The organism is Paenibacillus sp. BK033 (assembly GCF_004345425.1).
Lineage (GTDB): Bacteria > Bacillota > Bacilli > Paenibacillales > Paenibacillaceae > Pristimantibacillus.
The window spans coordinates 1,201,775-1,252,356 of the sequence record NZ_SLVP01000002.1; the positions used below are offsets into that span (position 1 = coordinate 1,201,775).

37 protein-coding genes and 1 rRNA gene (1 of these 38 cut by a window edge) are annotated in these 50,582 nt (G+C 48.0%); 6 read left to right on the plus strand and 32 right to left on the minus strand.

Annotated features, from left to right (window positions below; all coding sequences use genetic code 11):
- Positions 1-431: the beginning of an alpha/beta hydrolase gene (locus tag EV294_RS12130; RefSeq protein ID WP_132307078.1), read on the minus strand. Its footprint begins 640 nt before the window's first position; the window shows 431 of its 1,071 coding nt (coding positions 1-431); its start codon is at positions 429-431; its stop codon lies off the left edge, out of view.
- Positions 432-709: 278 nt separating this feature from the next.
- On the opposite strand from EV294_RS12130, the gene EV294_RS12135 reads away from it, so the two are divergent.
- Positions 710-1,471: an SDR family oxidoreductase gene (locus tag EV294_RS12135; RefSeq protein ID WP_132307080.1), complete on the plus strand. Its 762-nt coding sequence runs from the start codon at positions 710-712 to the stop codon at positions 1,469-1,471.
- A 79-nt stretch (positions 1,472-1,550) separates the two neighbouring features.
- On the opposite strand, the gene EV294_RS12140 is transcribed toward EV294_RS12135, so the two are convergent.
- The 5 genes from EV294_RS12140 to EV294_RS12160 form a co-directional block, all read right to left on the minus strand.
- Positions 1,551-1,862 carry a hypothetical protein gene (locus EV294_RS12140; RefSeq protein WP_132307082.1) on the minus strand — a complete coding sequence of 104 codons (312 nt, stop codon included), beginning with the start codon at positions 1,860-1,862 and terminating at the stop codon, positions 1,551-1,553.
- Positions 1,859-2,224 (minus strand): DUF6864 domain-containing function, encoded by a 366-nt coding sequence (locus EV294_RS12145; RefSeq protein ID WP_132307084.1) that lies wholly within the window; start codon positions 2,222-2,224, stop codon positions 1,859-1,861. Before EV294_RS12145 ends, EV294_RS12140 begins: the two co-directional genes overlap by 4 nt.
- A 215-nt stretch (positions 2,225-2,439) precedes the next feature.
- On the minus strand, positions 2,440-4,086 hold the full coding sequence (locus tag EV294_RS12150; RefSeq protein ID WP_132307086.1) for a GTP-binding protein: 1,647 nt from the start codon (positions 4,084-4,086) through the stop codon (positions 2,440-2,442).
- A gap of 1 nt (position 4,087) precedes the next feature.
- A complete protein-coding gene (gene cysD, locus EV294_RS12155) occupies positions 4,088-5,011 on the minus strand; it encodes a sulfate adenylyltransferase subunit CysD (protein WP_243711635.1) in 924 nt (307 codons plus the stop codon).
- A gap of 353 nt (positions 5,012-5,364) precedes the next feature.
- Positions 5,365-6,231 carry an alpha/beta fold hydrolase gene (locus EV294_RS12160; protein WP_165930657.1) on the minus strand — a complete coding sequence of 289 codons (867 nt, stop codon included), beginning with the start codon at positions 6,229-6,231 and terminating at the stop codon, positions 5,365-5,367.
- A gap of 272 nt (positions 6,232-6,503) precedes the next feature.
- Here EV294_RS12160 and EV294_RS12165 point away from each other — a divergent pair, with 272 nt between their 5' ends.
- Positions 6,504-7,082, plus strand: coding sequence for a TetR/AcrR family transcriptional regulator (locus EV294_RS12165; protein WP_132307090.1), 579 nt, complete (start codon positions 6,504-6,506; stop codon positions 7,080-7,082).
- A gap of 58 nt (positions 7,083-7,140) precedes the next feature.
- Here EV294_RS12165 and EV294_RS12170 read toward each other — a convergent pair whose 3' ends face one another.
- Positions 7,141-7,932 carry a GNAT family N-acetyltransferase gene (locus EV294_RS12170; protein ID WP_132307092.1) on the minus strand — a complete coding sequence of 264 codons (792 nt, stop codon included), beginning with the start codon at positions 7,930-7,932 and terminating at the stop codon, positions 7,141-7,143.
- Positions 7,933-8,207: 275 nt separating this feature from the next.
- Positions 8,208-9,665, minus strand: a complete 1,458-nt coding sequence (locus EV294_RS12175; protein WP_132307094.1) for an alpha-L-fucosidase — start codon at positions 9,663-9,665, stop codon at positions 8,208-8,210.
- Between the two features lie 123 nt (positions 9,666-9,788).
- Between EV294_RS12175 and EV294_RS12180 the strand changes: the two genes are divergently transcribed.
- Positions 9,789-10,727 carry a helix-turn-helix transcriptional regulator gene (locus tag EV294_RS12180; protein WP_132307096.1) on the plus strand — a complete coding sequence of 313 codons (939 nt, stop codon included), beginning with the start codon at positions 9,789-9,791 and terminating at the stop codon, positions 10,725-10,727.
- 73 nt (positions 10,728-10,800) lie between these two features.
- On the opposite strand, the gene EV294_RS12185 is transcribed toward EV294_RS12180, so the two are convergent.
- From EV294_RS12185 to EV294_RS12210, 6 genes are all read right to left on the minus strand, one after another.
- Positions 10,801-12,279 carry an Lsa family ABC-F type ribosomal protection protein gene (locus EV294_RS12185; protein ID WP_132307098.1) on the minus strand — a complete coding sequence of 493 codons (1,479 nt, stop codon included), beginning with the start codon at positions 12,277-12,279 and terminating at the stop codon, positions 10,801-10,803.
- A gap of 687 nt (positions 12,280-12,966) precedes the next feature.
- On the minus strand, positions 12,967-14,964 hold the full coding sequence (locus EV294_RS12190; protein ID WP_132307100.1) for a YjhG/YagF family D-xylonate dehydratase: 1,998 nt from the start codon (positions 14,962-14,964) through the stop codon (positions 12,967-12,969).
- A 23-nt stretch (positions 14,965-14,987) separates the two neighbouring features.
- Complete coding sequence (gucD, locus tag EV294_RS12195) at positions 14,988-16,448, minus strand: alpha-ketoglutaric semialdehyde dehydrogenase GucD (protein WP_132307102.1); 1,461 nt, start codon at positions 16,446-16,448, stop codon at positions 14,988-14,990.
- Between the two features lie 16 nt (positions 16,449-16,464).
- Positions 16,465-17,373, minus strand: a complete 909-nt coding sequence (locus EV294_RS12200) for a fumarylacetoacetate hydrolase family protein (protein WP_132307104.1) — start codon at positions 17,371-17,373, stop codon at positions 16,465-16,467.
- A gap of 98 nt (positions 17,374-17,471) precedes the next feature.
- Positions 17,472-18,227: an IclR family transcriptional regulator gene (locus EV294_RS12205; protein ID WP_132307106.1), complete on the minus strand. Its 756-nt coding sequence runs from the start codon at positions 18,225-18,227 to the stop codon at positions 17,472-17,474.
- A 370-nt stretch (positions 18,228-18,597) separates the two neighbouring features.
- Positions 18,598-19,422, minus strand: coding sequence for a sugar phosphate isomerase/epimerase family protein (locus tag EV294_RS12210; RefSeq protein ID WP_132307108.1), 825 nt, complete (start codon positions 19,420-19,422; stop codon positions 18,598-18,600).
- Between the two features lie 59 nt (positions 19,423-19,481).
- Here EV294_RS12210 and EV294_RS12215 point away from each other — a divergent pair, with 59 nt between their 5' ends.
- Positions 19,482-20,264: a helix-turn-helix transcriptional regulator gene (locus EV294_RS12215; protein WP_207918133.1), complete on the plus strand. Its 783-nt coding sequence runs from the start codon at positions 19,482-19,484 to the stop codon at positions 20,262-20,264.
- Positions 20,265-20,352: 88 nt separating this feature from the next.
- On the opposite strand, the gene EV294_RS12220 is transcribed toward EV294_RS12215, so the two are convergent.
- The 16 genes from EV294_RS12220 to sigK form a co-directional block, all read right to left on the minus strand.
- Positions 20,353-21,732 carry an ABC transporter substrate-binding protein gene (locus EV294_RS12220; RefSeq protein WP_132307110.1) on the minus strand — a complete coding sequence of 460 codons (1,380 nt, stop codon included), beginning with the start codon at positions 21,730-21,732 and terminating at the stop codon, positions 20,353-20,355.
- A 516-nt stretch (positions 21,733-22,248) separates the two neighbouring features.
- A complete protein-coding gene (locus EV294_RS12230) occupies positions 22,249-23,865 on the minus strand; it encodes an ABC transporter substrate-binding protein (protein ID WP_132307112.1) in 1,617 nt (538 codons plus the stop codon).
- A 65-nt stretch (positions 23,866-23,930) separates the two neighbouring features.
- Positions 23,931-24,812 carry a carbohydrate ABC transporter permease gene (locus EV294_RS12235; protein ID WP_132307114.1) on the minus strand — a complete coding sequence of 294 codons (882 nt, stop codon included), beginning with the start codon at positions 24,810-24,812 and terminating at the stop codon, positions 23,931-23,933.
- 20 nt (positions 24,813-24,832) lie between these two features.
- On the minus strand, positions 24,833-25,810 hold the full coding sequence (locus EV294_RS12240) for an ABC transporter permease (protein ID WP_132307116.1): 978 nt from the start codon (positions 25,808-25,810) through the stop codon (positions 24,833-24,835).
- A 213-nt stretch (positions 25,811-26,023) separates the two neighbouring features.
- A complete protein-coding gene (locus EV294_RS12245) occupies positions 26,024-28,336 on the minus strand; it encodes a helix-turn-helix domain-containing protein (protein ID WP_132307118.1) in 2,313 nt (770 codons plus the stop codon).
- Positions 28,337-28,502: 166 nt separating this feature from the next.
- Positions 28,503-31,913, minus strand: a complete 3,411-nt coding sequence (locus EV294_RS12250) for a hypothetical protein (RefSeq protein WP_132307120.1) — start codon at positions 31,911-31,913, stop codon at positions 28,503-28,505.
- Positions 31,910-34,435 carry a heparinase II/III domain-containing protein gene (locus EV294_RS12255; RefSeq protein ID WP_243711647.1) on the minus strand — a complete coding sequence of 842 codons (2,526 nt, stop codon included), beginning with the start codon at positions 34,433-34,435 and terminating at the stop codon, positions 31,910-31,912. The genes EV294_RS12250 and EV294_RS12255 overlap by 4 nt, the downstream gene beginning before the upstream one ends.
- Before the next feature lie 1,020 nt (positions 34,436-35,455).
- The gene (locus EV294_RS12260) at positions 35,456-37,060 is read right to left on the minus strand and encodes a glycoside hydrolase family 43 protein (protein WP_132307122.1); all 1,605 of its coding nucleotides are present in this window, start codon (positions 37,058-37,060) and stop codon (positions 35,456-35,458) included.
- An 84-nt stretch (positions 37,061-37,144) separates the two neighbouring features.
- Positions 37,145-38,299 (minus strand): glycoside hydrolase family 88 protein, encoded by a 1,155-nt coding sequence (locus EV294_RS12265; protein WP_132307123.1) that lies wholly within the window; start codon positions 38,297-38,299, stop codon positions 37,145-37,147.
- 18 nt (positions 38,300-38,317) lie between these two features.
- Complete coding sequence (locus EV294_RS12270) at positions 38,318-39,160, minus strand: carbohydrate ABC transporter permease (RefSeq protein WP_132307124.1); 843 nt, start codon at positions 39,158-39,160, stop codon at positions 38,318-38,320.
- Positions 39,161-40,066, minus strand: a complete 906-nt coding sequence (locus EV294_RS12275) for a carbohydrate ABC transporter permease (protein ID WP_132307125.1) — start codon at positions 40,064-40,066, stop codon at positions 39,161-39,163.
- Positions 40,067-40,147: 81 nt separating this feature from the next.
- A complete protein-coding gene (locus EV294_RS12280) occupies positions 40,148-41,497 on the minus strand; it encodes an ABC transporter substrate-binding protein (protein WP_132307126.1) in 1,350 nt (449 codons plus the stop codon).
- Between the two features lie 100 nt (positions 41,498-41,597).
- The gene (locus EV294_RS12285) at positions 41,598-43,328 is read right to left on the minus strand and encodes a cache domain-containing sensor histidine kinase (protein WP_132307127.1); all 1,731 of its coding nucleotides are present in this window, start codon (positions 43,326-43,328) and stop codon (positions 41,598-41,600) included.
- Between the two features lie 53 nt (positions 43,329-43,381).
- Positions 43,382-44,989, minus strand: coding sequence for a response regulator (locus tag EV294_RS12290; protein ID WP_165930658.1), 1,608 nt, complete (start codon positions 44,987-44,989; stop codon positions 43,382-43,384).
- 116 nt (positions 44,990-45,105) lie between these two features.
- Positions 45,106-46,461, minus strand: coding sequence for a glycoside hydrolase family 28 protein (locus EV294_RS12295; RefSeq protein ID WP_132307129.1), 1,356 nt, complete (start codon positions 46,459-46,461; stop codon positions 45,106-45,108).
- A gap of 213 nt (positions 46,462-46,674) precedes the next feature.
- Positions 46,675-47,373 (minus strand): RNA polymerase sporulation sigma factor SigK, encoded by a 699-nt coding sequence (sigK, locus tag EV294_RS12300; RefSeq protein ID WP_015845870.1) that lies wholly within the window; start codon positions 47,371-47,373, stop codon positions 46,675-46,677.
- A 212-nt stretch (positions 47,374-47,585) separates the two neighbouring features.
- On the opposite strand from sigK, the gene EV294_RS12305 reads away from it, so the two are divergent.
- Together EV294_RS12305 and EV294_RS12310 are read left to right on the plus strand one after the other, a co-directional pair.
- Positions 47,586-47,792 carry a hypothetical protein gene (locus tag EV294_RS12305; protein ID WP_132307130.1) on the plus strand — a complete coding sequence of 69 codons (207 nt, stop codon included), beginning with the start codon at positions 47,586-47,588 and terminating at the stop codon, positions 47,790-47,792.
- A 255-nt stretch (positions 47,793-48,047) separates the two neighbouring features.
- Complete coding sequence (locus tag EV294_RS12310) at positions 48,048-49,394, plus strand: Nramp family divalent metal transporter (protein WP_132307131.1); 1,347 nt, start codon at positions 48,048-48,050, stop codon at positions 49,392-49,394.
- Between the two features lie 45 nt (positions 49,395-49,439).
- Here EV294_RS12310 and EV294_RS12315 read toward each other — a convergent pair whose 3' ends face one another.
- Both EV294_RS12315 and EV294_RS12320 read right to left on the minus strand, forming a co-directional pair.
- A complete protein-coding gene (locus EV294_RS12315; RefSeq protein WP_132307132.1) occupies positions 49,440-50,078 on the minus strand; it encodes a cell wall hydrolase in 639 nt (212 codons plus the stop codon).
- Between the two features lie 409 nt (positions 50,079-50,487).
- Positions 50,488-50,582, minus strand: a 23S ribosomal RNA gene (locus EV294_RS12320); the annotation flags it as partial.

Consider the following 50,582-nt stretch of genomic DNA (forward strand, 5'->3'; position numbering starts at 1 on the left):
TCCGTCCAGTCATGCGCGCTTCTTCCGTTGGGGAACACGACGATCAGCGGTTCGATGTCCCCGTTTGCAATGAGATTGTCGAATAAATTGCAAATGATATATCGCTCGTCAACCTGACCGTTGCTGCTTAACCACTCGAATTGATTACCGCCGACGCCGTGAAGCAAATACAATACATTGTATTTGACGGTCGTGTCGTTTGGATCATAGCCCGCAGGCATGTATACATTGCATCTCTTCGATAGGGTATCGCCCTCAACGGTTTCTCTTCCCGCTTCGCTGATCCCGATGTTCCGATTGGTGACAAGCTGCCGCGACGAATGAATATAGTTGCTTACCTCATAGGAAACCTCTTGAATCGTACCTTGAAGCTCACCATTAACTGACCTAAGATATTCGGCAGGTACCGCTGTCACATTCCGATTGTTCATCGTTCATTATCGTCCCTTCGTCGCATGGTTATCATAGTTTAATATTATCATGACGATTTAGAGGGACGTAACCTTACAAACTATATATTTACTTACAATTATTTATCCGATGTACGCCGGAATCAGTTATCAGTTATCGGCAAAAAAAATTCTTTACTGATCGTTCCCAATAGGGTATGATGTGTTTAGGCCTATTTAGAATGATCATTCTCAAAAGATGTCGAATAGGGACAAAATCAATAGGATTCATCAAATAAAAGGAGAAGGAGCAATTCTACATGACTGCAAACCAAAGCAATCTCGAAGGGAAAGTCGCTTTCATTACTGGAGGAAACCGGGGCATCGGTCTGGAGACGGCACGCGGATTAGGCAAGCTCGGCGCTCATGTCGTCATCGGTTCACGCGATGCGGAGAAAGGAAAAGTCGCGGCAGCAGCGCTGCAGGCAGAGGGTATCCAAGCGGAGAGCATTAAATTCGATGTGCTTCTGGCTGAAGACCGTCAAGCCGCATATGCTTTCTTTGACCAAAAGTATGGGAAGCTCGATATCCTGATTAACAATGCCGGGGTGCAAAAGGAGGTCGAGCATCTTGTACCGATGAACGAAACCAGCAGCGTAACGCCGGATATTGTTCGTGATACGTTCGAAGCCAATTTCTTCACCTTGGTTGAACTGACGCAATTGCTTTTGCCATTGATTCGCAAATCGCCAGCTGGCAGAATCGTCAATTTGTCCAGCGTTCTAGGTTCCCTTACGCTGCATTCCAATCCGGAAGCGCCTATCTACGACATGAAGGTATTCGCGTACGACACGTCCAAAGCAGCGGTGAATATGTTTACGATTCATTTGGCGCACGAGCTCCGGGATACGCCGATTAAAGTCAACTCCGCGCATCCGGGCTGGGTGAAGACCGAAATCGGTGGGCAATACGCCGAATTGGACGCTGCGGAAGGCAGCAAGACAAGCGTGATGTTGGCTTCGCTCCCTGCTGACGGGCCGACCGGTCAGTTCTTCTTTATGCATAATCAGCTTCCTTGGTAAACCTTTAGTGAAATGAAAGCCGCGCGATGAAATCGCGCGGCTTTTCCTTTTATCCTTTTTCAATCTCAAGGCGCTGCGACTAAGCGTTTTCCTTCGACCTCGATCCGATCAGGTAACCGATAATCGTCGATTCAACGGGAAGCACCACGAGCGTCCATATTTCCTTTAAGCCGAAGTCAGGCGAACGGTATTGGTCGGGGATCAACGTATAGACCAGAGCAATGAGAAGAACGCTGAGGGCTATCGTACCGACGATATACAGACGCACGTTCTCGCCCGAACCGAAGAATTTGCCAAGGAAGCCAAGCTCCGCTTTGCGTTTGTCGTTCTCCGCGTTCACCGCTATGATCTTGCTGGCTACCCGCGGATCCTGAATTTCGATTTTGTTCATACCGTCCCGGCCTCCTCGCCCGCATAGAAAGTGAAGGCCAAGGCCCAAGACGACGCATCGTAATTAACAGTCACTTCGTAACGCAAAGATAGTTTGCGGTTGTTCAATACGCCGAGCTGGATCATGTCTTGATTGCCGATCGGCTTGCCTCGCGGAAAATTAACGCAGGCGATGCGGACTTCATTGTAACGGACCAGCCTAATATCCGTCATATAGTCGTCTCGCTCCGATTCGAATTCAATGCAAAACACGAATGTCAGCGGATCGTTCTCTTCCGACAACACGACTTGGATCGGATTCATTCCGTAGGCGAGAACGCGGCCGTAATACACGGCTTCGAATCCGCCGGACTTAATTTTCATCGTTATCCCTCCGCGGCAATCCGTCATCGTACAAGCTCATTAGTACAGTGTACGAGCAGGTGCGCGTGTTCATGCCACTAAATCGACATCTCCAAAACCGGTGGAGACCAAAAAGAAGGGCATTTCCGGTTTCTTCAGCAGATTTCCGATCATAACGCATCAAAAAATAAAGAGCTACAAGAAAGTTTCCTTTCTTATAGCTCAAATTGATGAAACTATACTTGAATGAGAGCCTTCACAACACGTTTTACAATATCGCTAGCCGCTTCTTCGATTGAAGAGTGTGCGGCAACCTCGATTGGCAAAAGGGCTTGACCGATTATGTCTTGCGCAATGGCTTGGTCATTGTCATTCTTGGAACTGAACGGTACCAATGCAACAAGTCCCGCATCGTTTAGCAATGCGGCGTAAGCTGCGATTTGCTGCACGGATTCTCCTGAGCCGTTATCGATCAGCATCGTATGATAACCTCTGGCTACCAACCGTTTCTCGATTTCCTTTGCAAGAGCCGAATTATCCAGAACGGAGCCCGTAAGCCAAATCGTTAACGGCTGCTGACCTTTTTGCTGGGCACGAACATCTCTGGTGATTTCCGTATCGATCCGGACGGCAGTGTCAGAGGTTTGAAGAGCTTCGTCAATAACGCCGCAAGCGGAGGTCATATTCGTTACGCGATCGATGAGAATAAACCCGCCGATGCTTTTATTTTTTTCAAACGAGTCAAAAACAATACCATCCGATAATGAAAATTCGCATTTAGCCAATTCATTCTTAACCACATGATCGGCCGAAACCGTATTTCCAGTATTAATATCGATTTTGTAATTGATTGCTGTCACCGTACAAGGAAGGACCTTCGTGCCGACCTTCACCAAATAATTTCTCCCCGGCGTCAGGACCGAATCATCCATCCAAAGAATCGTAGCGCTAAAGCTGTCCGCCTCTTGGAGCTTATTGTCCTTCGTAAACACGCAGCCGCGCGACACGTCGACTTCCCGATCCAATTGAATCGTGACAGGCTGCCCGGCATGAGCCGAATTCCTGTCTTGGTCCGTTACTAAGATTCGTTTAACCTTCGCCTTCTCATGGCTAGGCAGGGTTATCAGTTCATCGCCAACCGCGATGCTGCCGGCCTCAATCTGGCCTTGGAAGCCGCGGAAGGTGTGGTCCGGCCGGCATACCCGCTGAATGGGCATCATAAACGGCTTTGCCTCGTCGCTTGTATGAACATCAACACTCTCCAAATACGGCAGCAAAGCAAGCCCCTTGTACCAAGGCGTATTCGGCGATTTCTTCGTTATGTTATCCCCTTCCGTTGCGGAAACAGGGATTACCTGGATGCTCTCAAACCGGAATTCAGTCGTGATGCGGGAGAACTCCTCTTTGATTTCATCAAATTTCTCCGGGTCAAAACCCACCAAATCCATTTTGTTTACCGCCAGAACCAGATGCTTAATCCCCATGAGGGCGCAAATCCGGGTATGGCGCTTCGTTTGAGTAATAATCCCTTTGGTTGCGTCCACCAGTATAACGGCAAGATCGGCAAAGGATGCGCCTACGGCCATGTTGCGCGTATATTCTTCATGCCCCGGCGTATCCGCTACAATGAACGAACGGTGATCCGTCGTAAAGTACCGGTAAGCCACATCAATCGTAATCCCCTGCTCGCGTTCCGCAAGCAGCCCGTCAAGAAGCAAGGAGTAGTCGATTTTGCCGCCGCGGCTGCCCAGCCTGCTGTCCAGCTCAAGCGCTCTCTCCTGGTCGGCGAACAAGAGCTTAGCCTCATAAAGCATATGTCCAATCAAGGTGGATTTGCCGTCATCCACGCTTCCGCAAGTAATAAATTTAAGCAGACTCTTCATCTTAGAAATAGCCCTCCCGTTTACGTCTCTCCATGCTTCCCGCTTCTTCCTGGTCGATTACCCTTGTTGTCCGTTCGGAGGATACCGCACCAAGCGTTTCTTCGATGATCGCATCCAGCGTATCGGCCTCTGACGGAGCGCCGCCAGTGAGCGGATAGCAGCCTAAAGTGCGGAACCGCATCTTTGCCATTTCAATCTTCTCGCCGGGCTCGAGCTTCATACGCTCATCATCCACCATAATCATCTGCCCGTCACGGTTGACGACAGGCCGTTCTTTCGCGAAGTAGAGTGGCACGATATCAATATTCTCCCTGCGAATGTATTGCCAGATATCCTTTTCCGTCCAGTTGGAAATCGGGAATACGCGAATGCTTTCGCCCTTATTGATTCTGGTGTTGAACAGCTTCCACATTTCCGGCCGCTGATTTTTCGGATCCCAGGCATGATTCTTATTGCGGAAGGAGAAAATCCGCTCCTTCGCGCGCGACTTTTCCTCATCGCGTCTTCCGCCGCCAAAAGCAGCCGTAAATCCGTATTTGTCCAACCCTTGCTTTAGGGCTTGGGTTTTCATAATATCCGTATAGGCGGAACCATGATCGAATGGGTTGATCCCTTGCTCAATCCCTTCCTGATTGGAGTGAACAAGCATCTTTATTCCGAATTCTTTCGCCTTGCGGTCGCGGAATTCAATCATCTCTTTGAACTTCCATGTCGTATCGATATGAAGGAAAGGAAACGGCGGCTTCTCCGGATAAAATGCTTTCAGCGCCAAATGCAGCATCACGGAGCTGTCCTTACCGATCGAGTACAGCATGACGGGATTTTCACATTCCGCCGCTACTTCCCGAATAATATAAATCGCTTCAGCCTCGAGTTGATCCAGATGTGTCGTTGCATCTATGGAATCAAGCATCAAATTGTCCATGAAAAAGTGCCTCCCTTTAATCCTTACTAAATCTATAGGCTATATTCTATATCGTATCAGATTTTCACTTTGTTGCAAAGTGGAATAAAGTATTTTTCTTTAATTTTTTGGCGCATTGGTTTTAGGTAAGGAGAATAAGCAATCGCACGTCATTAAGGAAGTATAATTCCATTTTAGGAATAAGTGGGGTGTGGCACAACAATCACGCAGGAAGTTCACGACGGGTTCATATCGGTATTGGAGGCTCAATAACAAGCGAAAAAGGACGGCACGAGTAATCACCTCGATGGCGTCCTTTTTCTTCATTATGGCTTCATAAAACCTCTTCCCAAACCGTGACACACAGCAGAATATCAAGCACTTCGAACGTGACGGACAAAATCACTCACGACTTTCACGAATTCCTCCGGGCTTTCAACATGGCTCATGTGGCCACCCGCTTCAAAGGTATGCAGCTGCGAATTGGGCATTTTATCGTCCATCTCCGCGGCCCATCGCGGGCCGCAGTTGAAATCATGTTCGCCGACCAAGATAAGAGTCGGTACGTCAATCGCATCTAAAACCTCCCTTGCATCCCACGTATGCGGATTACGAGGAACAAGGTAAAAATCCAAATTGTCTCTCCACTCCTCGAACTCCTTGGGCAGATTCCAATAATTTCCGAAAAATGCGGGTAACAACCGCCCCAACAGTTCTAGGAACGACTCTTTGTCCTGTGCTGCTCCCGCTCCTAAGTCCATCCATGCCTGACACGCAGCCTGAGCTTCCGGACGATCCGGCCAACGCTCCGCATAGAGCTTGATTTGCCGAGTCTGCTCCATTCCAAGCTCCGGCACCATGCATGGTGCACTGCTATGGAGAATGAGTCCTCCGAGCTCATTGGGATAATCTAAAGCATATTGAATTCCCGCAAAGCCTCCATGCGAATGACCCAAGAAGCAGGGCTTCTCAGCCCCGATGTGCTCAGCTATCTTATGCGCGAAATAGGCGTACCGCGGCATGCTGTAATCCCCGTCCTGCAACAATCCCGAATCTCCCGTTCCTATAGGCTCGATATAAACAACTGTCATCGTTTGTTCAAGCAGCGGCATGCGCATGTAATTCCAGTTGAAGCCGGGACCGCCTGGATGGACCAGACAAACCGGCCCTTTGCCGGCGATGTGAAAGCTTTGCACTACTCCGTCAATCGAAATTTTATAGTGTCTCAGTGTCGTCGTCATAGCGTAGCTCTCCATTCTTAAATAGCGTACTTACGGCATCCTCTTTCACGCCGACTTTACCTGCGCGTAATGAGATCGATCATTCTCATAATAAGAACTCCTTCAATGTTTTGTCAACGAATCTATACCAATCTTCATATTTCATATTTTTTTCCTGTCAGTACTTTCAAGCTTAAACAACTGTATAAGAGACAATGACTTGAGATTTATTCATGATCATATTTTACCGATTGTTCTCAATGTGATAAAATCGCAATGAAGAGGTGAAAACGATGACAAGAAATAAAGAGTTCGATGAAAACGAAGTGCTTCTAAAGGCAATGCATTTATTTTGGGAAAAGGGTTATGAAAAGACCTCGCTTCAGGACCTTGTTACGCATATGGGAATACATCGCAGAAGCATGTATGCCACCTTTGGCGATAAACATAGCCTCTTTGTAAAGACGCTGGAACTATACGAGAAACAAAAGATAGCAACTATTCAAGCAGAAGTAGCAAGAGGTCGTTCGGCGAAACAAACCATACGTTTCCTCTTTGATTATCTGATTGAGGTGAATGACGGTCGGCCGTTAGGCTGCTTATTTGTAAATTCTGTGACCGAACTGGCTTTGAGGGATCCGGAAGTACGCGAAATAACAAACGAAGGTTTTTATAACTCGGAGAAAGTTCTGGTTGAGCTCATACAAAAAGGTCAGGAGTCGGGCGAGATTCCGATTGATAAGGATGCAAAAATACTTGCAGCTAGTTTGCAGACAACGCTGATCGGATTAAGAGTATTAGTTCGAACCTATGCGGATAAAAAGAAGCTGCATCAAATAGCCGATGCTTCCATATCGATGCTTGACGCTTGAAAAATGCTCGAAAATGATCGTTGGCACAGCTTCGGAACCGCAGTTAAATCGGAGCTTTCTACATGTTTTGTGATACGAATAAATTTATCGTCAGCTCTTCCTCAAATCCATGTTTGCGGTAAATGGTCTGTCCCATCGAACTAGCCTGTAAAACGGCCAACGTTGCCCCCGCGGCCTGCATGTCGTGCAAAGCTTGACCTACGATCGCGCCGCCGATACCTCTTGCACGGAATTCCTTTAATGTCGCAACCATGTATAGGCCTGTCACTTCACCCGTGCGGAACGTCATAGCCGTTCCTGCGGGTTCATCATCCGAATAGGCCAGATAATACTGCATTCGTCCCTCCGGATCAAGTGCAAATGCTTGGGTAAAGCGTTTGGCCAATTCGTCCGGCAGGCTGTATTCTGCCACGAACACCCGCTTGAACCTCTCAAATTCTTCATCGCTTTGAACGATTACGATTTTTAATCCCGAACCATTAGCTTGGTTAATTGCTTTCTCTTTAAGATTAACCGCCATGCCGGACATGGTACCGCCAAATAGGAATCCGTTAGCTTTCAGCGTTTCGTTAACGACTTCGTCCTGCGTATGGGAATAGGTATGCCAGACGCAAGTTGCGCCACGTTCCCGATAGGAATCGATAATGGTTTGCATCTGCCTGATTGCATTGAGCTTATCGTAATCATGCGCATTATAATGAAACACGCGATTAAAAATCGTTAACGGTAATGCAGATTCCATTCTTGCGCAGTTATCGTCACGAGAAAAAGTCGTGTAGGGACTGTTGCCGCTCAAGCGTTCAAACGTTTGGATCATGTTTTCCAAGATGGCTTCCTTTTTATTTATCATCTTCCCTTTCCCTCCTTAAGCCAAAACGTTGGACATAGTAAGGTATGTGGAATGCCGCGGCGGAGCGCTATCCCACTCTCCTCTTTGTTGTCGATTTTTCACCTGCGCAGGAATGAGATCGATCATTCTCATAATAGGAGCTATTTCTACGTTCTGTCAACGGGTCTGCAATTAAAGGCGGCATAGACGAAAAGAAACCACATGGAGTTGTTACACCCGCATGTGGCACATGTATATTTTGCGTAATCACACTGAAGATAATTTAGATTGCAGCCTCAGTCAACATGAATTCGGAAGACTACGGGATACGGGCTGCGCACCTCTCTCGTTCGGATAACCAACGCCTCTTCGGTCCTTTCCCATACCGGCTTCTCCTCAAACCCTAACGCATCGATTTCGCGGATGAGGCCGTGAAAAAGGTGCGCCCGCTCCTTCAACGTTTTGATCTTCACGATCCCATCATCCGGATAAGAGAGAACATGCGCATACAAAACGCTCCCCTTCATCGTGAACCGGATGTCTTCGCCGGTGAACAGCTTGGCCTTTCCGTCCGTGAACTGTCCTTCCTCCACTACCGTAGGCCCTTCGCCGAACGTTCGCCAGAATGTCGTGCCGTAGATCGCCTCACCATTCGTCTTCAGCCAGCCGCCGATATCGAGAAGAATGCGCCGGTCGCCTTCCGGAATCGTACCGTCGGCTTTGGGGCCAACATTGAGCAGCAGGTTGCCGTTCTTGCTCACGACATCGACGAGATCCTGAATAATCTCTACCGAAGATTTGTAATCCATTCCCTCGACATGGCACCAAGAGTTTCGCGCCGCAGCGGTGTCGGTCTGCCAATAGAACGGCTGCAGATCGGCGAACTGGCCTCGTTCGATATCAAGTACCGCGGAGCCGAACTTGAAAGCATCGTGCTTGTAATTGATAATGCCTTGATATCCCCATTCGGCTGCGCGATTGTAATAGTACGCGGCGAATTTCTTGAGATAAGGCTTAAAGGCTGCCGTATGAATCCACCAATCGAAATAAAAGATTCTAGGCTTGTAACGGTCGACCAGCTCGCAGCACCTCAGCAGCCAATCCTCCAAATATTCCTTGCTCGGCGGGGAACCGAACAAATCCTGATGATCCGGTTCCGGCATCGAAGGCCAGTAGAAATCGCCGCATGCAAGCGGTTCGCGGATATCCGACTCGAAGGCTTTGCCATGCGACATGAAGAACCAATGCTCTGCCCGGTGAGACGACACGGAAAACACTAACCCCCGTGCCTCAAATGCCGATTTGAGTTCGGCCAGCACATCTCGCTCCGGTCCCATCTCGAATGCGTTGAATCTGGACACCTCGCTCTTGTACATCTGAAAGCCGTCATGATGTTCTGCAACCGGCATCACGTAGCGTGCTCCCGCTTGCTCGAACAATTCGGCCCACTCGTCCGCATGAAACTTCTCCGCCTTGAACATCGGGATAAAATCCTTGTAGCCGAATGTTTGATGGTCGCCGTACGTCGCGCGGTGATGATCAAATTCCCGCGTGCCTTGGATGTACATATTACGCGGGTACCACTCATTGGCGAAAGCCGGTACGGCGTAAACGCCCCAGTGGATGAAAATGCCGAATTTCGCGTCCTTGTACCATTCGGGAACACGGAAACCGCTGAGCGAATCCCAGTCGTCGCTGAAGCTTCCCGATGCGACCTCCTCGTCAATCCGTTTTAAATATTCATTTCTATCCATCCTTACACTCCTTCCGCGTGTGCTATAATCCAATCATAGCGAGCCGTTATAGCTCGGGATACGGGTAAATGCGACGTCCATTAGGACAAAGATGTCGCAATAGCGCAGCTAGGAGGACAGCGGATGGGGCATCCGATGATTCAATTAGATAATCTGGATCTTAAGATTATGCTTGGGAAGCTTGTGTTGAACGTACTCTATATAAAATCCGGGTTCTTCTACCATTCCATGCCCGAACATCGTCACAGCAACGGCAGTTATGAGCTCCATTACATTCCGTCCGGCCACGGAAGCCTGGTTGCGGAAGGAAGAGAATTCCCGCTTTCGCCCGGCAGCTTGTACATGACCGGACCGGGTGTCAAGCACGAGCAGATTACGGATCCGTCAGACCCGATGTTCGAGTATTGCATTTTCTTCGAGGCGCTCCCGAGCGGCCGCCATCACCATGAACGGTTGCACGGAAGAAGCGGAGACGATTCCGAGGATGTCTGCGAAATCGCGCGATTATTCTTGAACACGCCATTCTGGATTGGACAGGATAACCAGCAATTGCAGCTTGTCTTCGAGAAGCTGGCTTGGGAAATAAACGCCCGCGCGATAGGTTACCGGCGCTGCATAACGATTCTACTAGAGCAGACGGTCTTCGGACTGGTTCGGAATTATACGAACAATCGGCCAACGCTGCAGACTGAACCCTTGAAGACGTTGGACGATAAACGAATGGTGTTGATCGAGAACAACCTCTTGTACAACTATAAGCATATCACGATAAAAACGCTTGCCGGTCAGCTCGGCCTTAGCATCAGGCAGACCGAACGTGCGGTTCGCAAGCAATACGGAATGTCCCTGCGGGATAAGCTGCAAGAAGCCCGGCTGCAGGAAGCAGCTCGCTTGCTTGATGCAACCTTGCTCACGATTGGGGCAATAGCCGAACAAGTGGGATACCATACTCCCGAGTCGTTTACTTCGCATTTTAAAAAATGGCACGGAGTTACACCAAGCGCTTATCGGGCACGGCTGGCAAGAACAAATCCCGTCTCTCCGGCAGAGGAAAATCGTTGAAAGAAAGACAGCTGCCGATCGCTTGTCGGCAGCTGTCTTGTTGTTTCAAGGTATGCAACTCTCCATTGTATAACTATAAAGTTACCGTTTTCGTTGCAACTTCCTCTTGAAACGTCCGGTCATGCTCAACAAATACCATGGTTGGCTGAAAGCTTTTAATAAGCTCTTCAATTTGCATTCGCGAATAAACATCAATAAAGTTTAGCGGTTCATCCCAAATATATAAATGAGCTTTCTCGCATAAACTTTTAGCGATAAGCAGCTTTTTCTTTTGCCCGCCAGAATAGTGGGATATATCTTTTTCGAACTGGACACGGTCAAAATCCATCTTTCGGAGAATGGATTTAAATTTCGGCTCATCAATCTGATGTTCTTCAATAAAATCAGACAGCGTCCCCTTTAAATGAGAGGTATCTTGCTGCACGTAAGAAATGACAAGACCGGTACCAAGGTTCAACGTACCTGTATGCCGGATTGGCATCCCTTGCATTAATTTTAGAATACTGCTTTTTCCGCTGCCATTCTTTCCTTCCAGCACGACTCGGTCTCCCGCTTCAACCTTAAAACTTATTGGTTTATTCACGAATTCACCATCATACCTAACGGACACGTCCGTTAACTGAAGGAGTTCCTTGGATTTGTATTCCAACGGCTCTAATTGCAAAGACTCCGTTTTTTCCACGTTTTTAAGCAGCGTTGACTTTTCTTCAATGGCTTTATTTTGCCTGGTCTCCAGGTTTTTTGCGCGCTTCATCATTTTTGCGGCTTTATGTCCTACAAACCCCTTATCCAATTTAGAACCCGAATTCGTTGTGCCATTTTTAGTGGCTTCCACTTGATTCGACCAATTAGCGGAACGTTTCGAAGATTGTTGCAGCCTTCCAATATCCTTCTGCAAACGCTCATTCGTTTTTTCCTCATGCTCCTGCTGCCTGTCAAAATTCAGCTTCCAAGAGGAATAATTACCGCTTTGAACTTCTATATTCGCTCTGTTTATGGACAAGATATGGTCGACGCAGCCATCCAAAAAGTTCCTGTCATGCGAAATTAATATGAACCCTTTTTTGCTTTTTAAATATTTGGAAACCATCTTTCGAGCGTGGGTATCCAAATGATTGGTCGGCTCGTCAATCAATAAAAATTGCCCTTCGTTCAAGAAAAGCGCAGCCAGCAAAACCTTCGTTTGTTCCCCATTGGATAACGTTTCGAATGGCCTGTACATCACTTCGGCATCAACATCCAAATATGATATCTCCCGAAGAAACTCCCAATCCTCGGCTTGCGGACATATCTCTTCCAATATTTCATAGGTGAGCCTGCTTTTATCCTTAACCGGAAACGGAAAATAATTGAATTCCACCGAAGAGACAATATGACCGCTATATTCATATTTCCCTAATAACAGATTGAAAAAGGTTGTTTTGCCTCGACCGTTGCGGCCGATAAAACCAAGCTTCCAATCCGTGTCTATTTGAAAGCTAACCTCTTCAAAAATAGGATCAAAGCTGCTGGGATATGAAAATGTCAGGTTCTGTACATGAATCATTGACATGGTAAGTTCCTCCTTTTTATAAACACGTTGCTTCTTTATAAAAAGTCGGCGCATATCCGTCTATTCTCATTTGCTCCGTATAAGTTTGATGGATACGATCCGACCTATACGGAGTAAATCATGCGTGACAACCGTGTCTGTACTCATATTCAACCTCCTTTGTTTCTTGCGTAAAAATAAAGAGCCGCAAGAAAGTTACCTTTCTTGCAGCTCAAATTAACGAAAACAAAATCCGCCCCGTTTCACGGGATCGATCCTATCATTTGAGTGAAAAGAAGTAAGTCGCCTTCTTGCTTAACTAGAATAAAACAACTGAAGTTATGTTTTATTATTCGTTTCATAGCAAGAAACATTACATTATCCTTTTCAACTCCCCTTGATTGTTAGACACAATTCTAGCATACCAAGTTTCGCAGTTCAACTCGGCGGCATACAGGCATTATGATAATGCTCTCTTATAATCCTGTGTCGAGTCGATTGGATTCGGAAGATAACCCTTCCGATTACCGGCCCGTTATAAGGAGTGTCCGCTGACGGTAACTTCCGTTACGGAAACGGACTTAACCATAGTACTTGGCCGGCGGAATCAACGATATGAAATTTCCCGCCCCCTATTCTTCCATTCTTCGTAAATCGAAGCCCCAGGCGATGAAGCGACTCTTGGTAAAATCCCGGGTTCCATTCGCGTCAATCTGCAGGCGGAGCCGTTTTATTCCCGGTAAGCGCATTCATACCTGCCGACAGAACCTCCAGGATTCGGTCCACGTCATATACGCAGCCCTTCCAGGTGCCTCCGCTTACAGCCTGAAGCGCAGCCCACAACCGGGTATCGTCCGGCAGCGCAGGATCTTCAGCCAATTCGGGATGCTGCGGCCTGGAGGCCAGTATCAGGGTTCCTGCCTGTTCGTTCTCCGGCGCGTCGCCGCAGCCGACCATATGGATGGTGCCGTCCAACCGGCGCGTATCGATCCGGATGTCGATCCAGTCTCCGGTGCGCAGCCGGCCTACCGGTCCTCCGGCCAAAGCCTCCGGTCCGATATGACCGATACAGGCACCGGTGGATACACCGGAGAATCTGGCATCGGTCAGCAGGGTTACCTGCTTGCCGTAAGGCAGATGCTTCAGCGCCGAAGTAAGCTGATAGGTTTCTTCCATGCCCGTACCGGACGGCCCGCGGCCGATCAGCACCAACACGTCGCCAGCCACGATCCCGCCCATCTTGATGGCACGAATGGCCGAGCGCTCGGTCGTAAACACTTTGGCTCTCCCGACATGCCGGAAAATACCGTTCTCGCCGATAACGGAAGGGTCAATGGCCGTCGATTTGATGACCGCCCCTTCCGGTGCCAGATTGCCGGTCGGGAACGTCACCGTTGAGGTAAGTCCCGCCTTTTTGGCTAGCTCGGGGCTGTATATGACACTGTCCGGATCGATCCCATCCTGCTCCAGCAAATAGCTGCGCATCCGACGGCGGCGCTCCGAGCCTTCCCACCAATCAAGCACCTCGCCTAGCGTTGATCCCGTCACGGTCAGTACCCGATCATCAATGACGCCGAGCCGCCTCAGATGCAGCATGACTTCCGGAACGCCGCCTGCCAGAAACACGCGGACGGTCGGATGGGGGATCGGCCCGTTAGGCAAGACGCTAACAAGCCGCGGAACGCTGCGGTTGATCGCGGTCCAGTCGTTTGCGTCCGGAACCGACAAGCCCGCGGCATGCGCGATTGCCGGGATATGGAGCAGCAGATTGGTGGAGCCGCCGAATGCGGCGTGGACGGCCATCGCGTTCCGGATAGAGGCATCGGTCAGTATATGGGCCGACGCGATGCCCTGCTCCGCCATGGCAGCCGCGGCGCGCGCGGATTGGCGCGCCATCTCTTCCCAGACGGGTTGGCCGGAAGGAGCGAGCGCCGCATGGGGTACCGTCAAGCCCAGCGCCTCGGCCACGACCTGCGCCGTTCCCGCGGTGCCAAGGAATTGGCAGCCACCTCCCGGCGTAGCACAAGCGCGGCAGCCGAGGTCCGCCGCTTCCTCCAGGCTGAGCTCCCCATGGGCATACCTGGCGCCGATTGTCTGAATCTTGCCCGCATCCTCACCGGATGTCGGCGGCAGCGTTACGCCGCCGGGCACGATAATAACGGGGAGATCGCGCATGCTGGCTAGCGCCTGCATCATGGCCGGCAGCCCCTTGTCGCAGGTGGCCACCCCCATAACGGCGGAACGGGTAGGCAGCGAACGCACCAGCCTCCGAATCACAATCGCCGCATCGTTACGGTAAGGCAGCGAGTCAAACATCCCCGTTGTCCCCTGGCTGCGCCCGTCGCAAGGATCGCTGACATAGCCCGCGAACGGGATGTGACCCGCACGGGTCAGCTCGTCGGCAGCTGCCTTCATAAGCATCCCGATTTCCCAATGCCCGGTATGATAGCCCAGCGCTGCGGGACTTCCATCCTCGTTCCGGATGCCGCCCATCGTCCCCATGATCAGCACCTGCTTCCCGCCGAGCTGGCTGGGGCTCCAGCCCATACCGACATTTTGCGTCAGCCCGAAGAGATCTCCGCTTGGCGCATGAAGCAAAAGGTCGGGCGTCAGCGGGAGCTTGCCCGCCGGCCCAGGCGCATGTGTCTTGATGGAGAAGAAGGCGCCTTCATCCCCGCCTAATACGGTTCGTAACTGCTCATTCATCCCGAATTGCCCCTCTCAAAGGCCTATGGCTTAATGAATACGGTCTTGATGGAGGTGAAGAATTCAATCGCGGCCTGCCCCTGCTCCCGCGAATGCGAACTGGACTGCTTCATCCCGCCGAACGGAGCCTGAAGCTCCACGCCTGCCGTTTCGGCATTGACCCGGACCAGACCGGCCTCCATATCCTGAACGAACGTCAATATATTGCCGATATTGCGTGTATAAATAGAAGCGCTGAGACCGAAATCGGTATTGTTGGCGACACGAATCGCTTCGTCCAAGCTTTCCACCCGAATGAGCGACAACACGGGACCGAAGATCTCTTCCCTAGCTATGGCCATATCCGGCTTCACGTCGTCGAATACGGCGGGAGTCACATAGAAGCCGTCCGCAAGCTCGGGCTGGCTCGGCCGTTCGCCTCCTACCAGAAGTCTCGCCCCTTCCTCTTTACCCTTGCCGATATAGGACATGACCGTTTCGAACTGACTCTCATTCGCGCATGGGCCGAGCCAGATGCCTTCCTGAAGTCCGTCGCCGACCCGGAGCTCCGCTACTTTGGCCACTAACTTCTCCCTGAAAGCTTCATAAACATCGCTTACGACGATAACTCGGCTGGTCGCCGTGCACTTCTGGCCCGTAGAGCGCAGCCCTCCGCTGATCGTGGCTTCTACGGCCAGCTCCAGGTCGGCATCAGCCGCCACGATGACCGGATTCTTCCCACCCATCTCAAGCTGGTATTTCGCCCCGCGCGCGAGCGCAGCCTGCCCGACCCGCTTGCCGACCTCGTTGGAGCCGGTAAACGTCACGCCGTGAACGCCGTTGTGCGACGCAATGCCGCTGCCGACAACGCTGCCGCTGCCGACAATCATGTTCACCACTCCTGCCGGGAACCCTGCATCATGGAAGCATTGCATAACAAGAGAAGCCGTGACAGCGGTTTCGGTAGCCGGTTTCCATATGACCGTGTTGCCGTAAATCAACGCGGGAGCCATTTTCCAGACGGGAATGGCAACCGGAAAGTTCCAAGGCGAGATGACGCCAACAACGCCAAGCGGAACGCGTGTCGTAAACATGAGCGCCTCGGCATCGGTGGAAGGGATAACGTCCCCGATCTTGCGCATGCCTTCGCCTGCGTAATAGCGCAGAATCGCGGCGCCGCGCAACGTCTCGCCCTTAGCTTCCGGCAGCGTCTTTCCCATCTCCCGCGTCATCATTCTTCCGATCTCTTCCTGCCTAGCCTCGAGCAGGTCCGCCGCCTTGAACAGCAGGGCTCCCCGCTGAGCGCCGGTCAGCTTTCGCCAGAAAGCCCGTGCCCCTTCAGCGGCGGCTACGGCATTATCCAGATCGGCCGCATTAGAATCGGGTACTTGGCCGACCACTTCCCGTTTTTTTGCCGGATTGATGCTCGGTATCTGCTTGCCCGACAGCGGGGACGTCCACGCTCCGTTAATATAATTGTCAATTATTCTGGTTACTTCACTCATGTACACTCGTCCTCTCCTACTTGGTCTGATAAAACTGCTGCGTCAGCTCATGCTTATAGACAGCCGTATTGGCCAGGATGCCGATACCTTCGATTTCGATCTCAATCCGGTCGCCCGAATCGAGTGTAAACTGATTAGGCGGTACCAGGCAGGTGCCGGTAAGCAGTACCGTTCCGTCGTAGAGCTCGTTATCCCGTTTCAGGAACGATACCAATTCCTCCAGCCGGCGCTTCAGCAGACTCGTACTTGCCTGCTCGTCGACCAGTTTTTCACCGTTACGGTAAATTCGGCATATGATCTGCAACGCATAGGGATCCGCAACGGTTTCGGCCAGACGGACGGTCGGCCCAATCGAGCAGGAACGGCTCCATACCTTGGCCTGCGGCAAGTACAACGGATTCTCTCCCTCAATGTCCCGACAGCTCATGTCGTTGCCGGCCGTATAACCGATGATGTTCCCTTCGCGGTCCAGCACGAGACCCAGTTCGGCTTCAGGGACTTGCCAATTCGAGTCGCTGCGGAGACATACCTGCTGCTTCGGTCCAACGGTGCGTGCAAGGGTCGATTTCAGGAACAGCTCCGGCCGCTCTGCGTCATACACCTTGTCGTAGAACGTAGTGGCATCCAGCTTTCCCCCTGTCGCCTCATAATTCCGCGCTTCCTTGCTTCGCAAATAAGTAACGCCAGCCGCCCATACTTCCGGCGCTTCGATCGGCGTCAGCAGTTCGAGCTCATCCAGCGAGAAAGCGATAGGCGCCTTCCCGGCGATCAAACCGGATATATGCTCGGAAGGATAAAGTCCTTTAGCTCTCGCCTCGGCCACCAACTCCATCAGGTTCGATGCTTCCAATTGATAGACGGACCCTTCCTCCGTCAAAGCGCCTAATCGCGAAAACGATGATTCCAGGTAACGAACGATACGCATACGTTCAACTCCATTTTAGTTTTATATTATAAAACTAAGTTCTCATATTTCGACAATAAATTGTACATGCCGAATGGCATGTACGTGAGAACTCAGTCTTACAATCGGCCAAGTCCCCTTGAAATGTTGTCCGCCGTCCGCGCAACCAGCTCGGAGAACGCAGCGAACTCCTCGTCGTTTACAGTGGACACCATGGTGGAGATGCTAACGGCGGCGGATACTTGACCGCTGTGGTCGTACACCGGCGCGGCCGTGCAGCGCACCCCCGGTTCATTCTCCTCACGGTCGTATCCAACTCCCTTTGCCCTCACGCGCTCAAGCTCGGCACGCAAATCGGCTTCGTTCGTAATGGTATGGGGCGTCTGAACGTGGTAATGATAAGCTGCAAGGATACGATTGAGTTCCGAAGCAGGCATAAAGGCGGCAAGTACTTTGCCGACCGCACTGCTGTGCAGCGGGACGCGCTTGCCGATTCGGGAATATCGGATGGCCGCTTTCGCGCCTTCGACCTTATCGATATATACGCCTTCCGAGCCGTCCAATACGACTAGATGCGCCGTTTGCCCCGTCTCTTGCGACAGCTGCTGCAGATGGGGACGCGCAATCTCCCGGATGTCGAAGCCCTGAAGCAGCAGTTGTCCCTTTTCGAGCAGGCGGATGCCCAAGCGATATTTGCCCGACTCTGCGTCCTGCTCGATATACCGGTGCATTTGAAGCGTCTTGAGCAGCGAATGAACGGTGCTCTTGTGAAGCTGCATCCGGGCGCTGATCTCGGTGATTTTCAGCTCTCTGTTCCGCTCGTCGAACAGGTCCAGGATGGACAATGCCCGATCGAGCGATTGTATAATCGGCATGTGTTCGGTCTTCCTTCAAGTTTTATATTATAGAACGCTATTCTATAGTATCAATTTTACCTATTTTTTCTTCCTTTTGTCTACTATTTTGTTTGCCGGTTTCGCCATTCAGATGATTTTTCAAATTTGAGATTTTCTGCAACAGCTTTAGTTTACTCACTCCATTCCCCCGCACCTTATGCGACCTCACTAGAGCTGCCATCCCTTGTTTTCCAATTTATTCAATTAATTGATGTTGCCTGTCAGATTATAGATCTTTCACCTTAGCGATTATAGAGCTTTATTGAAAGTGATTGAAGTCATTTAAATCTAAACCTATCATGAAAGAAATAAAAAAACCGGTCTCAACAAACCGGCTGCCCGTGCATTATTAAGCCCAGGGTATATTCTGTTCTGCTAATAATAGTTTGATCGCTCTTGAAGCAACTATGAATAATTCCGGCTTGCTAAGCCCTTCCAGTCTCCCAGCGGCCTGCAGATGTGGTTCCAGCGACATATATCCGCAATATCCTTTTTGCTTCAATACTTGTAAAAGCTGCTTCAATTGTCCGTCTCCTTCACCGGATGGAACAACTGAACCTGTCTCCATGACAGCGTCTTTAATATGAATATAGGAGATATATTCATCCAACAAGGGATAAGCTTCAGATACTGGACTCACCTTACATTGCACGAAATTTGCCGGATCAAAGGCAGCGCGTAAATAAGGCGATGATATGGCTTGTAACAAATCCCGGCACCGTTCGCCGTTGTCCCCATAAATATGGCTTTCATTTTCGTGTAGTAAAACGATACCTGCTCTCTCCGCCAATTGCACAAGACTTTGCATGCGCGAGAGAACTTCCGAACGGTAGCGATCATGTTCACCGTCAGGAATATAAAAAGAAAAAATACGGACATATGAAACCTGAAAAAACGATGCAAGCCATATTGCCTTCCTGGCCTCTTCGAAATGCAGATCAAAATTGTCGGTTATTTTAATTTTACCTAGTGGAGAGCCTATGGAAGATACCTGAAATCCCCTGTCCTCTAATATTCCTTTTACTTTTACGGCTTCATCATCAGTGAGCTGTAATACATTTTTCCCCCAAACGCTTCTCAGCTCTAGATGATGGATTTGTTCCGATTCGAGGACATCCAGCTGAATATCCAATTCCGATGAGATTTCATCAGCAAAGCCGGTTAATGTAATCATAACGATCTCCCTTTGCATGTAATCTATATATGCTGATGCTGTATAGGAGGCGAACCATCTTGGAGCTTGAACACCATCCCTACCTTATTCCCAATATCTTTTTGTTTGTTAATCGAAGATGTTATCCGGATTGGACCATACGGAAGGCTAGAATCAGCTTTCACGATCTTACCTTTGTTATCGAAGGAAAGGCGAATTACTATATTGACGGCAAGAAATTCACCGCTGAAGCAGGAGATCTCGTCTATGTTCCCAGCGGGAGTGTGCGGGAAGCTCATACCTTTAAAGATTCTCCTATGCATTCCTATCCTTTTAACTTCTACTGGGCAGATCCTCATAATCATATTCAAATGCCCTTTCAGGGGTTGACGAAAAAGGTTATCACGAAAGAGATCCTAAGCTATCTGCGTGAATTTAACCATGTGTGGATGAGCAAGCAGCCTTATTACCATATTCAGGCACGGGCACTATTCGAATTGATCATCCACCGTCTGTTAACCAGCTTTCACCGAAATTTACCAACCCCTTTTGATCCCCGAATAAAGAAGCTTATAGAATATTTAACAGAACATTACTCGGATCATATGGCTATTAACGAGATAGCAGAAGGCTTGAGACTGCATCCTGTTTACTTCGGAAAGCTATTCAAGCAGAATACCGGAATGTCTTTCAAAGAATATGTCAACCGCGTCCGGATGAATAACGCAGAAATGATGCTTTCTTCCGGTGATTTCACCGTTAAGGAAGCCGCAGAGCGCTGCGGAATCCAAGATATCTATTATTTCAGCAAAGTATTTAAAGAGATAAAGGGATATCCTCCATCTGCCGCCAAAATAAAATGATCTTCGCGTTACAACGGAAAAGCAAATGAAAGACAGAGGTCCCCATTGCTGCTGCAGTGGGGACCTGCCCTTATCGTTCAAAGAGCTGTTACTTCTTCCAGACTTCGTCAATAGACGACTGGAATTGCTCTTTGTATTTGTCAATTACTGTGGATACCGATACACCTTCCAGAATTTCGCCGACCATTTCATAGTAAGGCATATTCGGATAACCATCCTTTCCGTCAACTCTATTAATCGTTTCTCCTGCTGTCTTGGCGTTATTGATATCATCCTCATTGCTAAATAACGTTTCCAGCGAGGCTTGCTTCGGATAATCGTAAATCGAATCGATATCATTGATTTTCTCATAGATATAGACCAACTGCTCGGGATGCTCGATTACCTTCGGAATGGTCATGTAGTTCGGAATCGTCAAATGCGAACGATATTCCACCGCGCTAGGTCCTTTAGGAAATGGCAGGAATCCGATATCCATATCCGGCATATCCTTCTTGAAGCCATCCATCTCATAATCGCTTCCCGCGTACATCAACGTGTTGCCTTGACGGAAAAACTGCCCAGGTTCCGTCCAGTCTCCGCCTTCTGTAGGTCTAGCGACGTTTTCCGTGGCAAGCTTGGAGACGAACTCCAGGGTTTCCTTTGTTTTCGGATCCTCCAAGTTCTGTTTATCAGCTGCGACCAGATTGGCGTCATTGGAAGCCAGCGCCTGCACCAGAATATTGGCTGTAGCAACACCCCATGTATCCAGCTTACCGTTATTGTCCGTATCTTTGTTAGCTTCTTTGGCAACCTGGATGAAAGTATCCCAGTTCCAGTTATCATCGTTCACATAATCCTGCAGTGGCTTCATGCCTAATTTATTCATCAGAGTACGGTTATAGAAAATACCTGACGATGCGCCGTTAATTCCGGAGCGGAATCCGTAGCCTCTGCCCGCATACTCCGAATAATCGTTTGTATATTGCTGTATAAATACCTTGTCATTCTTCGTATATTCATCTACGGGAGCGAACAGCTCCTGCTTAACAAGCGATGGAATCATCCACGGTCTTGCCATCCGGATGATGTCGCCGATCGGTGCTCCGGCAAGCAGCGAGGCTGTAACCTTACTGGAATATTCCGCATAGTCAACCGTGACATATTCGATCTTGAAATTATGTTTTTTCATTAATTCATCCAGATTCTGCTTTCGCTTGATATTATCCGGATTATCTTCCTTGATGGATTCGTCATACCAGGAAACCCATTTAATCGTTCGGCCGCCCATATCGAAATCCATTTCAGGTGTTCCGGTATCATTTTCAATTGCAGCAGGAGTTGCATCATTGGCTTCCGATTCCGAAGAAATAGGCGTACTGTCGACTCCCGCGTTGTTGTTCTTGTTACTGCCGCCGTTGCTGCTGCATCCAGCAGCCAATAGCAGAATCAGAATCAACGACATAAGCAGCGACTTCCTTTTCCACATCTAATATCCCCCCTTTGATTTGGCTGTCTCTTCTGAAGTACAGCGCTTACAATAAGAAATGTTATCTGCTTTCCGGCAAACAAACCATGGAGAATCTAAACTTGATTTGTAAGTTTCAAACATTAATTCTATAAAGAAAGAAAGTTAAGACATACATTTACAAATCGCGAGCTGGAAGTCATGAGCAAGATCGCAAACGAGATCGTATATACCAATTAGTTGATACTATGAAAATCAGTCACAAGCGATTGCAAAGTTAGAAAGAAAAGGGATTATTCCGATCAATGGGGTAATTAACAAAGGGTCTAATATTAAAAATCTACATTAGCATAAGAAAAGAGCACTGCATGAACGCAATGCTCTTTTCTGACATTATCAACTACTTGGCATAGTACCACTTAATTTAAGAATACCCTTTTACTTCTTCGCCTTATAAAACTCAAAACTTTCGATCGCTTTGATCAGGCCAATCGTTCCTATAGAGATTAGATCCTCGAGATCCTCTCCCGTATCATTCTACTTCCCGCCTGCATCAAGATACGCTTGTACCTGTTTTGCAACCTCTGCACGTATCTTATCAAGACCTAAACCCTTTAGCTCGCCGTTCAATTTGACGGCAGCTGTTTCCCAATCCTTTACTTGTCCAGCCTTCAATGTTTGAATAAATGGATCCGCCTTTGATTGAATATTAGCGAACTCGCCTTTTACATTCGTTGTGTCAAAAGCGAACTGTGCAAGCACGGGAGCATAGTAGCTGTCTTCTTTGGCCGAGTATTCGAAGTACTTTTTAGCCGACTCATCCAAATCTTCAGGCAAGCGGATCATTGTTGGATTCCATGTAAATTCATAACCGGGGAAAATATAGTTTTTGGACTCGTCTAAAAGCTTCATTTGGTTGTCGCCTACAGCTTCCCAATGCTTACCTTGAATTCCGTATTCGAACAGATCATGGTTCTCGCGGCTTTGGAACATCCAGTCGAAGAATTTCATCGTCCGGTCAATATTCTTGGAGGATACGGGAATCGCAATAGAGTTATTGGCTTTGTAGCTGGTCGAGATCGCCTTCGGCTCCATATTGCGAATCTTTTCCTTTAAGACAAAAAATTCGAGATCTGCGCCGGCTATGGTCTCCTGCAGAAGCTTGCGGTCCGCAGCATAAGAAGAGACTGTACCGTAATAAGAAGCGGCTTTGCCAGACATAAAGTAAGCTTTGTGATCCTTTTGGCTCAGTACATCCTTCTCAAGGTACTTACTCCACTCTGCCCATTTGTCATATTGACTGAATGTCGACTTCATCGTATTTAAAGGGGCCGGCAGCTTCGCCCATTCCGTATCCGGATCACCCAAAACAACAACATCCAGAACTTTAGTCAGATCGTCGCTTAAATGAACGAAGTAAGGTATTCCCCCTAGATTTAATGGGCGGACGGTATCTAGCTCGTCTCTTTCTGGAGCCAGCATTTCCTGGAACCCGCCGATCCCTCTTACCGCAAGTGGAGTAATGCCTTTCTCCGATGCCAGCACTTTCTCATAGTACTGCTGAAGCTCATCGTAGCTGGAAATCGGCTGGCTGAATCCAAGTTTTTCTCGCAAATCCTTACGGATATAAACAACTGGGATGTCATAGAAGTATTGCGTGAACGGTATTGTATACAGATGATTGTCGTATCGCTTATTCATCTCGATAAACGCTGGAGAGAAAGCTTGTTTTAACCCGGGATATTCGTCATTATTAAAATATTTATCCAGTTGGGCATAAGCCCCCTGAGGAATAAGCTCTTTCAAGTTTTGAAAATCCGCATCAAATACGAAGTCCACCTCTTCGCCGGCTGTCATCATTAGCTTAACCTTTTGCTTATGATCGGCAGGCGCATTCCATTGAATATCGATCTTCGTATTCAGCGTATCCTTCGTACGATTCTCAAATTCCTTCAGTACAAGAGGCAGATCTTTCGGCGCGTCGCCAAACAGCATCCCTTTCAGAGTAACGGCTTTAGGCGGGGCCGATGCCGTTACCCCGGAGTTTTCGGGAGCAGCCGGTGTACTAACCTCATTGTCCTTATTGCTGCAAGCGGCCACGGAGCCGGCAAGTGCAACAGATAATACAACAGTTGTCAAATGTTTAGCTTTCATATGGAACGTTCATCCCCTTTTCTTTGCTTGAAATTGCAACTATACTAAACCGCTTGGAAGCGGAATTAGCCTTTGACAGCGCCTACCATAAGTCCTTTGACAAAATACTTTTGTAGCATCGGATAGAGTAAGACGATAGGTCCGATTGTAACGACCGTCGTAGCCAGCCGGACTGTCAACGCAGGCGGAATAAAGTTCGGAATGCTAACATCCGCCGATATTTGATTGATGTAGTCCAGATTGTTCATAATGCGCTGAATCAGGTACTGCAGCGGGTATAGATCTTTGTCGTTAATGTAGAGAACCGCGTCGAACCACTTGTTCCAATAGCTCAGAGCATAGAATAGCCCTATCGTAGCAAGTGCCGGGAGCGAGATCGGGAGAATAATCCGGAACAGGATGTAGATGTCGTTGGCTCCGTCCATTTTGGCTGACTCTGCTATTGAATCATCAATGGAAGCAAAGAAGTTGCGGAGCAAGAACATATTCCATGCGCTAAGCATGCTCGGGATAATAAGCACCCAGACCGTATCCTTCATGTCCAAGTACTTTGAGATCAATAAATACGTAGCGACCAAACCGCCGTGAAACAGCATCGTAAAATAAACATAAAAGGAGATGTGATTACGGTACTTGACAGACTTCACAGATAATGAGTAAGCCATGGCACTTGTAAAAGTCATGGAAAGGATCGTGCCAATCAGCGTAACAAAGGTCGTAACCCCATAAGCCTGGTAGATCGTATTGTTGCTGAAGATCAGCTTGTAAGCTTCGGTACTGAAGTCCTTCGGCCAAAAAGTATATCCATCTTTTAACAGGGATGCTTCACTTGCGAATGAGCTGGCCACGACCGACCAGAATGGCAATAGACAATAGACAGAGAACAGTCCGATAGCCGCATAAAAAAAGCCTTTAAGCAGGCGGTCGGATAAGCTTTCCTTGATCATGAACACAATTCACTTCCTTATTAGAAAATGGCGGATTCCGGTGCAACCTTCTTGGCAATTGAATTAACCGTCAAGACAAGTGCAAATCCAACCACGGACTGCATAAAGCCGATAGCGGCTGACATGCTCATATCGCCAAGATCCATCATGGCCCGGAACAAATAGGTATCAATGACATCCGTCGTCGGGTACAAAGGAGGATTGCGTCCAACAATCGCATAGATCATTCCAAAGTCCCCGTTGAAGATGCCTCCCACAGCAAGAATCAGAAGCAGAATAACGGTTGGTTTTAGCAAAGGCAGCGTAATGTAACGGATCTTCTGAAATCGGCTTGCCCCGTCAATAGACGCTGATTCATAAATATCCGGATTGATGCCGGAGATCGTTGCCATGTACACGATGGATCCGAATCCCGCTCCATGCCAAACTTTCAACAACACGAGAATGACCGGCCAGTACGCCGGTGAAGAAAGAAACTGAACCGGAGGTATTCCGAATACGGACAGAATTTGATTGATAAATCCGCCGTCCGTCGCGACGAATGCCATGACGAACATTGCGACAACAGTCCACGAAAGAAAATGAGGGAAAATCATCACCGACTGGGCGATTTTTTTGTACCATTTCCCTCCAAGCTCGGTGACCATTACCGCAATCACGACAGCAGCAAGGGTATTAAATAAGATAAATAATACGTTTAAAAACAAGGTGTTCGTAACAATTCGAATCCAGTCATCCGATTGAAAGAAGAACTTGAAGTTTTTCAAACCGACAAATTCGCTGCCGGTCATTCCTTTCATCGCTTTAAAATCCTGAAAGGCGATAACCATTCCGCCCATAGGAAGATAAGCAAAAACAAAAAACCAAATCATGCCCGGCAAAACAAGCAGATACAGAAACTTGTTTTTCAGCAATTCATAGAAAAAAGCTCCCGCGACGCTTCGTCTTTTTCTGATCGGATATGCTTGCTTGGGGTTGCTGAGTTCAGAAGCGCTCATTGTGTTCCTCCTTCGTATTCGCAACTTTTAGGATGACCCTACTGTATCTCCTCAACCACTTGGGAAAAACCTCAAAAAACGCTCAAAATGCCTAAATAAAACGAATGTCACGGGTTCAAAATTAAATCATCCGTTCAAAACATGCGAAAAAACGCTCTATAAGAAGCTAATAAGCCCCTATTCCTGTTAGATAAGGGGCTTACCAGCTGATATTTAGGCTTCCGCCACGCGTCCATTGCTGCTTTTCCGGAAATGATCCGGCGTTTTTCCGCAATGTTTTTTAAAGGAAATATAAAAATACTTCGTATTGTCGATGCCTACCATCTCGCCAATTTTATTGGCCGGCAAATCCGTAGTCAAAAGCAGCTCTTTAGCCTTGTCAAAGCGGTAATCCGCAATATATTGATTAAGAGAAACGCAGGCAATCTCTTTAAAAATCTTCCTCATGTAATTGACCGACAACCCGGCTACTTCCGCAAGCATTTCGACCGTCAGGTTAGAATCGGCATAATGGCAATGAATATGCTGCTTTAGCTTCTCCACAATGAGCACGTTCTTCTGGGAGTGCTGTTTGTCTCTTGTTCGGATAGCTGCATCCCCCAGCTCAACAAACCATTCCTCAATTTGGTCCAGCGTCTCCCATTTGTACAACTGCTGCCCGAGCGTACCTATATCATGGAGAATGCCGCTCAAGTCTCCTGAAGCCATCGATTTGGAGGTTCGCTGGACGCTGAAGAGAAGCTGATTCAGAAGAAACATCATTTCATCGAACGGCGCTTTCCGCAGAAGACTGAAATACTGCCTCATGGCTTCCTTAGTCCTTACAGCGTCGCCAAGCTTCATGCTGTCGGTCACCTGCTTCTCCATCGCAGAGGAAATGCTGTCCGCAATTGGTTCCCGGCTGTCCTCAATGTCTTCGGGGATAAAGCACTTCCTGCCGAATGCTATCCGGTATCGTGAAGCATGATAGGCTGACTGCCATGACAAAGGAATTTGCCGAAGCTCATCAACATAAGAGCCTAGAGCTGCTGTAACCGTTAACTTAAGAAAGCTTTCCACTTGCTGCTGGATATCAATCAGAAGCTGCTTCAGTTCCGCAGCCAAGCCGAATGGTTTCAGAAACAAAACAACGACTATGTCCTCCCCGCCATCAAAACTGAATGTTTGTAGCTGAGCGCCGCCAAGCTCCTCCGCAATATTGGATACGCCATACTTCAGCAGGTTGAGGTCATTTGGGTTGTAAGTCCTCTTCAATTCCCCGTAATCATCCAGACAAAGCATACCGACTTGAAATCCTGCAGCCGGAAGCCGTAACCCCAGCCTTAACAGTCTGCCTGTCAGATCAGACTCGCTGCTCCAGCCGCCGGTTGTCAGCAGCCGAAGGGTCTCCGCTCTCTCCGTAAAATGGTAGCCTGCCATGCTCGCTTGCAAGTCTTGTACCCTTCGTTCCAAGTAGCGGAAAGTCTCCGAAAGCAGGTCGAACTCGCTTACCGCCCCCGAATTCGCTGATTTGCTCATATTTTTAATAATTCGGTGAATGGGACCGTAAATCATTCGGGTGAATATGAACCCGATTGCAATAACAACAAACAAAATCATTGCAGTTACAAAAAGAATGTACCGCTGGATCTCATTTACTTTGCTCAGAAGGCTCGCGTAATCGATATCACCGATAAAAATCCAGCCCAAGCTATCGGACTTTATATAGAAAATGCGGTGATCGGTTCCATCGATTCCCGTTTCTAGCACGCCTTGCGAGGATTCGGAGTTCAAAATAGTTTGAACAGCAGGAAGCTCCGAAAGATTGGAGTTGATTTTCGCTTCATCCGAATGGGATATAACAACACCTTGCCGATTCAAAATCATGGATTGGAAAGACTTGCTTCCGGCGCCCTTCATCATCATACGCTGCAGAACCTGTTGGTCCAAGTTAAGAATCAGGGCACCATTGGATACATGGTCGTCTCGGTTACTCATATAGGCGATTGAGATCAGGTTGCCGTTAAACGGCTTCGTATCGTAAACAAACGATGTACTCCTGGGAATAAACACACTGTCCCGAAGAGTCTTTGTATTCTCAAGAAGATGAAGAATCTGTTGATCATAAAATTCAGAAAAACCTCTGACCGTCGTGAGCGAAGAGAAGACAAGCTCCTGCCTCGTATTGATTAAATAGACGGAGTGAACCATAGGGTTCGTATTGGCGAGATCCGTCAGCTCGCTGCCGATTCTCCCCATCATTTCCGTATCAAACTCATTGGCATAAAAACCAGCTTGAATATCTGCCGATCCGTAAGCGCTTGCAAAATGCTGATAGGTAGAGCTGAGCAAAATATTCGCCGTATTGTAAGACTGTTCCAGCGAACGGTCCGTCGATTGGGTTATTTCGGTCTTTAAATTTTCGGAAACCCTCGAAGTAATCGTAAGTGTCAGCGCGGCTATCACAACGAGACCAACAAATAGATAAGATAATATGATTCGTATTAATAGGCTCTTTCTGAATAAAAAACGGCGAACAGCTTTCATAAGCTCTTCCTCCCAGTCAGTTTCGTTATCCCTTCATTATAGAAACAGCAGCGGAAGCCTTGTATGCGGTATTTTTATGCAAGATGTCAGGTTATTTAAGAAGTTCCCAAATGAAAAAGGCAGGAGAGCTCGCCTCCTGCCCTACATGCCTTTTTGCCAATCTTCGTTAATTGCCGCTCGCAAGCTCCTCCCGGAGCAGTATACCGTTCCGGTATTCCTGCAGCAGCAAGCAGTTGCTGTCCAATTCCATCTGCTGCACGGTTATAATCTGTGTACGGCCATCTCGAAGCTCGACCGTTACCGTATTTTCATCAGCGGCATGAACAGATTCTATCATTCCAGTTGTTTCATGAGGCTCGACGATGGTAATAAACCTTCCGATTCTGCCCCTTGACCGGATCCCGTAAGTCATTCGCCTTTGCGCTTCGTCTCCCGGAAAAGCGTCCGCGCCGATCAGCCCCACAAAGCGGACTGCACGAAGATGAGCGATATTAACCCTTATGATCGCCTCTTGCTCATGGTCAACCGGACTTGTCGGAATCGCGCGGGGATATTCATGCCCTACAATCGTTACGCGGCCGCCCTCGTAATCCTTGCCGATTCCGCAGCCGGCATCAACGTTTTCATACTCTGGGGACAATTCACTTATCCATAGCTTGGCGCCATCCTCGGTAATCATATACGCCTCTCCCCAGAACAACCCTTGCTTCGTCCGTTCCGGATATTTCTGCTCGTTGTAGACAGGATGATTCTTCACCCGCAGTGTCAACGTGTTGACGTGTTCACCAAGCTCAATCTGGACCTTGCCCTCGCCTAATATCCATGCCCCGAAGCCGCCTTCCGCCATAACCTTGCCATCTACTTCAATCGCATAATCCATCGGTATGGTTATGCCATGATTCTCGGCAGCCCGCCCGAGAATCTGCTCCGTATGCCGCGGCCAAGCGGTATGAATATCCATCTTGAGCGAGCCTGGTATATTATAGGCAGACCGTGTCCCTCTCAAATCCTCGTCTGCGCCGAAGATCGTCTCGAATCGGGCTACGCTTGTTCCTTGTGCTTCGTACCATCGGCAATCCGTAATAAATTGGGCATCCGAAAGCGGATTATCCGACCATTGACTCGTATGCTTTCTCTCAACCAATTGATCCGCTTTCAGCTCTTTAAACCCTTTTATTTGGAACAGACAGTCATATTGATGCTCCTGCTCCCCCCGTACAAAATCAAACAGGACGATAAAATCATCGGTTACACCCATAACCCGTTTCTGCCGGACAGGTTCCGTAAACGCCGACAGCTCGCCATACTTGGCGCCATCCGGCGCCTCTGGCAGCGAACTTGCGTTCATAGCGCATCGTTCCTCCAACGTCTCGTTGTCCCGATATATCATCCCGCCATACGGAGGATAAGCCCAGGTTGCCGTCGTTTCCACCGCAGCAGCTTGAATCGCCTTGCCGCTATAGAACAAGCTTCTTACGGAATCAGCAGGCACCTGTACTTTGCCGTCGACCACGATCATATTTTTCGTCATGGAATTTTGCACGTAAAATTTGTACATGAAATGGCCGTAGCCCCACCATACATGCTCGGGATTGTAGAAGCTTCGCCCATAACGCATGACGGAGAGAAGCTCAGTCCGGTCGAAATGTCCATGGGCATAACCATGCGAGCCGTACCTGAGCACCGCCTGAATCTGCTGCCTTTGCTCTCTTCCCGGCGTTTGGCTCCTCAGCATAGCAATTCCAACATTATCGGCGTAAGCATTTTTCCTCGCATAAGAGGATTCCGACTCCGGAAGATTGGCATAACCAAAGATCGGATCTGTCTCCTGATCCATTCTCATCACAGGGATGTACTCAGAATCCTTATAGTACTTATAGGCCAAATTGTAGGTCGCTCCGAAATGCACGCCCTCCAGTTTTCTTTCATTGGAATCATTCATACCGAAGAGCACCCCTCTGTCATCCAGAAAAGGAAGCGTAGCATCAAACATATCCTTTATACAAATGTAGCTCTTACGGTTGCCGCCCCACTTCTTGTTATACATTCCAAAGCGCAATTCGGCATCGCGGCCGCCATAAGTGCTGTTCACTTCATGATTAAACGGAATCTGGAAATGCGTATGCAGGAGATTCATGCCAAAAGGCAGCAGCGCATGTGCCGTATGAATATACATCGACGATACCCAGGTATTATAACTAACAGAGCATTCATGCCACCAACCGTCGTTGAACAAACCGTATCTCAGCTGTTCAATAGAGCCTCCCGGACCAAACACGAACCGAAGTGCTCTCTCCATATCCTGAATAGCCAGTGCACAATAGAAAGCACCCGTAATCTCGGAAATCAGCCAATTGGAGATATGTCCTCTCCGGATGTGATGATCAAGAATGTCCATGTAGATCCGGAAGCTTTTTTCCACCCCTCTGTGCTCTTCAGGTGTCAGAACCCCGGCATTATAGATAATGTCATACGGAATGGCTAGATGTTGAAAAAAATGCCCCTCCTGCACATAGCTTTGGCTGCAGCCCTTCTTTTTCCTCGGATAACCGTTCTCCTCATCGATGAAATAACGGAGGAATTGGGCAACCTTCTCGGCGTACCGCTTCTCTCTAGTGAGCGCATAAGCATAAGCGGCTGACATAATATAGTGTTCTTCATAGGTATCGTAACAGTAATCCCTCTCCTCTACGGGAACTGGCGGTCTGACTACCCATGCGTCAGCATCTGCGAGAATACGCTCATACCCAGGCTTGAATTCATCATGCCGGTCGATCATCACCCTGCGTTCCGCCCACTGCTCTTTGTTCCAGTAAATATAAGGATGAGGAAGGCAACGCATCGTCTTCAGCTCTATTTGGCTAGCGCTTCCTCCATCCCCGTTCGGGACAAAAGCCAAAACAGTCGTTTCATGACCGCCTGGCACCATGGTCTCGTGCACCTGAATATCGGCTGTTACCTCTTTGCAGCCAAACGGCTCAAGCACGAACTCCTTGGATGACAGCTGTGGATGCAGGGACTCCCAGCCGTTGTATTTCTGTTTGACCGAGACTAGCTGGTGCGAATCCGTGCAATTATAGACGGTCATTGTGTAAACAACGGACTCCCCGGCCTCCCCGGACTTGCCTCTAATGCCCGCGTGAACGAATAGCTTCTCACCCCGAACCATCTTCGCCGATCGGAGCTCGGCATTCCCTTGAAACTCCAGGCCGTCTAAGAAGCGCCAAATATTAGCCTGAGCTGCTTCCACATCGAAATCTCCAAGCCTTACTCTTACCTCATGATGGCCTGCGCCAGCTATTGATAATTTGGCTTGCAGGGTTCGGTTATCCGCGAAATGAGCATGAATGCTAATCTCCGCTGAATCTTCGACCGTAAAAACATTTAAAAGAATACCGTACCAATCCATCACATCCAGCGCAGAATCGTTTCCCCGCTCGAATCCAATCGGATACCAGCCTACGGCATCCGCAGCTGCAGGAAAACGAAGCAGCAGATTGTCTTGCAGGTTGAAGCCATTAGCGGTAATAGTCCCTTCTGTCTTCCACTCCTTCAATAAATCAATCTGCACGATCATTGCATAACCACTCCTTCCAACGCCGAATCAATCAAACGTACTCCGTAATGGTCCCTTACTAAGCGAATTGTCTTGTCTTGTGCTTGAATAGTAACTGTACCATCCCGTAAAATATCGACTTGCATTTCCGGCTGTCCTTGCTCCTTCGGATGCAGTAAAGTCAGGAAGCCATCCTTTGCATCGGCGACTGCCCGGATATAGTCCATCATGCAAGTCTCCTCTTCCCCGCTGTCGAAGAACGGCGTAGACCGTCCTTTCTCCAGCCTGATCGTATGAAGCGGAGTTAGAAATGCAGTCTCTAGATCCAATCCGTATACCCCGTGTGAATATATCCTGTTGCCATTAAGAACGGAGCGCTTGGACGCTACAGGCAATGTAAATAACACCTGGTTATCAAAATCCTCCACCGTGTCCCTTATGACATAGAGTTCAGGAGATTTCACAAACGAAACATGCCGGATATGACGCCCTTTCCCTTCCGGATTAAGAATCTCGATGGTAATGCTCTCCACGGAATCGTTCCTTGTTACCTCCAGCACACGACTAGTTCTTGGTACATCTGCCCATCCGCGCTCCAGACTATAGGTTCCGGCCGAAAGGTTGATTGCGCCTGTGCCTTGCTTTGGAATATTCGTAAACTTTGTAGCGAATTGCAGACAGGAATGGGAATAAGAGCTGATATGCCAACTCGTACTGCTGTCGAAGTAGCCCTCGATTCCCGAATCCATAACAAGAGGAATCGAGTTTTTGTACAAGATGAATGAGCCTTGATCCAAATGTCCGTGACCGATTGGTTCCGGACTCGACATGATGGCGAAGTAGCTTTGATTTCGTTCTCCGAACCGGTTGCGGAATATATAAATACCAGCTTGAGGGAATTGGTCCGTAGAGCTCAGCTCCAGCGAGCGTGTAGGTACGTATAGATCACCTGGGCCCATGATATTCTCCAATGCTATGCCCTCGCCCCATAGTTTCTTATAAGGTTTGCCCGCAGCCACCCAGGTATGGTACATCCGATCCGCTAAACGGCGGTCAACCTTTTCTACATCCTCTAAATATACCGCGAAGCTACCGAACTCTTCTCCGCCGCCAAGCGCATGATCGCCGAAAGGCGGCGTACCGATCCGTCCGGAGAAATACTCGTATGCAGGTGTCTGCATCTCTATGCTGAAACCAAACATCCGGGTTAGTGGCGTTATTTCAAACCAATTCTCCCCTTGCACATTTTGCAGTACCTTGGCATACCCGGCAAAACGTTCAAGAGCGGCATGATGATACCGGATCGACTCCGGCCAGGACGAATCCGGGTTAACGTTTAGCTCCAGTTGTGCTTTCAGTATGGTGTTAGCGTTATACAGCCATGTATGCCGATTCGGAAAGTCGTTTAATACCATCATCATAAAACCCGTTCCGGCACACATGTCCGTCTGCCAGTTTGTGCAGCCTGCCTGCGCATCGTAAGCTGTCCATTCGGTCCTGTCCCTTAGGTCAAGCATATAACGCAGCAAGTATTCGACCATTCCGTAAAAGCGCTTCTTCTCCGCATCGGAGAAGACCTCTGCCTGCTTAATGAAGGAGTAACTTACCGCGGCGCTGCTTAGAAGTCTTCCCCCTTGCACAGCACCGTAGCTGTCGCTGCCCTCCGGACGAAGATTCGTAACAAGCCAATGCTCGGCTCCTTGACAAAAATCATTTAGAATGTACAGAAGTGCATGTTTAACTTTTTGGGCGTATACAGACTCTCCTGTCACCGCGTAACGAATAGCGTCGCATTGCATAGCCATTTGGAAACGCCCACCGGGAAGATGGGATTTTCTGTTAAATACATAATCAAATGTCCCTATGGCTTTACCTTCATCATCCAGGAATGTAATGACGGTATTCAGCCCCTTCTTGAGCTTACCGTCCAGCTTCGCCTCAAAGGTTAAGGTATATCCGGCATCGCTCTCCACAGCAAAGGTTCCTTCGTAGTGCCAGGAGCCTTCATCCTCCTTCGTGGGGTTGCAAATATACAGCGAACGTCTTGAGTCCCCTTCCCTATAACGTGGATTAGCTTGTGAAGACGTATTGGCAGGCTCCAACCGGTATCGGTCACCTCCGCCACAATAGGGATACTTGTCTTCCCACTTCATGATGGGCCTTCCTTTTCTTGCTTCCGGCACCCAATCGTCTGGCTTGCCAGCACCTGCATCAAAACCCCGGTTACCGATCGTCAGACTGCCTCCGCTCGCTGATAAGATATCGAGATTATCAATCCAGACATGTCCAAGACCATCCTGCTCATTGTCTTCGGAAGGGAGGATAAACGACAACGTAGCTTGAACTGCACCTTCTGGCGTACGAAAGTTTACGATTTTATCCGTAGAGCTCCACAAGTAAAAATGTCGGTTTAACTCTTCGTAGTTTGATGCACCGTTCATCAGCATGGAAACGGCATTCTCGATATAATTCAAGCTATAGTGGTCCGAAATTCGGCTAATTTCTTCATACTGCTTCCGGATAAGAACATCCGACTCGATCATCGATTTCACCTTACGTAACCCTTCCTGGTCCAAGTAAAGGGTAGAGGTAGGCTCGACATCCGTACGAAGTACACGGGAATGACGGAGCTCCCGAATCCGGTTGAAGCAATCTACGACAGCCCGTGCCAATTCCTGCATGGGATTTCCGGAACTATAGCACTCCTTCTTCTTTACTAACACTTGTAAAGAATCTAAGAGCTTATTGCCAGCTGCCTTATTATAAAATCCTACTTCATCTCCGTACCTTATTCCCGATAGCAATTCATTAGCCTTTGTTATCGCTAATTCTGCCTTACTCAGGAGCATATCCTCGCTACCGAGCAATTCCTGCTTTTCAAACCATTCAATAGCAGTCTCAAGACCGTAATGGGTATATACATCCCCCTCTTCCTTAAAGGGCGGTACCATCGTAAATCTTTTGGCTGCAAATGGAATGGCCTCATCTTCGCGTGGTACATAAAACTCTCGACTTCGAGAAAAAGGAAGGTTAGTTGTTCCGTCAAGAGCTTGTTGGGCTGCCTGCAACATATCCTCCAAAGCTAACTTGGCTCCATCTGTGTAATACTCTCTTCTGGACTCCAAAATTTCCTTAGCCCGATTCACTAAGGCCTCCAGCTTCTCCCGATATTCTGTTCTGAGCACCATTACATCACCTTTCCCCTATAATAGATTCCCCGATTCTCCCATGCCTGCGTATAACGGGTAAGTCTGCAATTTTAATGATAGGGTTGAAAAGTAACAATAATCACAACGAAATCTTCAGCAAAAATTTTGAGCGTAAAGACAGGGGTTTAAATTATGAAGATGTTAAGAAAACAAGACGAGAGCTGTGCTATTTTCTCCTTGGAGGTGAAACTAACAGTTCATTATTTGGAAGCGATTACAAGAGTCGCGCTGATCTGAAGCGGTTGTAATGCTGAAGCGGTTCCTGCAGCTTACCGGCTTCATAAACTACACTGTGCGGAATAACAAATCCCCTTTCCAATCAAGCACTTGGATAGGGGATTTGTTTCTAATACTTCAATTAAGACTTTCCACGCTAGTCCCTTCATGGTTCACGTATTTGAAATAGTCGAAGTCCGCATGCTTCATCGTCCCTGACAAGTCCTGCGCACAGAGACCGACAAACGTGCCGGTAAAGCCAAGTTTTCCTTCATATTCATCGGATAACTGTCCCAAATCCAAAACCGGACCAACCGCTTGCCACGCCAATCCATCTGGAGAGCAATAAAATTGTACGCGTTCGTAATCGATTCTTATCTTCATGTAGCAGCGATTCCAGCCTTCGACGGATACATACGCATCGTTTGGTTCATCGTATTGGCCTAACCGGGTTGTGATCAGTGCTACATGCCGGCCTCTCTCTTCATCTCGGCTCATTCGCAAATAGAAATGATCGGATTCATCGTAGTACAGTGTCAATCCGGCCATTTGATTAAAATGCTCAGGCTCGAATTCTAGGCAGGTTTCCGCTTCGCAGCAGAATTCCTCCAGCCTTCTTGCCACCATGCTTTGACGGAACCAAGAGTAAAGCGATTCCCTGCCGCGAAGCCGTAGAAATCCCGGACGTTCTGTCAAGCTGAGCCAGTCTTCAGCAGCAGGCACTCTCAGCGTAAAAAATTGAGCACTAAGCTTATCACGATCGAAATGATCCACTGCCGGCAACACAGGGAACGGATGCAGCGGCAAATCCGGCGGCTCCATGATTAAAGCTGGTGCTTTCCCTCCGCTTGCCAAACGCAGCCATCCGTCCTCCGTCCAAACGACCTTTGCCAGACCGGTCTCGCGTCCGAGCGGGGATAATCGTCTTCCCGGTAATGAACGTGCGCAAATGTAGGATAAATACCATTCCCCGTTTTGCGTTTCAACAATCGCGCCATGACCGGCCTTTTGAAGCGGATGATCCTGCACGTCCACCGTCGTAATGAGCGGATAATCGGGATCGTATTCATACGGACCGTCAATATAGCGTGACCGCGCCAGTGTCGCCGCATGATTCCAGCCCGTTCCACCTTCAGCGAGCAGCAGATAGTACCAGCCTTCACGCTTGAACAGAAATGGACCTTCCGTTACGCCAATTGATGTCCCTGTAGCAACAGTCTTTATCGCGCCAATCAGTTTTCTTTGATCCGGACAATATTGTTGCATCACAACTCCAGCGAAACGGTTCCTCCCCTTGCGAAAGTCCCACTTCATATTAAGCAGCCACTTGCTGCCGTCGTCATCATGGAAAAGGAACGGATCAAATCCGCTACTGTTCAAATAGAGAGGCTCGGACCATGGTCCGTTAATATCCGTTGCCGTAAGCAGATAATTATGCAGATCTTTAAAAACGCCGCGACGTGCCATAACGGTAGTAATCATTAAATAAAAGATGCCATTGTCGTAAGTCAGCGCTGGTGCCCAGATACCACCGGAGCTTGGCACACCACGCAGATCCAGCACGGACGCTTGGTCAAGCGGGCGGGATATGACGCGCCAGTTAATAAGATCACGGGAATGATGAATTTGTACGCCCGGGAACCATTCGAACGTTGAAGTGGCGATATAATAGTCGTCGCCAACACGAAGCATGGACGCATCAGGGTTAAAGCCCCGCAATACAGGATTATGGATAATGGTCATTAGATTATCTCCTTCAACAAAAAGCCGCCGTATGGATGAATCGATCGGCGGCTTCCTTGATTTATTCAGGCTGATTCATTTTAACTACCAGAGATAAAGATCATTGCCCTTCAGCTTGAAAATGGCTTCGATGAAATAATAATCACCGTAAATAATAGCATGATGATGTGTTTTGGAATGATAGGCACCTGTTCCATTCTGCAGGATTGCATCCGTGGATTCTGTCCAATCGCTACGGGACTCGTCGAGCGTACGGAGTAATTTAATAGCTGCATTTAAGAAGAAATCCTTCTCGTAAGGACCGACACGCTTCGCGATTTCAATCAGGCCGCAGGCAGCAATCGCTGCAGCAGTATCATCTTCCCGCCGCGGCTCAGCCGGCTGACGGAAGTCGACCGGGATAACTCCGCTATCCGGAATATTAGCAATAAAATAATGCGCAATACGTTTCGCTGTCTGCAGGTACTCCTCTTTGCCGGTATGAATATAGCTCATCATAAAGCCATACAGCGCCCAGGTTTGCCCCCTTGTCCATGACGAACCTTCTTCATAGCCTTGACCGCCATACGTCTTCACCACTACGCCGTTAAACGGATCGAACTCAACGATGTGATTCACCGAACCATCCGCTCTAACGAAAGCTGACATCGTCGTATCCGCATGCTTCATGGCGATTTGCTTAAAGCGAGGATCCCCCGTCTCTTCCGAAGCCCAATAAAGAAGCGGAATATTAAACATGCAATCGATAATTGCCCAGCCTCTTGTATCCTGCCCCTCAAGATCATTCCAAGCCCGGATGAAACCTCCGGCAAGATTAAATCGTCCTGCCAGCAAATTCGCAGCATGCATCGCACGTTTACGGGATTCCGGATTGCCCGTTACCCGGTAATTGGCCACACTGGTAGGTAGCCACATAAACCCTACATCATGATGCAGACCATAGTAGTCCTGGAAGCATTGATCCAGTTTACCTTCCGAAATTTGGGCGATTTCCTTGTACTTTTCATTGCCAGTCTCGTGGTACATAAGCCACATCATGCCGCCCCAGAAGCCGTTGGTCCACCAGCAGAGTCCGTCTGCGGCATCGCCTGTCGGATTGTCCGCCGAACGGTCATCGTATGTGCCATTAATCGTTGTATAAGGAATCTTATCTTTTGTCTTCTCGCTTACCCATTCCATCTTATTGGAGATTTTAGCAATAACGCCATGCAGCCATACCTTATCCGTCTCATTCAACATAATGAATCTCCTCTACTGCTATCCTTTGATTGCGCCGGAAGAGACGCCTTTAACAAAATACTTCTGAAGGGACAGGAAAGCAATCAGCACTGGCACAAGTGACATAGTCGTGCCCGCGAAGATCATGTCCCAGCGGGAAGAGAACTCGCCGACATAATAGAACAGCTCGACGATCATCGTCTTCGTCTGCCCAGATGGGAGAACAAGCATTGGCATTAGGAAGTCATTCCAAATCCCTAAGCCTTGCAGCACGACCATACTCGCTGTAACCGGTCCTAGCAGCGGGAATACGATACGCCAGAAAATTCCGATCCGGGTACAGCCGTCAATTTCTGCCGACTCCTCGATTTCGCGCGGAACACCTTTAAGGAAACTGGTGTACAGCAGGACACCAAATCCAACCGAACCGGCAATGTAAATCATAATAGGTCCAACCAAATTGCCAAACAGCCCCATTATATTTAATTCCTTAAACAGCGGAATCATATAAACCTGGAACGGAACCATCATACCGAACAGGAAGAAAACAAAGACAGCATTCGTCCACTTCTTGTTATTCCGCTCAATAGCGTAAGCTGCCATAGGGATAATAACAATCATGGCTGCAATAGAACCAAGTGTTAGAATAGCACTATTCAGCATCGCTTTCGGGTAGTCCGTCTTCGTCACCAAATACTTGAAGCTTTCAACATAAAATCCTTTCGGAAAAGCTATCGCGTCCTTCATAATTTCTGCGTTCGATTTGAAGGCGGACATAATGTTGAAGAAGATCGGAAAGACAAATACAATAGCGATGACAATTGTGACAACGAACAAAAGAATATTGCCTGCCGTCACTGGTGTTTTAGCTTTTTTACTCATTTACATCTGCACCTCCCTCTTGCGGAGCACGCGAATTTGAATCAGCGATACGATTAGGATGAGAATGAACAGCACGATGGCAAGTGCGGTGCCGAAACCTTGTCTGCCTTCGCCAAACGCCACCTTGTATATAATATAAGTCAACGTCTCTGTTGCGAAGCCGGGGCCACCATTGGTCATAACTGCGATCTGATCAAACAACTTCAAGGAATTGATCATCGACAGCATGACACATACCGTTGTAGCACCTGCAAGCAGCGGGAAAGTCACGTGACGGAACTGCTTCCATTTACCCGCCCCGTCAATACTTGCCGCTTCAAGCAGCTCCTGCGGAACTCCTTGCAGACCTGCAAGGTAAATGATCATATAGTAGCCTGAAGATTTCCACACCGTTGACAATATGATCGATAGCAAGGCAAAATCCGGATCGCCGAGCCAATCCGCTTTAATGGAACCTAGTCCAATCATATCAAGCACCTGATTAACGACCCCAAAATTGTAGTTCAGAATAATCATCCAAATAAAGCCCATAATGATGCCGCTCATCAATACCGGGAAATAAAAGATGCTGCGAAAGAAATGACGTAGCCAGCGCACCTGGTCTACCAATATGGCTAGCAGCAATGCAACAACGTTCTCCAAGACTACAAGTGAAATAGCTGCAATGATTGTGTTTTTTAATGCATTATGAACCCGTGGACTTTCCCAAATTTCCTTGAAGTTGTCTAGACCGATGTACCGGACATTTTCACTAATTCCGTCCCACGAAGTAAAACTTAAATAAATACTGCTTAAGGTGGGAAGCATGACGAACAGACTATACAGGATAAAAGCCGGCAGTATAAACCATATCGCGTAGCTCCGCCACCATTGCTTTCTTTTCTTAGTTAATACTGTGGCACTCATAACGCACTCCTCCTGCCTCTTATAGAAAGAAAACCTCTGCCGGGTAAGCAGAGGTTATCCCGCATGTTTATTTCTAGGATGTTATTGACTATTGGCCTTCACATTGTTGTCGTATTCCGTATCGGACTGCTTCATGTATTCGTTAACATCAGCATTTTTGACAACCAGATCCTGCAGCAACTTATAGAACCAGTTACGGAATTGCGGAGGAATCGCATTATCGCCGAACCATTGGTTAATCATCATCGATTTCTTAACAGAAGTATCAGCCATCAGCCTCAGCACTTCCTTCATCTGCTCGCCTGTTTCGTAGGTAACTTCGGCTTTAGTCGTCGGAATACCATTTACCGTCGCCAGATATGGACTGTATTGCGCCGCATCAAAGAAGAATTTAATAAAGGCTGTAATCGCTTCTACCTTTGCTGGGTCTTTGGCTGCTTCAGCCGAGAGAGACCAGCCCGCCAGTGTTGGCAATCCGTTCACAATAACCGAACCGTCTTTGTTAGGAAGCGCATAGAAACCGTATTCAAAGTTTGGATCTGCTTCGGAAATTTGACCAAACATCCATGGACCGGAGTATAGTTGAGCTGCTTTGCCGGAGATCAGCATCGATGCCGTTTGGTTATCAGCCGTGCTAAGCCAGCCTTTGTCTACATATTTCGTAAACAAATCTTTGTAATCCGTTATCGCTTGTACAACCGCAGCATCCGTGAAGCTTGCTGACTTTGCTGTACGCTTGGAGTTCCAGTCCGGATCGTTATTGTACACATTATTAATCAGGAAGTAGTTCACCCAAAAGCCCATGTGGAACAAATCTTTACCGCCTACAACAATTGGCGAGATGCCTGTTGCTGCCAACTTTTCCTGGATAGCAAGGAATTCGTCGTACGTCTTCGGCAATTCCGTAACACCAGCATCTGCATAAGCTTTCTTACTGTAAATGATTCCGTTCGGCGCGTTGCCTGTCAGCGGAGCATTGTAATATTTACCATTGTATTCCGGCAGGTAAGTGAACAGATCGTGGAGCTCCTGCGGAAGTTCAGCCAGCTTGCCTGCATCTGCGAACACCTTCGTGTCGCGCATTTCTACCAGATCGGGAAACTCGCCAACGGCATCTTTTGTTTTCAGCCAGTCCAGATAAGAGTCGCTGGTTGTTTCGCTAATGTTCTTGATCGTAATGTTAGGATTAGCTTCCGTGAAAGCATCGATCGTTGTTTCGATCGCCTGCTTAGTCGCCGGATCGCCGGTCGCATAAGCGATCGAGATCGTTACGGGCTTAGCCTTCTCTCCCCCATTGTTCGAACCTTGAGGTTCGTTGGACGATGAGCCGCTGGTTGAACCTGAATTGTTGTTTTGACCCCCGCATGCCGTTAGCACTAACGACAGGATCAGGACCAAGGAAAATAGCTGAAGGAATGATTTCTTTTTCATCTTTCTGTAACCTCCCTTTTAGGATCAGCACTTCTTCAAGGATGTCGACTTCCTTGCCATTAAGCTTATCATCGCCTGCATTTGCGATGAATGAAGTTTTTTAAGCCTCATGTGCAGGTAATTTAAGATGTTTCACCATGATAGGAAATAGCAGCCGGATGGAGGTGCCTACATTCTCTATGCTGCTTATCTCGAGGCCATACGGTTCTCCGCAGGTCGTCTTAATCCGGTCGTGCACGTTCTTCAGACCTACATTTTTGCTTGGCGCTTCCGGCTTCGACAGGAGCTGATTCAGCTCTTGCAGCTTGTCCCCGCTAATGCCCGCCCCATCGTCATATACCGTAACGCAAAGCTTGTCCTCCAACCGCTCGACGGAAACAAGCACGCTTCCTTTGCCACCCTTCGGGCGAATGCCATGCTGAATGGCATTTTCTACAATAGGCTGCAACGACAGCTTAAGTAACTGGTAATTTGGTTTTACATTATCAGCAACCTGAAGCCTGAGATCGATCCGATTCTCATACCGGACCCGGATAATGTAGAAATAATCCTTCAGATGATCCAGCTCTTCCTCAATAGAAACCCAGTCTTCCCCGTAATCGATGACGTATTTTAATTGGTTTGACAAGGCCAGGATCATATCCGCTACCTCACTGTCATCGTTATAGACCGCGTTCATCCGGATAACCTCGAGCGTATTGTACAAATAATGGGGGCGAATCTGGCTCTTCAGCGCGTTTAGTTCTGCCTGTTTTTGCTTGATTTCCGCAACATACGCATCATTAATGAAGACTTTAAGCCTGTCTAACATCCGATTGAAACCAACTGCCAAGCGTCCGATTTCATCCTTTTTATAATCCTGAATCTGAATATCCAGATTGCCCATCTCTACTTTATTCATGTGCTGCAGAACCTGACGGATGGGGGCAGCTAGTCTTCTCGAGAATAAAGTACCCATGCCAAGAAGCACGATCGCGCAGACGGCAATCGCAATATATACGGTTGATTGGGTGGATGTGAGCTGCTTGAACAATTCCTGCTTAGATACTCTGATAAGAATACGTCCCTCCAAGTAAGGAATATCGCTGGTAAACACAAGAAGTCTCGTATCATTGACGCTTTTGAAGGATGCTGCCTGCTCCGAATCAACCGGAGCCGGTTTATTGCTATAATACAATCGGTCGTTGCTATCCAGCACATACAGCTCGTCATCCTTGTTAAGATTCAACTCCTGGAATAAGCTGTCCAGCACACCGGCATCAACTTCGAGGAATAAGCTTCCCACAACCTTCGGCACTGATGTTAATGTGCCTGAAATGTCAATCAAATTACGCCCGAATGTAATGACTTTCTGATTCTGCGAATTGTAATAAGTCTCGCTGTGAGTCGGATAAATAGACAGATGGTTCGGATCTTTCTCTAGCGGCTTCAGCCATTCTGCGACCGGCAGCTTTTCTATCTGCAGCGGCTTGCTCTGCCTCGTCTCATAGTAGATCTTTTCGTCCATGGAACGAATGAAAAACACGCTCCTGATATGCTTATCGCTGTACAAGACCGTTCTTAGAAATGCGGCGATCGGAATATTGTTGATCTGCTCGTTCTGGTTGACATTAACGGTCTGGTTCGTCGACTCGTTATGCGAATATCCTTCGTACTTTCCCGTATACATAAGGCGGGTAATCTCGTCATAATCGGAGAAAAAGTTATTTACGTTATAACTCATATAAAGCGACATCTGCTTCAGATTATTAACCGTGAATTGCTGAACATGACCCGTGAACGCCTGCAGCGAAAAAACACTAAGAGCGATAAGCGGAATGAGTCCGACCATTAGGAATGCTGCTGAAAACTTAACGAATACGCTGTTCCACCATTTTCGAATGATTAATCCCCTCCGCCATAATCCCTCAGAGCGTTCTTATACTCTTGAGGCAGCCTGCCTGTTTGTTTCTTGAACATGTCGCTGAAATGCCTTGCATTGTTATAGCCGACTTTCTCCGCAATCTCATAGACCATCATGTCGGTGTGCTTGAGAAGAGATAGAGCATGCTCCATCCGCAGATCGGTTACATATTGCTTGAAATTCCGTTTCATCTGCTTCTTGAAGAAGCTGCTGAAATAATAAGGGTTCATAAAGGCAACCGCCGCAACAGATTCCAGCGATATATCTTCCATGTAATGCTGCTCGATATATTGAACCACTCGGGCAATCATCGTCTGCTCCTTGTGATCCGGATTATCGCCGATCCGATTGAATAAGAGCTGCATCATATCGTAGACCCCCTCGCACATCTCTCCGAAAGTCTCGTATTTCCCCAGCCGGCTTTGCAAATGCTGAATATCAAAGCCCCAGTCCGACATGGGAGCATCGGACTTTTTCACTTCCTGCACGATATAAAGCAGTGCCGAGAAGCAGGTCGACACCGCAAGCTGGCGGTTGCCAATTGCGGCGGATTCAATAACCTGCAGCAGCTCCTTCACCTTAAGCAGAACGATGTCCCAGGAGCCTTCCGTCATAACGCGGATAATTTCAGACTGTAGTACGAACAGCTCCTTCTCCCTGTCTTTGCGCTGTTCAGGCTTCCGGTATCGGATGACCCGGTGCAATCCTGTAAAATACGTCATGGATAGCGCGTGCTCTGCTTGTTCGCGCGATTGGCTTAATTGAGACAATTGTTTTACAGATTCCCCAACTCCGACGGATACGTTAAGCTTCAGATATTTAAAGATATTGTCCTTAATGGTTTCCGCCAGACGAACCGGCAAGCCAGGCTCCTCATAACTCAAAGCAAACACGAAGCTGCCGGCTTTCTCGTAGGAATAACCTTGTCCAATTCCCGCAATACTTTCCTGCACAATATTATGAATAGCGAATTGGACCAGCTTCTGCGTCTGCATCGGCCATCTTTCGTTATCGTTACCGACCGGATCAATTCTCGCAGCACCTATGGTATATAGCGGCCCCAAAAGCTTTTCCGTCAAATAACGGTAGCCTTCGGACTGTTCCGACAATGTACCCTCGGCAAGCTGCTCGACCCATCCGTCTACCTCATCGTCATGATTTTTTCGCTCGAGCAGGTCCAACTTGCTGCGCCGGCGGTCCTCCTCACCCTTTTCAAGAATAAGGGAGAGCGCTTTAGCCAGCACCGCTTCGAGATCCGATTTCTTGACAGGCTTAACCAGATAATCGACTGCACCATAGGAAATGGCATCTCTGGCGTACTTGAACTCCTGATAAGCGCTGACAAAAATAACCTTGCAAGGCAGCTCGCGATGCTTCACTTCCTTTATAATGTCGATTCCGCTTAAATGCGGCATGCTGATATCGCTGATCACGATATCAGGCTTACGCTGCTCGATCATCTCAAGAAGCTCTTTCCCGTCGTACGCGAATCCAATAATGTCAATCCCTTGCTCTTCCCATGGAATCAGCTTGCTCAGTCCCTTCAGGATAAGCGGCTCATCGTCGGCTAGAACTACTGTGACTTTCATCGTGACCTCCCCCTTCATTTGCTCTATGTTTAAGATTATAGCTCAATACTACATGCCCATGTCGATGCTGGAACAGGGACGCGACTTTCGATCGCGTCCCTGCATGCCCTTCTATGTTAATACTCTAGTATATCCATCTTTAACGTATTGCAATTATCCAGCAGGTACGATTCCCGCGTATCTTCGTATTTCGCATGAAGCTTCATTCCGTCCAATACTAACCGGTCTACACAACGTATATCCATAAACGTTGCACGGCTCCAGGTCGGGTAATAATTCTCGGATACCTTCTCCGGATGGTTATTACGCAAATCCCATACCTCCGGGTATTCGTTTGGAATATCTTCCTTTTTAACTCCCCCGATAAACGTATAGGCCATATTCCTTATCGTTAAATCACGGATTGGATAAGGTTTGCACGCATCAACCCGAATCCCGCTGAATGACGGGCAGCCCATGACGTCGTCGGTGAATCGATAATGGGTTTTTCGCATCTCTTCATCATCCACCGCAATGATATCAGTCAGTGTGATCCGTTCCAGCGTGCCGATCGCCGGCATTTCATCAAGACCAATCGATGAGCCAATAACATCCAAGCGGTTGTTCAGAATAATAAAGATCGGCCGCGAAACATTTCTCATCACGAGTCCCTGCGCCACGATGTCTGTAATGCTCCCGCCTTCCGTACACTCGATTTTAATGCCTTCCCGCCATACATTCTCAAACGTGCAGTTATGAATAGCCACATTCGAAATATCTCCGACAGACTTCAATCCGATTCGGACAGCTGCGCATATCGAGGTGAAATGGCAATTGCTGATATGGACATTTTTCATCGGAAAATCCTTGCTGCTTGCCTGTAGGCAAAGATTGTCATCGGTGCCGAGAATTTTGCAATTAGATACAAACACGTTTTTACAACCGTCATAATCCAATCCGTCCCCGTTATACCGTTTGTCATTCCGGATATCGAGACCTTCACACCAAATATTTTCGCTGTCCAGAAAAGCTGTCGTCCACGCCGTTGAGTTGTATAGACGTAGACCTTTGACATGAATATTCCGGCAACGAAGGAAGCGCATCATCATCGGACGATAGATGCTTCCCAAATTCGGGAAACTCTCGGCGTTGCCGTTAATCTCGCCTTGGCCAACCACGCCGATATTCTCCGCGTCCTCTGCGTAAATAAAGCATTTATCCATATCCTTCTCATTTACGTAACGGTTATAATGCGTCCCGTCCGGATAATCTCCGATATCCGGATTGGCAAGCAAAGTTGCGGAGGGATTCACCTGCAAATAGACGTTTGATCTGAGAAAAATCGTTCCTGAAACGAATGTGCCTCCGGCAAGCACAACATATCCACCGCCAGCTTCATGACAAGCATTAATAGCTTGCTGAATTGCGCGCGTGTCAATCGAAATGCCATCACCTACGGCCCCGAATTCTTTTACATCGAATAGATCCTTCACCAAGCGTTCCCCCAATTACTGCTGCATAAGATTAAGTTCATTCTATAGCGCGCTTTCCGGGAGCGGTATGTGTTTTTTATAGAACTATGTGCTCTTTTTTAAGAATTTTGTAACGCGAATGCGCAAGCCATAATCCGTCCGTATCAAAAAGACAATCCACCTCGCAAGGGGATTGTCTTTGCTTATTACAATATTTTATTGATTAACTACTAGTCACTTCTTCGCCTTATAAAACTCATGATACAGCTTCATCAGCGCCCTCTTCTCAATCCTAGACACGTAGCTGCGGCTGATGCCAAGCTCCTTCGCAATCTCCCGCTGCGTCCGCTCATCCCCGCCATGATCCAGGCCGAACCGGCCGCGGATCACTTCCTGCTCGCGCTCATCGAGAATATCGAGATTGCGGTAGATCTTGCTTTTCTCAATCTTCAGTTGCACCCGGTCCACGACATCGTCGGCTTCCGTGCCTAGAATGTCGATCAGCGTTATTTCGTTCCCCTCTTTGTCTGTGCCAATTGGGTCATGCAGGGAAACATCTTTCCTCGTCTTCTTCAAAGAACGCAAATGCATAAGTATTTCATTCTCGATACAACGAGCGGCAAAAGTGGCAAGCTTCGTGCCTTTCCCGGTCTGGAAGCTTTCGATCGCTTTAATCAATCCAATCGTTCCGATGGAAATCAGGTCCTCAAGATCTTCCCCCGTATTGTCGAATTTTTTCACTATATGGGCAACCAAGCGCAGGTTATGTTCAATAAGTAAGTTGCGCGAATGTGCGTTGCCTTCGGCCATCAATTGCAAATGCTTCATCTCTTCCTCTTCATGCAGCGGCTGCGGGAAAGCATTATTTTTCACATAAGATACAAGCAGTGACAACTGCTTAATGAATAGCGCAATAGCTGCAAACAACCCCATACTGTACACCCCCATGCTGTAATGGAAAGACTCCGTACTAAGCCATCCTCCGAATACGTCAGTTCTACATTGTATGTGGGCATAGGCCTAAGTGTGCATGTACAGTATGGGGTAATCATTTTTATCGTGCTCGTGGAAGGCCTGATTCATTTCATTTAGATTGGGTAAACTACCTTAAGACATGGAATGTTAGCCGAGGAGGTTGTTGATTCATGAGCAGACGAGATAAGCATAATGATGAATATGATGAGTTCTATAACGAAACCTCGAATACAGTAGCCGGAATCAATACGCCGAAGGATCACGAGAGCTCCGGTCCAATCGACATGATCAGCGAAGCCGTCGAAGAATTCATGGAGAATGTCCAGCATGCTTTCGACGGACATACTGAGCATCGTGATCATCATGATGAGGATTAGATTGGTAAAGGGTTGTTCTCTCCAAGGAACGACCCTTTGCATTTTCTCTTCACCCATCGCAAAATGAATCCATACCATGTGGTATTCGATCTAACAGGCTGAAAGTTGTCATTGACAAAAAAAGTTGCACGAGTACAATAAAATTAAGAAACAAAAAAATCCGCTCTGCATACTCCTAAGTATGTGGTTTTTTTAGACAGAAAAGTTGCACTCATGCAACAATATTAGCTAAGGAAAAGACAAGAGGTGATTTTCATGATGGAGACATCCGTTACGCAGTCGCAGGATGAAGCTTGGCGTACGCAAGGTACGCAGCCTTCCTTGCCGGAAGTACACCGTTCGCTCCGCATTCCAACAAAGGGCTCCTGGTTGAAAAAGTTTATGGCGTTTGCCGGACCCGGCTACCTTGTAGCCGTAGGTTATATGGACCCGGGAAACTGGGCAACGGATATAGCCGGAGGCGCCATGTTTGGTTACACGCTGCTTTCGGTTATTCTGATCTCCAACCTGATGGCAATTTTGCTGCAAGCATTGGCAGGAAAATTGGGTATAGTCACAGGGAGAGACCTTGCGCAGGCATGTCGGGACCATTACAGTAAGCCAGTTGTCTTTACGTTATGGCTGCTATGCGAGCTGGCTATCGCCGCTTGCGATTTGGCCGAGGTTATCGGCTCAGCGATCGCGCTGAATTTATTGTTTGGCGTACCTTTGATTTACGGAGTAATCATAACCGTGCTCGACGTCTTTATTGTTCTTCTTCTGCAGAATAAAGGTTTCAAGTATATCGAAAGACTTGTTATTGTTCTAATTTTTACAATCGGAGCTTGCTTTATTACCGAGATTTTTCTGGCAAAACCGGATGCACCGGCTCTGTTCTCTGGCTTAATCCCCAGCCAACACATTGTCACTAACCCAATGATGCTGTACATTGCCATTGGTATCCTTGGCGCTACCGTAATGCCGCACAACCTGTATCTGCATTCGTCCATCGTGCAAACCAGACGTTACGATCAGACGGAGCTTGGCAAACGCGAGGCCATCAAATACGCGACATGGGACTCAACCATAGCTCTGTTCTTCGCTTTATTCATAAATGCCGCAATACTGATTATCTCAGCCGCTACGTTCCATGAAGCAGGTATGACCGAAGTGTCCGAAATCAGTCAGGCGTATGATTTATTAACACCGCTTCTCGGTACGGCGGTTGGTTCCGTTCTATTTGGTGTAGCGCTTCTTGCTTCGGGGCAAAACTCTACGCTGACAGGCACGCTTGCCGGTCAGATCGTCATGGAGGGCTTCCTGAACATCCGGCTTAAACCTTGGCTCCGCCGCTTGATTACTCGGCTGATCGCCATCATTCCGGCCGTTATTGTTACCGCGATTTCCGGTGAAAGCGGCACGGCACAGCTCTTGATTCTCAGTCAGATTATTCTGTCGTTCCAATTATCCTTTGCCGTCGTTCCCCTCATTCAGTTCACCAGCGACAAAAAGAAAATGGGCAATTTCGTTAATCCGCTATGGATGAAAATACTCGCTTGGTTTGTAGCTGTTGTCATTATCGTCCTTAACGTGTTCCTGCTATACAAAACCTTCTTTGGTTAAAAAAGCCTGCCGTTTACGAATGCGTAAACGGCAGGCTTCTTTTCATTATTTGGTGAACACGTGGTTCCCGATCTTTACGGTTACCGGGCGCGACTTCATCCATTGGGAATTCGTAATTTTGGGATTGTAGAAATACAAAGCGCCATGCGTAGGATCAACCCGCTTTGCTGCATCCTTGGCAGCATCCAATGCGCTGACCGTCGGCATCTTCCAGAACTGCCCGTTGCTAACGACGCTAAATGCGCTTGGAGCAAAAATAACTCCTCGTATTGTACTTGGGAAACCGCTCGTTTTTGTACGGTTTAAAATAACGGCCGCTACGGCAATCTTTCCTTTGTAGCTCTCGCCTCCCGCCTCTGCGTTAACGACTCTCGCCATACGGGACAAGTCAGAGCGGTCTACGGTTACTTTGTGCAGAGCGTGCAGCGTTGCGGAGCCGGCAACGCCATCGGGCTTCAAGCCAGCGCCCTTCTGAAAGGCTGCTACAGCAGACTTCGTTGATATGCTAAAATAACTCGTTATATTGCCTTTATAGTAATCCAACATATAAAGTCTTTCCTGCAAATCCTTAACCTCAGTCCCTTTGCTGCCTACCTTTAACGATGCAGCCGACGCCTCCAAAGGCAGGCAGAGGATAGATGCTATCAGCATCAACAAGACGAGTGTGCCAAGCTTTCGTTTCATGTATGCGATCCCTCCAGTATGTATGCTTGCTTGTCTTTAGACTCGCGTTTTTTGAGTTTACCATAACTATCCTGAATAATTGGGTATTCATAGAAATTTCTCATTCGTTCTAATATTACTCTCATTATTCATCATAATTTATGGCTAATTACTCATTACTCTATATTAATTCGAAAATATATTGCTGTTATGGTCGGTATATATCCATACAAATGTTTACAAACATTAATCAGTAAACAACAAAAAAACCTGCCTAGAACAGGCAGGTTTAATATGTACATGGCTTTGCGCCTTGAAAACTGGATGCGAAAGTTTGAATTCCTTAAGTGTTTTCCGGTTGTTACACCGGGGTCCCCGAAAAGTAATCGGAATAAGCTGCAACGCTTAACTTCACTTTTTGGGGTTGTTTTAGGATAAGCCCTCGACCGATTAGTATTCGTCAGCTCCACACATTGCTGTGCTTCCACCCCGAACCTATCAACCTCGTCGTCTTCAAGGGGTCTT

Excerpts from the sequence above, each read along its gene's own strand:
- EV294_RS12165 (WP_132307090.1), top strand. The coding sequence starts at position 6,504 with ATGACAAGAAATAAAGAGTTCGATGAAAACGAAGTGCTTCTAAAGGCA.
- EV294_RS12230 (WP_132307112.1), bottom strand. The coding sequence starts at position 23,865 with ATGAAAGCTAAACATTTGACAACTGTTGTATTATCTGTTGCACTTGCC.
- EV294_RS12315 (WP_132307132.1), bottom strand. The coding sequence starts at position 50,078 with ATGAAACGAAAGCTTGGCACACTCGTCTTGTTGATGCTGATAGCATCT.
- EV294_RS12160 (WP_165930657.1), bottom strand. The coding sequence starts at position 6,231 with ATGACGACGACACTGAGACACTATAAAATTTCGATTGACGGAGTAGTG.
- sigK (WP_015845870.1), bottom strand. The coding sequence starts at position 47,373 with ATGGGGTTGTTTGCAGCTATTGCGCTATTCATTAAGCAGTTGTCACTG.
- EV294_RS12205 (WP_132307106.1), bottom strand. The coding sequence starts at position 18,227 with ATGCCGATTATACAATCGCTCGATCGGGCATTGTCCATCCTGGACCTG.
- EV294_RS12185 (WP_132307098.1), bottom strand. The coding sequence starts at position 12,279 with ATGTCAATGATTCATGTACAGAACCTGACATTTTCATATCCCAGCAGC.
- EV294_RS12135 (WP_132307080.1), top strand. The coding sequence starts at position 710 with ATGACTGCAAACCAAAGCAATCTCGAAGGGAAAGTCGCTTTCATTACT.
- EV294_RS12310 (WP_132307131.1), top strand. The coding sequence starts at position 48,048 with ATGATGGAGACATCCGTTACGCAGTCGCAGGATGAAGCTTGGCGTACG.
- gucD (WP_132307102.1), bottom strand. The coding sequence starts at position 16,448 with ATGAGTGAAGTAACCAGAATAATTGACAATTATATTAACGGAGCGTGG.
- EV294_RS12270 (WP_132307124.1), bottom strand. The coding sequence starts at position 39,160 with ATGAGTAAAAAAGCTAAAACACCAGTGACGGCAGGCAATATTCTTTTG.
- EV294_RS12140 (WP_132307082.1), bottom strand. The coding sequence starts at position 1,862 with ATGAACAAAATCGAAATTCAGGATCCGCGGGTAGCCAGCAAGATCATA.
- cysD (WP_243711635.1), bottom strand. The coding sequence starts at position 5,011 with ATGGACAATTTGATGCTTGATTCCATAGATGCAACGACACATCTGGAT.
- EV294_RS12250 (WP_132307120.1), bottom strand. The coding sequence starts at position 31,913 with ATGATCGTGCAGATTGATTTATTGAAGGAGTGGAAGACAGAAGGGACT.
- EV294_RS12290 (WP_165930658.1), bottom strand. The coding sequence starts at position 44,989 with ATGAAAGTCACAGTAGTTCTAGCCGACGATGAGCCGCTTATCCTGAAG.
- EV294_RS12200 (WP_132307104.1), bottom strand. The coding sequence starts at position 17,373 with ATGCGTATCGTTCGTTACCTGGAATCATCGTTTTCGCGATTAGGCGCT.
- EV294_RS12180 (WP_132307096.1), top strand. The coding sequence starts at position 9,789 with ATGGGGCATCCGATGATTCAATTAGATAATCTGGATCTTAAGATTATG.
- EV294_RS12235 (WP_132307114.1), bottom strand. The coding sequence starts at position 24,812 with ATGATCAAGGAAAGCTTATCCGACCGCCTGCTTAAAGGCTTTTTTTAT.
- EV294_RS12210 (WP_132307108.1), bottom strand. The coding sequence starts at position 19,422 with ATGATTACATTAACCGGCTTTGCTGATGAAATCTCATCGGAATTGGAT.
- EV294_RS12220 (WP_132307110.1), bottom strand. The coding sequence starts at position 21,732 with ATGTGGAAAAGGAAGTCGCTGCTTATGTCGTTGATTCTGATTCTGCTA.
- EV294_RS12255 (WP_243711647.1), bottom strand. The coding sequence starts at position 34,435 with ATGATCGAGTCGGATGTTCTTATCCGGAAGCAGTATGAAGAAATTAGC.
- EV294_RS12285 (WP_132307127.1), bottom strand. The coding sequence starts at position 43,328 with ATGGTCGGACTCATTCCGCTTATCGCTCTTAGTGTTTTTTCGCTGCAG.
- EV294_RS12245 (WP_132307118.1), bottom strand. The coding sequence starts at position 28,336 with ATGAAAGCTGTTCGCCGTTTTTTATTCAGAAAGAGCCTATTAATACGA.
- EV294_RS12190 (WP_132307100.1), bottom strand. The coding sequence starts at position 14,964 with ATGAATGAGCAGTTACGAACCGTATTAGGCGGGGATGAAGGCGCCTTC.
- EV294_RS12305 (WP_132307130.1), top strand. The coding sequence starts at position 47,586 with ATGAGCAGACGAGATAAGCATAATGATGAATATGATGAGTTCTATAAC.
- EV294_RS12145 (WP_132307084.1), bottom strand. The coding sequence starts at position 2,224 with ATGAAAATTAAGTCCGGCGGATTCGAAGCCGTGTATTACGGCCGCGTT.
- EV294_RS12265 (WP_132307123.1), bottom strand. The coding sequence starts at position 38,299 with ATGTTGAATGAGACGGATAAGGTATGGCTGCATGGCGTTATTGCTAAA.
- EV294_RS12280 (WP_132307126.1), bottom strand. The coding sequence starts at position 41,497 with ATGAAAAAGAAATCATTCCTTCAGCTATTTTCCTTGGTCCTGATCCTG.
- EV294_RS12275 (WP_132307125.1), bottom strand. The coding sequence starts at position 40,066 with ATGAGTGCCACAGTATTAACTAAGAAAAGAAAGCAATGGTGGCGGAGC.
- EV294_RS12240 (WP_132307116.1), bottom strand. The coding sequence starts at position 25,810 with ATGAGCGCTTCTGAACTCAGCAACCCCAAGCAAGCATATCCGATCAGA.
- EV294_RS12150 (WP_132307086.1), bottom strand. The coding sequence starts at position 4,086 with ATGAAGAGTCTGCTTAAATTTATTACTTGCGGAAGCGTGGATGACGGC.
- EV294_RS12260 (WP_132307122.1), bottom strand. The coding sequence starts at position 37,060 with ATGACCATTATCCATAATCCTGTATTGCGGGGCTTTAACCCTGATGCG.
- EV294_RS12170 (WP_132307092.1), bottom strand. The coding sequence starts at position 7,932 with ATGATAAATAAAAAGGAAGCCATCTTGGAAAACATGATCCAAACGTTT.
- EV294_RS12175 (WP_132307094.1), bottom strand. The coding sequence starts at position 9,665 with ATGGATAGAAATGAATATTTAAAACGGATTGACGAGGAGGTCGCATCG.